The following is a 57,671-nucleotide window of genomic DNA, read 5'->3' as shown; positions in this document are numbered from 1 at the left end:
GCTAGGGTGAATGCTGTTTTAAAGAGAACTTCAAACTATAAAAGGAGCAATATAGTATCATTTAATAATGGGGATTTGAAAATAAATCCAGAGACCTATGAAGTAATTAAAAATAATGAAGTTGTGGAATTAACACCTTCAGAGTTTAAGATACTTTTAATTCTTTCAGAGAATCCTAAAAAGGTATTCACTAGAGGAGAATTATTGGATAGAGCCTTAAGCGATGCCATGGATGTTTATGATAGAATAATAGATTCTCATGTAAAGAATCTAAGAAGTAAGATAGAGGATAACAGTAGGAATCCTAGGTATATTTTAACAGTCCATGGCATTGGATATAAGTTTGGTGGTGAATAACTTGAAAAAATTAAAAAATAGGTTAACTATAACCTTTATAATGTTTTCCCTTGGGATAATATTTTTAATTAGCTTTGCTTCACATGTTTTTATGGAGAAAAATTTTAATGAATACTTAGAAAACAGTATAGTTGAAAGAAAGAATGCATTGGTTAAGGATATATCTAATACCTATAAAAATGGGGAGTGGGATAAAAATGCTATAGAAGATATAGTTGTCAAGGCTATAGACAACGGACTTATACTAAATATTACTGATGAGTATGGAAGTGTAATATGGAGTGCTAGAACTCAGAATAGTGTAATGTGTGATGCTATGATGGAAAAAATGGACTCAAATATGAATACTATAAATCCAGGTTTTCAAGGGGAGTATACTGTGGACACTTATGAGTTGAAAGCAGATGAGGTTATAAAAGGAATATTAGAGATTGGACACTATGGACCGTTTTATTACAATGATTCTGATGTAGGATTTTTTAATACTTTAAATAATATATTAATCTTAGTTGGAATCTTTTCCTTAGGGATTTCTATTTTTATAGGGATGTTAATCTCATCGTCAATTAGTAAACCTATATTAAGCGTGGTTAAAGCCACTAATTTAATTGCTACAGGACAATATAAGAGTAAAATCCAAGAGAAAAGTAATGTAGAAGAAATAAATGAAATGATCAATTCAGTAAATAAGCTGGCAACCAGTTTAGATGAGGAAGAAAAAATAAGGAGAATTTTAACTAAGGATATATCCCATGAACTCAGAACCCCTTTAACTACTATACAAGGGCAGGTGGAAGCTTTAATTGATGGTATTTGGGAACCAAGTGAAAAGAGACTTCAGAGTATCCATGAAGAGGTATTAAGGCTGGGTAGACTAGTTGGTTCCTTAGAACATTTATCTAGATATGAAAGTGAAGATTTAGTGTTAGATAAGATTAACACTAATATTGATGAATTAATAAGGATGATTATCATTAATTTCGAAAAGCAGTTACATGATAAGAGGATTAAGTTAGAATTAAAATTAGATACCTGTAAAGCAAATATAGATAAAGATAAGATAACTCAAGCAGTTGTAAATATTATTTCAAATAGTATTAAGTATACTGATGCAGGGGGATCATTAAATGTAACATGCCTTGAAACAGATTCTTTTGCTATTATTTCTGTGAAGGATAATGGAAGAGGAATATCTGAAGAGCATATACCATATATTTTTGAAAGATTTTATAGAGTAGATGAATCAAGAGCAAGAGCAACAGGTGGAGCAGGTATTGGACTTACAATTTCTAAGGCAATAGTTGAGGCTCATGGAGGAACAATTAGTGTTGAAAGTAAGATAGATGAAGGAACGGAGTTTATTATAGAAATACCTAAATAAATATTATAAAGAGGCTGTGTAAAAAGTGAAGTGCACCCCAAATGTTAGACCTATGTTACAATCATATTATACATTTGGAGGTGTACTTTTCTATGGGAAAATATTTTGATGAATTTAAGATGCAAGTAGTTAGGGTAAATTTTTAGAGCAATGTTTAAGATGACTTCCCTATGAAAATTAACACTTCAATCCGTACTTTCCGGATACGGGGCAACGGAACATTGGAAGGTGTGGTGGACAATAGGTGAAAAGATAAAATACAAAAGTTGCACCTATTAGGGCGTAAATTGATATAGTGTTAAAAATATTTGGAAGTGGATCTAGTAACATTATGTTATAGCTAACTAATAAGCCAAGTATAATACTAATTTCAAAGATAATTAAATCCCCTAGCAAGTCATGTTCACCAAAGAGTTTTATAGATCCATAATACATCAATACCATTGAAATAGTTGTTATAAAAGCACTAATAGTCTTAGCTACTAAAAAGTTGTTTGCATATTTACCAATAAAAAAATATTCTATGATAGCAAATATCAAAGGTGCCCAAAATGTTAACTTACAGTGTTCCCATATGCTTTCGTTAACAGCGAAGATTCCAGATAGTGGTGTGAATTTATCCGTCATTTCATAGCCAAAGTGAATTAATGCACCTATAAGAAAAATCATAATTGCTCCAATGCATTCCCACATAAGTAGTGTAGATTTCATAGAAGTATCTCTCCTTAATTATTAGTTCATATTACAATATTTGTAATATGTTAATATATATGAAATATAAACACATAATATATTAGGAAGTGTATAATAATAGTTAAGATATTATTAAAAAAGTTGCACCAATTACTTATATTATAGAAAAAATGTTATAATATAAGTATAAATAAAAATAGGAAAGATAGGTGGATTAAATTATGAAATATGAAAAAATATCATTACCTTATGAATACAATGGATTGGAGCCATATATTGATGCTTTAACAGTGGAAACACACTATGCAAAACATTTACAAACTTACGTTACCAATCTTAATAAATTACTTGAAGGCCATGAGAGTTTTACAGAAGGTAAAACATTAGAGGAAATATTAACAAACTTAGATAGTATTCCAAAAGAAATCCGTCAAGGAGTTATAAATCAAGGCGGAGGAGTTTCAAATCATAACTTTTATTTCAGTATTTTAACTCCAAATGGAAAAGCAAAATCAGAGGGAGATTTGTTTAAACAAATTGAAAAGGATTTTGGAAGCTTTGACAATATGAAAGAAGCTGTTTCAAAAGCTGCTATAGGACAATTTGGTTCAGGATGGAGCTGGCTTGTTATGAATGAAGCTGGAAACCTAGAAGTTATTACTACATCAAATCAAGACTCACCATTAAGCATTGGTAAAAAACCACTTCTAACAATAGATGTTTGGGAGCATGCTTACTATCTTAAATATAAAAATTTAAGAGGTGATTATGTAAATAACATATGGAACTTATTTAATTGGGATAAGATTGAAGAAGTATATAAAAATTATATAGGATAATATATTTTAATATAACTTTTCAAGTTATACTATTGAAGATTTTAACTTTTACATTGAAGCTAATTTAAAGAAGCATCTAAAGTTAGCATAATTATATAAAATTTAGTAATAGAAATTAAAGTGTAGCCAGAGAAGAAGTTCTTTGGCTACTTTTATTATTAAATTTAAAAAAGTTTTCAATACCTATTGTGTATGGCACAGTACTATGTTATCATAGATTTATGAGTACTATGTAAAACGTAGTACTAAATTTAAAGGGACTACTGTGTGTTACATAGTATGCCAAAATAATTTTTAAATTAGGAACTTTAAACTATAAATAATAATAAATTATGGTGTATTAAGACAATTTAGGGTTAGGTTTAACTAGGAAATTAAAAATTAAATAAAGGAGGTATCACCATGAGTACACAACTAAGGAAGGGCGTAATTGAAATATGTGTTCTTACACTTATTAACAATAATGATATGTATGGATATGAAATTGTTGATAACATTTCAAGAGTTATGTCAGTAAAGGAAAGCACAATTTATCCATTACTTAGAAGACTTACAGCAGAAGGAAATTTTGAGACTTATATGGTTAAGTCTGAAGGTGGTCCAGATAGAAAATATTATAGAATAACTCCGTATGGAAAGGGAAATCTGAGGATTCTAGTTAAGGAATGGGATGAATTTGTAAGGGATGTAAATCTAATATTAGAGTGTTATAGGAAGGAGAGAATAAGTAATGAATAAAAACGATTTTTTAGATATACTAAGGGATTATTTAAAGGGAACTTTTAATCAACATGAGATAAATGATATTTTAAGAGACTATGAAGAGTTCTTCCTAAATGGAGAACTTCAAGGGAAAAGTGATGAGGAAATTATAAAAAACTTAGGATCACCTAAGAGTATTGCAAAAGAATTAATAGAAGAGATGAAAGGACAAAGTAAGGCTTCAGCTAGTAGTGGAGAGATGAAGGAGAAAATCTCTAGAAACGCAAAGAATCTTTGGGAAACTGCAAAGGTGCAAGGACGGAAGGCTGGAAACAAAACAAAGGAATTTTTAGATTCTAAATCTGTATTAAATGGAAGGATTTCAGGTGCAGGAGTAAAATTAATCATGGTGATAATATCAGTTATGTTATTCTTTCCAAGCTTAGTTGTTGCTACATCTATGATTGCATGGGGAGTTGGACTTATAGCGATGTCTATAGGAAACTTTGCGGGATATTTGGGAGCTGCAATTCTTATGGGAATTAACCTAGGATTAGGTGTGTTTGGAATATTTGCATGTATAGCATGGACTGGATTTGCAATTCTATTTTGGACTATATATTGCCTAGTATGTAAGGGCATAAAGTACTTAGTAGTTAAATATATTTCATGGATTAAAACTAGAAATATGTATGTAAGAGTTAAAAATCAGCAAACAAATAATAATAATGAAGTTCCGGATATGAAAGAAGAAGCAGAGTCACAAGCCACTATGGAATATAATTATGATGATAGTGAAACTAAGGAAAATACTATTAATTCAAAGGAGTTAAATAAGGAACAAGAGTTTATTGCGGGAAACACTGTGCCTAAAGTTTTAGAGAGTGGTGAAGAAGCAGAGAGTATTAATGGTGAATTAACTCATGTTATAGATGTAGAATATGAAGAGAAAAATAAGAAGAATGAGGAGGATGGAACTCATGAATAGATGGAAGAAATCACTTATAGTAGCTGCTGTTTTTCTTGGAGTTGGGATCATTGGTTCTATAGTAAGTGGAATTTATATGGCTCCTAGGGTTATTAATGAAATTTATAGGGTTCAAAGAGAAGTAGCAAATGCAGATGTAAGTGAAAGAGAAGTTTTTACAACAGCTGAAGAAATCCAATCTATTAATATTGAATCATTGAAAGAACAAGGTTTTGATGTAGAGGTTGTACCATCTACAGATGGAAATACCACAGTTAAAGTTAATGAATACATGGAAAATAACATGAAGGTTGAAAGTACCTATAATGAAGAGAAAAAGGAATTAACTGTAGTTGGAGAAAGATCAATATATAATTTGTTTGAGGGTGAGACTCTTAAGGGATTATTTGAGAATGGCTATGATGCTGTTATATCTACTCTTGTAGAGGAAAGAAACGATAATAGTCAAATAATTATAGAAGTACCAAAGGCTGTGGATATTAACTTTCAAGCTCATTATTATGCAAACTTAATAGTAAATGATAATGCTGTATTAAAGGATAATTTAACCCTTAATAGTGGAAATGGATATGTTAGCTTACCAGCTTATAATACTCTTAAGAATATAACTATAAAAACTAATGATTATGTTGAAATGGATTTAAGAGAGTTAATTAATGCAGAGAATGTGAATATATCAGCTAGAAGTATACAGGTTACTTCTAAAGGGTTTGAAAAGGAATATATTGAAGCTGCCAAATTACCAGGTAGTGTTATACTTAGTGGAAGAAATATAGAGATTAAGTCTTATATGCCAATAGGAAAAGATGTTAAGTTAGATGGAGATTACATCAATTATCAAACTAACTTTAGGGATTACGGAATGAATGTTAATATAGAGGGGAACTCACAGAATGTTTATTTTCATGGCGAAGAATTTGAAAATCAATATGACTTAAGTAACTTTAGAGGGAATTATTCTGGTTATATTGGAAGAGGAGAAAATAAAGACTTTAATTTAAAAGTATCTAGGTTTTCTAACTGCGAATTTCAGCATGTATATCCAGAAGAATTAGAAAAAGAAGTATATTAGTGTAGCATAAGTGTGAGGTTAATAGCAAATTATGAAATTGAATAAAAGCTAAAGGTGTAATCTATACTAAAAGTAAAAACACCAATGATATTTATAACTAATAATTCAAAGTAATTGTTAAAAAAGTCAGTGATAACACAAAATCACTGACTTTTTTTGACAATGTTTTTGCTGATGATATGTTACAATTATGTAAATATATTATAAAATTCTATGGATTAGGGTGGGGTAATATGGGATATAGTAAAAAGGTATTAATTGTTACTATCATAGTTATTATAGGAGCTTGGATTTTTAATGTATATAAGTTTTCACAAGTGTCATTGGAGGAACCAGTATTTTTAAAACATTATATTGATAGTACTGAGAACACTGTAGACCTTTTTTATATTGATAATGCATTGAGTAATGCAAGATATGATCATTTCACTATACCTAAAATGAAGAGTGAAGAAAACTGGTTGTTAGAAGAGGATAACAGCTTTTTATGGCCTGATCATCAGTGGCCTTATAAGATAAATAAATTAACTGTAAATTTTAGTGATGTAACTGTGTCAACAGGAGAAGATATGGAGGCAATTTTAGAAAAAGGACAAGTTCATATGTCAGAGATATGTATTTCACCACATAAAGGCAGTGCATTTAATGTGGATGTAGGTGATATATATTTAAGGAAAAGTGATACAGATGAAAATCATTTTTATGAAGAAGTAGATGAAGGTAGTTTTCATCAACATATTGGAACTAAAACATATAAGGCTAATAAAGATATAGAGATAACAGGAGCTCAAGGGGGATTCTTAGATTATATAAATGAAAATTACTATATTTATATTAATAATAAAGATATAGCAAAGAAAGATACCTTTCCAATAAAGGTAGAGTCGGGTAAAAAAATAGAGATACAGTATATAGCTAAGTTAAGTAATAAGGATAGGAAACTTGGAAATGTCAACAAGGCAAGGATTACTCTAAATATTATTGATAAGGATAATAATAAGGATTATATCCACTGTAAAATAGGTGATGGTGAGCCAGAATTTTATGGTAAAGTGGATATGAGAAAACTTATAGAAGAGTTGAAAAATAATCATTAAAGATAATTAAAAGTGGAGTTATATTGAAGTTAAGAGGTGTTTATGTGAATAAAAATTTGAGGTTTATCTTTTGGGGATTAATACTAGTTTTTTTCGATTTTCATATTGGTGTAATAGAAATGCTTCCTAATTTTATAGGATATATTCTAATTTGGAAGGGAGTAGATAAACTTAAAAAACATGATGTTGAATTTGGGAAAAGTGTAATTTATGTACAGATAATGGTAGGTATATCTATAATGCAATTAGGTATGTCTTTGTTTGGATTAGATGGTAGCGTTATAACCATGTCAAATATATGGATTATTGTGTTAGAAGAGGTAGGATTATTAATAACCTTAATTATAATCTACTATATCTTCAAAGGACTTTATAACTTAGAAGAGGCTCGTGTAAACGCTCAATTATATAATAAAGTAAGATTTAGATGGAGGTTTTACTTTTACAGTACAATATCAGCAATAATACTTGAATCCTTTTTGTTAAATTATGAAGTTACATTTACTTTATTACCAATAGCATATTTTTTTTATTTCATAGCAGAGGTTTTAATTCTTTTAATGGTAAGAAAAGAGGGAAAGGAATTTGTTACATTAGTTTAGTAATAAATGCGTTCTGGGATTTTATGTAAAAATTATTTGATTTATTTAAAGAGTATCTATTTAATTTTAATATTATGTCTAAACTTGTTATTTGTAGTGGGATTTTATAAATAAAGATGTTACAATAAGAATTAAAAGAATTAGGGGGATTTGGAGATGGTATCATGGAAATTTTATTAATCATTGCAATCATATTATTGGTTGTAAATATATATTTTACTCTAACTTTAAAAAATACAAGAGTAAGAGGAGATAATGGTAACTTAGAGCAGATTGAGAATAAGTTCTTGCATGTCCAGCAGAAGGTAGAAGAAATTGATAGAGGAATAGAAAAACTTGAGAGAGGATTTAGAGATGAGATTTCAAGAAATAGAGAAGAATCTCGTAAAGGTGAAAAAGAATCTAGAATGGAACTAAATCTTCAAATTCAAAGGTTAAGTGATGCTATTTTAATTAGAATGAGTGAGATAGCAAATCTTCAAAAGAATCAATTAGACACTTATTCAAACACTATGGAGAAGTCACTTAAATCATTCGAGTATCAATTTTCTAAAAGTGTTAATGATTTTAATGAGTTACAAAAGGAAAAGTTTGGTGAGTTATCCCAAAAACAAGGTGAATTACTTAGGTCAACTGAGGATAAGTTGGAAAAAATGAGAGAAACTGTGGATGAAAAGCTTCAAAGTACTTTAGAAAAAAGGCTTGGAGAATCCTTTAAATTAGTAAGCGAAAGATTAGAAGTTGTACATAAAGGACTTGGAGAGATGCAAACCTTAGCTATGGGTGTTGGAGATTTAAAGAAGGTGCTTTCTAATGTTAAAACTAGGGGTACACTTGGAGAAATACAGCTTGGAAGAATTCTAGATCAAATTCTTACTAAGGATCAGTATGATATTAATGTAGCAACAAAAAAGGGATCTAGAGACAATGTAGAGTTTGCAATAAAACTTCCAGGAAGAGACAAGGATGGCGATGTAGTTTATTTACCTATGGATTCAAAATTTCCTTTGGATATGTACCATAATCTAGTGGATGCTTACGAAACTGGAGATCAGAAACTTATTGAGGATGGATATAAAAAATTAGAATCTGCTATAAAAAAATCAGCTAAAGATATTAGAGATAAGTATATAGATCCACCAAACACTACAGATTTTGGAATAATGTTTTTGCCTATTGAAGGTCTATATGCAGAAGTTGTGAAACGTACCAATCTAGTTGAAATACTTCAAAGAGAATACAAGATAAATGTAACAGGACCAACAACATTGGCTGCACTTTTGAATAGCTTACAAATGGGATTTAGAACCCTTGCTATAGAAAAGCGTTCTAGTGAAGTTTGGAATGTACTTGGTGCAGTTAAGACAGAATTTGGTAAATTTGAAGAGGTACTACAGGCTACACAAAAGAAGTTAAATCAAGCAAGTACAGACCTTGATAAGCTAGTAGGCACGAGAACGAAACAAATTAATAAAAAGTTGATGAGTGTGGAAAGTTTAACTAATGATATCACTGACACCTATATAGATATATTTCCTATAGAGGAATAATATAAGAAGTATTTATTATGAGCAAGGTGTTTTTAAAGGGGGCTTTAAGTATGAGCATAATAGAAGAAATTAAAGAAAGACTTTCAATTTTCAAGAATATTTATGATGTGTTAAGAATTATTAATCCCTTAAATAATAAAGTTGTTGTAGTAGAAGGTGACTCTGTAGTTGAAATTCAGGGAGACTGTTATGATATTTGGAAAAGGGATGAAGGGTGTAAAAAGTGTATTTCACATAAGGCATATATAGATAATGATACTGTGATAAAGCTTGAGTATAATGCAGGAAAAATATTCTTGGTAACAGCAACTCCTATAAATATATGTGGAGAAATATATGTGGTGGAGATGATTAAGGATATATCTCAAAGTGGTTTAATTACAAATAAAGATAAAGATTATGAAGAAACCATAGGAGAATTTTTAGAACAGGTAAGAGAGAATACTGTTATGGATGATCTAACGGGAGTTTATAATAGACGGTATATACGAGAGAGATTATCAGAAGATATTAAAAGTGCATTGAAAAATAATTATCCCATGTCAATAATAATGGCAGATATAGATTATTTTAAAGAAATTAATGATACATATGGTCATTCAATGGGTGACAAGGTTCTACAGGACTTTACTTTAATAGCTTCAAAATACATAAGAAACAACACCACAGATTGGATTGCACGCTATGGTGGAGAGGAGTTTCTTATAGTTTTAAATAGTATAGACGAGGAAGATGCACAAATCATTGCAGAGAGAATAAGGGTAAAATTAGAGGAAACTACATTTATTCACAATGGAGAGTCTATTAATATAACGTGTAGTTTTGGAGTCCAAGGACTTAAAGATATGATTCTTAGTATGGAAGAATTAATAGATATGGCAGATAGAAAGCTTTATGAGGCTAAGGAGAATGGAAGAAATAAAACAGTAGGAAGTAATGAGGAAATAGATTAAACATTCTATTAAAACGCATATGAATATAAAAAAAGGTATGAAATTTTTAAATACAAAAATTTCATACCTTTTTGTTATGCCATGTATACCTTTGAGAACATTATGATTATAAGTAGTGTGACTATTACTTATCAGTTACTCCACCTTGCTTAGTATTTTTAAATGCTTTATGAGTTTTACCCATATTTTTAGTCGGGTGAAGTGTTCCGCCGTTTACTTTACCTTTATTTTTTTTCTCTTCAATAAGCTTTTTCATCATTTCTATATTTTTATCAGACATAGTTAACCTCCTTTCTATCTTAGGTTATTGTTTATCATAATATTTAAAGTTCTTATCAATAATATCATTGTATATTGAATGAATATTATATCCATAAACCTAGATAAATTTCTCAATGCTATCTGTAAATATACCATCACATCCTATTTTGTCAAGATGATTAACCATAGAAGGTTTGTTTACTGTATAGGTAAAAACCTTAAGATTACTTTCATGAGCAAGGGACACTAAGTCTTCATTAACTAAATGTACATTGGGATTTATAGAATATGCACCTAAATCATTAGCATATTTAATTATATTATTTATTTTATTGTGAAATAGCACTCCAAGTTTTATTTTATTATCTATTGTTTTACATATTTCAAGGGAGGAGTGATTAAAACTAGATAGTAGCACATTATCAACAATATCATATTTTCTAACCATGTCAATAACATCCTTCTCAATGTTAACATAGTGAATAACATCAGTTTTTAATTCTATATTTATAAAAATATTACGGTGATTAAGTATTTCTAATACCTCGTTTAAAGTAGGCAATTTACATAGTTTACTGTTTTCAAATTCAAGATTTTTAGGTTTAAAGGATTTCAATTCTGCAAGAGTGAAATCTTTTATAAGTCCGTTACCTTGAAAGGTTCTTTTAATATCTTCATCATGAATTACAACAAGTTTTTCATCCTTTGTTTTGTGAACATCAAGTTCCACTGCCGTAGCACCTGACATAACAGCTTTATCAAAGGAAAGTAGGGTATTCTCGGGATAATTTTCACTAGCACCTCTATGAGCAAAATAAATCATAGCTCATTCACCTCCGTATATAACATATATATTACTATATTAATACTTTAGTGTTAATACTTTAGAAGAGAATGATATATAAAGTTTACAAATAGTAATTAAATATTTTAAATAAATGTTGTTTATAGCATCATATTGTAAAATAAATAGAAATATAGTTTAAATATTAAGTTGATTAAGAAGTAAATAGAAGTTACTATATAAATATACATTATTTAACATAAAATAATTATGTAAGTTTGGAAATGGTACTTGGTATAAATCGTGAAATATAAGTTATACGAACTGTTTAGTAAATATCTATAATCAAGTTATAGGAGGTGAACATGATAATGAAACACTTTATGAAAAGGCTTCTTCAGGGTGGATGTATTTTAATACTTGTATTTCTTATATGTATGGTTAATATTGACCCCTTTAGAAACTTTGTTATGGGGAGAGTTGGAACTAGTATTTGGAACATACAAAGAGCTTTAGGAATCAAAGAAAATACTATTGCAGGTGAAGAATATACAAATGTGGATAAAAATAAGAATGGTATCTCTGATGCTATAGATATGGTAATGGGAGCTAGAAATGAGGTGAAAAATAGAACCAAGTACGAAAGCAATTATTATGATGGAGGATATCCACCAAAGAATGAAGGTGTATGTACTGATGTTATATGGAGAGCTTTTGAGGAGATAGATGTTAATTTGAAAGGTTTAATAGATGAAGATATAAAAAAGAATTTGAATCTTTATTCAAGGGTAGATGGAAAAGCAGATTCTAATATAGATTTTAGAAGGGTACCTAATCAATTAGTATTTTTTCAAAGTCATGCATTATCTCTTACCACAGAAATTGATGAGAAGGATGAAGTGAGTTTAAACCAGTGGCAACCTGGAGATATTATAGTAATATTAGAACCTTATGAACATGTAGCAATAGTTTCAGATAAAAGAGATAGTAAGGGCGTTCCTTATATCATTCATAACACACCACCAAGAGCTTCAGAATGTCCATTTATTTTTAGTGGTGTTGAAATTGCAGGTCATTTTAGATGGGATTATTAGTAAGCAACAAAGAAATAATATAACTTTAAATATAGATTTAAATTATAAGTGTAAAATCAATGACATAAATTATAGTAAAGTTTGTTTTGAATAAATGATAAAGGTAAAAGACTATTAAGTGTTCATACTTAATAGTCTTTATATAATCTATTAATTTATATGGGGGCTTTGAAATCCTTCTCTCTTAATAGAATGTTTCTTTGCAGTTCTATTATGATTTTTTCCGGTTTCACTAGTTATAGGTGTTTGATAATTACATTTTTCCATTCTAGCTTGCTTATTATCAGGTTGACTATCCTTTGCCATAAAAAAACCTCCTTAGCATAAATTAATTTAATTACAACGTTAGTTTGACCTAAGTTCATAAATTTTATTAAGGTATTTTATAGTAACACTGAACTAAGCATATAAGTTCTAATAAAGTTACTAGATATTAATACACATAACATATATTTTTTTATTGGGAATTTTTATATATTAAATGAAATTTTGTATACTTATTCTTAGTATAGTAAAAAATAAGTAGAAATAAAAGAGAGCATAAATCACATGTAAATTAAAAGTGTTAGTAATTAGGAGGAAATTATATGAAAGGTATTCATGGGAAAATTCATAGATTGATAATAAGTAGGCAGGTTGTAGGAAAGAAAAGTAGTTTTTTAAAACATAAAGATAATATTACAAAAGTTACTCTTATTACAATAATGATTGCAATAACTTTTGTAATATTATGTGGTTGTGGTATTGTAGGAAATCATAGAAAAAATGGTGATAGTAACAATGTAGGTAACAAGGGTAACAAAAAAGAAGAGTTGCAGCAGGAGAAAGATAGGAGTAAACAAGTGATATTAGAGCCAGTGGTGGATTTAGTACAGGAAAAATTGGATGCAATGACATTAGAGGAGAAGATTGGACAGCTATTCATTGTAGGATTCAATGGATGTGAAGCTAATGAAGAAATTTCTCATATGATAAAGGATAGACATGTAGGTGGAGTAATATTTTTTAGTGAAAACATAGATACAGTAGTTCAAACTAAAGGGCTTATAGAAAACTTAAATAGTTTAAATAGCAAAAATCCACTTAAACTCTTTATATCACTAGATGAGGAAGGTGGAATTGTAAGTAGAATACCAAAAGAAATGGGAAGCTTTGAGTCCGCATGGGATGTTGGGGCTAGAGGCGATTTAGACTATTCATTTAATCATGGAAGATTAATTGGAGAAACTGTAAAAAGTCTTGGTTTTAATCTTGATTTTGCGCCAGTTTTAGATGTAAACTCTAATTCCGATAATCCTGTTATAGGGATTAGAGCATTTTCAGATGACCCACAGGTGGTAAAAGTAATGGGTACAGAGGTCTTTAAGGGTATAAGATCTGCGGGGGTTATAGCAGTAGGAAAACACTTTCCAGGTCATGGAGATACAGATGTGGATTCTCATGTTGCGGTTCCAGTAATAAATAAATCTATTGATGAGTTAAAAAATATAGAGTTGATTCCTTTTAAGTATGCTATAGATAATGGTATAGACATGATAATGGTTGGGCATCTATATCTTCCACAATTAGATGATAAATATGTTTCAAGTCTATCAAAGAAAATAATCACAGGGATTTTAAGACAAGAACTCGGATTTAATGGAGTTGTTATAACTGATGATATGATAATGGAAGGGGTAAAAAGAACATATACAACAAGGGAGTCTGCAGTGAAGGCTATTGAGGCAGGCAATGATATTATAATAGTATCTAGAGCATTTAAGGATCAAGAAGAAGCTATAGATGGACTATTAGAAGCAGTGAAAAGTGGAGTTATTTCGGAAAAGAGAATTGATGAAAGTGTATATAGAATTATAAATCTTAAAAAAAATATTTAGAAATAATAGAGTAAATATCATGATGGTAAAGGGAAAAAATATAAATACTTATCATAAACATTGAAATCATTTTAAAATTATGATATAAGTAATTCGAGGGCAGTATAGAAATAATTGCACCCATACTAAAATTATATCTATAGGATTAGGCTGAGAACCTAGTTAAACTAGAGATAGCCTAACTTATGTTAGAAATAATCATCAGTCATATAATATTGGCGATTATAGAAATGGATTTCACGGACAGCTCATATCTTTTAGAATGAGACTAAGATAACAAATTACTTCACATATTTCTTTTACAGTTTATATTTTACATGGCGATTTTATTAAAAGCTATTAAATATAAAAGTTTTATAAAAGAGATAAATAACAATAGTTAGGAGTGATTGTTATGAAATTTGGATTCATTGGAGCAGGCAAGGTTGGTTTTTCTTTAGGGAAATACTTTAAAGAGAATGGTATCTTACTTACAGGTTATTATAGTAAGAATCAAAACTCATCGAAGGAAGCAGCTAACTTTACTGGTGCAAAACAGTTTTTAAGTTTGGAAGAACTTATAAAAGAGAGTGATGGAATCTTCATTACCACCCCAGATGTAGAGATTGAAGGGGTGTGGAATGAAATAAAAGAGTTGTCTATAAATAATAAATTAATATGCCACTGTAGTGGTTTGTTATCTTCGGAAATCTTTTCAGATATAAGTAAGTTTGGTGCTTACCCCTATTCTATACATCCAATGTTTGCCCTTTCGGATAAATATAATTCCTATAAAAATTTAAAAAAAGCTTTTATAACAATTGAAGGACATGGAAAATATATCAATGAATTAGTCAATATGATTAAAATTATGGGAAATCAAGTTAAAATCATTGATAAAAAAAATAAGGATTTATACCATTTAGCATCAGTTATGAGTAGTAACTTGGTACTAGGGCTTATTAATAATGGTGTAAATTACCTAAAAGAGTGTGGTTTTAGTGAGGAACTAGCTATTGATGCACTATATCCTCTTATAACTAATAATATTGAAAATATAAAAACTTCAGGAACTGTAAAAAGTCTTACAGGACCTTTAGAAAGAGGCGATCTATTTACTATGAAAACTCATTTAGCATGTTTAAATGAAGATGAGAAGAAGTTGTACAAGGTGTTAAATAGTAATTTACTTAAGGTAGCAAAGCAAAAGAATGAAAATAGGGATTACAGTAAAATAGAAAGATTTTTAGGAGATGAAATATAGTATGAAAAATACGGTTGTAACATTCAAGGATGCAAAAGCAAAAGGCGAGAAGCTGACAATGCTTACTGCTTATGATTATTCCATGGCAAAGATTATTGACAATTCAGGAATTAATGGGATCTTAGTTGGAGATTCAGTTGGAATGGTTTGTCTTGGTTATGAAGATACAATTTCAGTAACTATGGAAGATATGATTCACCATACAAAAGCTGTTACGAGAGGTGTAAAAAATGCTTTAGTAGTTGCGGATATGCCATTTATGTCTTATCAGACCTCTGTGTATGATGCGATTTTAAATGCAGGACGTCTTATGAAAGAGGGGCGTGCACATGCAGTAAAGCTTGAGGGTGGAATAGATATGTGTGATAGAATAGAAGCTATAACTAAAGCATCTATACCAGTTATGGCACACATAGGTTTAACGCCTCAATCAGTTAATTCATTAGGTGGATTTAAGGTGCAAGGAAAAAGTGAAGGAGCAGCTAGAGAGCTTATTGAAGCAGCTAAGGCTGTAGAAAAAGCAGGGGCTTTTGCAGTAGTTTTAGAATGTGTACCTGCAAAACTCGCAGAGATAATTACAAAGGAAATTTCAATTCCAACTATAGGAATTGGAGCAGGGGTTAACTGTGATGGACAAATTCTAGTATATCAAGATATGCTTGGGATGTTCAGTGATTTCACTCCGAAGTTTGTAAAAAAATATGCTGATATAAATGAAATAATGACGGGGGCATTTAAGGAATATATAGATGAAGTCAGTGCAGGAGCCTTTCCTGGACCTGAACATGGATTTAAAATAAGTGAAGATGTTATATCAAAGCTTTATTAGAATGGGTTACTATATTTTAATTGAAGTCGGGTCTACATCATATTATCCTCTCTAAACCGTTTCGTAACCTTGATCTAAGTAACACTCAAAATTTTATATTTGGTCAGTGGAACTTACTCATTTCAACAAATGTGAGGATGAGTTACTTTATATAAGGCTTTGGTCAGGAGAAAATCTAAAATATAGATTAAAATAAATAAAAATAGAAAATAAGTAGAAATAAAAAATATATAAAGAAGGTAATATTATGGAAATATTAAGTAATGTATTAAGTGTTAGAGAAATAGTAAAGGTATGGAAATCAGAAGGATTAAGGGTTGGGTTTGTTCCTACTATGGGATATCTACATGAGGGACATGAAAGTTTAATTAAAAAAGCAGCGGAGGAAAATGATAGAGTTGTAGTAAGTATATTCGTAAATCCAACACAGTTTGGACCAACTGAGGATTTAGATAAATATCCTAGGAATTTAGAAAAAGATTCAATGCTTTGTGAAAGGGCTGGAGCAAGTTTAATATTTAATCCTGAAAGTGAAGACATGTACTTTAGTGATGCCTCAACGTTTGTAGAAGTAGGTGGTCTTACTACTGGGCTTTGTGGAAGTAGCAGACCTACTCATTTTAGAGGAGTATGTACTGTAGTTTCAAAATTATTCAATATAGTACCAGCTCAGAGAGCGTATTTTGGAGAGAAAGATGCTCAACAACTTGCAGTGATTAGAAGAATGGTAAGGGATCTTAATATTGATATAGAAATAGTGGGATGTCCTATTGTTAGAGAAGCAGATGGTCTTGCAAAGAGTTCAAGAAATACATACCTATCTAAAGAACAAAGAGAAGCTGCATTAGTTTTAAATAAATCTTTAACCTTAGCTAAAAATGCTATGGAAGCTGGAGAAAAAAAGGTAGAAGCTATAATAAAACTTATAAGAGAAAATATAGAAAAAGAGCAGTTAGCAAAAATAGATTATGTGGAAGTTGTAAGTAGTAGTACATTAGAAAGAGTATGTGAAATTAAAGAAGATGTACTTGTGGCACTTGCAGTTAACTTTGGTAAAACTAGATTAATAGACAACTTTACTTATAACATCTAACTTAGGAGGAAAAGATTATGAGAATAACAATGTTAAAAGGGAAAATACACAGAGCTACAGTGGTTCAAGCAGAACTTGATTATGTTGGAAGTATTACTGTGGATGAGGATTTACTTGAGGCTTCTGGGATTTTAGAATATGAGAAGGTTCAAATTGTGGATATAAATAATGGAAATAGATTTGAAACTTACACAATTGCAGGGGAAAGAGGCAGTGGTCTTATATGCCTTAATGGAGCAGCTGCAAGATGTGTTCAAGTAGGAGATAAAATTATACTTATGAGCTATTGTGAAGTAGATGGTGAAGAAGCAAAAGAGCATAAGCCTAAGGTGGTTTTTGTAGACGAGGGTAACAAAATAACTCAGGTTACTAATTATGAAAAGCATGGTCAACTTAAGTAACACTCCAAATTTATAAGTTAGTCAGTGAAACTTACTTAATAACTAATACATTTTAAAAAACTATGGATAACATAGTTTTTTATTTTTTTGTCATATGAAATTTTGTAATAGAATGAAATATAATAGGTTTTAAGGCATAATATATTATAGAGGGAATTAAGGGAGGGTTTTTATGTTAAATTATGATTGGGAGCCACATAAATCATCCATAGTAGATATGGATGCTAATGTTATTGCATTATTTATTTACGGGGCTGCTATTATTACGATTTTTATTCCAGGTATTAGTTATATATCATGGCTTGTACCTATTATTATTTACTTTTTAGAGAAAGACAGTAGCTTTGTGAAATTTCATGCAATGCAAGGATTTTTACTTAATATTGCTGGAATAATTATTAAATTTATTATACTTGTTATTATAGGGGGAAGTGCTGGATTGTTACTTTTTAACCCATTTGCTTATGGAGTGTGGGGAACGATGATAATTGCAGGGTTATTTACAGGTATAGTAAGTATAATCATTACTATATTTGAAATTATATGTATGGTAAAAGCCTATAATTATAAAGGATATAAAATTCCACTGGTAGGTAATTTAGCTGAGAAGATTGTTAAGTAATAGAGAAGTTAAATAATTTATATAAGACCAAAAGAAGTGACCTTGTTGCTTCTTTTTCTTTTAAGCTGTGTTTTAAACAACTACTAACTATAATGGATTTGTAAATAATATTAGTATTTAGTGAATATATGGGTAAATATCAACTAAAGTAAATAGGCAGGGATCAAATGAATTGACAGTAAATATAAAGTGATATAACATTAATTTTATATTTATAATCTCATTGTTAAATTGTAAATATAACAAATTGGAACGAGTTTATTTAGTGCGAAATTACATTATTTTAAAGAGTATGGAGGAATAGTGAGTGAGCAAATATATTGAGTTTGTAGATATAAAAAAGACCTATAAAATGGGTGAGGTTGAAATTAATGCTTTAGACGGAGTAGATTTTTCTATTGATAAAGGAGAGTTTGTTGTAATTGCAGGAGCCAGTGGAGCGGGTAAGAGTACAATACTAAATATACTTGGAGGAATGGATACTTCAACTTCAGGTGAAATTTATGTAGATGGAAATAGGGTGGATGAGTACAGTGAAAAACAGCTTACAACCTATAGAAGATTTGATATTGGGTTTGTATTTCAGTTTTATAACTTAGTTCAGAATTTGACATCTATAGAGAATATAGAGCTGGCCACTCAAATATGTAAAAATCCTTTGGATACAGAGAAAACCTTAGAGGATGTTGGGCTTAAGGCGAGAAGAAATAATTTTCCGGCTCAACTTTCAGGTGGAGAACAGCAAAGAGTAGCAATTGCTAGAGCTCTTGCAAAAAATCCAAAGCTTTTGCTTTGTGATGAGCCTACTGGAGCTTTAGATTATAACACTGGAAAGGCTATTTTAAAGTTGCTTCAAGATACTAGTAGAACCTTAGGGATGACCATTGTAGTTATCACACATAACCTAGCACTTACATCTATGGGAGATAAAGTTATAAAGGTTAAGAACGGTAAGGTGCATAGTATTACTACTAATGATAATCCAACTCCGGTGGAAAGGATTGAGTGGTAATTATGAGGAGTTCATTATCTAAAGATACATTTAGAGATATCAAAAAGACTTTAAGTAGATTTTTATCTATTGTTGCAATAGTAGCTATAGGGGTAGCTTTCTTTTCTGGAATAAAGGTGGCATCTCCAGATATGAAAATTACGGCAGATGCTTATTATGATGATCAAAATTTCATGGACATACAACTTATTTCAACCTTGGGACTTACAGATGATGATGTTAATGAAGTAAGAAAGATAGAAGGTGTTAAGGACGTATTTCCAACCTATTCTTTAGATGTACTTACCAGTTTAGAAACAGAAGAAATTGTATTAAAGATACATGGATTTTCTTTGGAAAATAGTAAAAATAATGATGAATATTACATAAATAAACCAACATTAGTAGAGGGTAGATATCCAGAAAAATCTGGAGAATGTGTTATTGAAGCAAGTTCAATGGTTAAACAGGAGATACCTATAGGAACTACATTAGAAGTTACTTCAGGTACGGATGAGGATATTAGTAGTAGATTGAAAACTAGAAAGTTTACGGTTGTTGGAACAGTGCATAGTCCTACATATGTTTCCTTAGAAAAGGGAAGTAGCTCTATAGGAAATGGTAAGGTTAATAGCTTCATGATAATTCCTAATGAAGACTTTAATATGGAAGCATATACAGAAATTTTTCTTACGGTACAAGGAACTAAAGAACTTGAAACTTATAGTGATAAGTATGATGAAATAGTTAATAAAGTTGAAGATAAGTTTGAGAACCTTGGCGTTATCAGAAGTAAGATTAGATATGAAGAAGTAATTAGTGAAGCCAGTGGTAAGATAGCTACCAGTAAAGAAGAACTTCAGGATGGAAAGGTAAAGTCAGAGAAAGAGTTAAAAGATGCCGAAGATAAACTTAAGGAATCTAGAGATGAATTAACCTTAGGCGAAAGTCAACTTATAGAAAAGGAAAATCAATTTAATAGTTTTGTAACAGAGTCTGAAAGTAAGATATTAAACGGTGAAACTGCTCTTACAGATGGTGAAGTTGAATATAATAAAAGGCATAGTGAGTTTATTAAAACAAAGAAAGAAGCTGAAGTGCAATTTAAAACAGCAGAAGAGCAACTTTCTGCTGGAGAAGCTGAACTAAAAAGCGCTCAGGGATATTTATCAGTTTTAGAGACGAAAATAAAAGATGAGAATCTTTCTGAAGTTGAGAAACAAGAAATTCAGGGAGAAATATTAAAATTACAAGGCACAATTGAAATAAGTAAAGAAACTTTAAATAAGGGAAGAGCAGAACTTGACGCTAATAAGGATATGATATCAGAAGGTGAGAAACAGCTGTCTGCTAGTAAAGCTACCATTGATGCTGGAAGAGCACAACTTGAGACTCAAAAGGCTCAGTTAAGTAGGGGGAAGGAAACCGCGAAAGCTGAATTTGCTGAAGCTCGTAGTACTTTAGCCCAAGGGAAAATAGCTTTAGCTGAAGGGGAAGAAGCATATAAAAAGGCTAAGGAAGAAGCAAAAGAAAAAATTCAAGATGGTGAGAAGAAACTTGCTGAGGCTGAAGAGCAGATTGGCAACATTAAAGAATCTAAGTGGTATGTATTAGATAGAAATGCAAACTATAGTTTTGTTGACTATGAAGGTTCTGCAGATAGAGTTAATGCTATTGCACAGGTGTTTCCAGTATTTTTCTTTGTAGTTGCAGCGCTAGTATGCTTAACTACTATGACGAGAATGGTTGATGAACAGAGAGGGAATATAGGAACTTTGAAAGCTCTTGGATATAGTAAGGGTGCAATTGCTTCAAAATATATTATATATGCTGCCCTTGCAAGTGTGGCAGGAAGTATCTTAGGAATTATCATTGGATTTACGGTATTCCCAACGGTTATATTTAATGCCTATGGGATCATGTACAATCTTCCACCAGTAATATTAACCTTTAATATTAAGTATGCGACCATATCAACTATAGCATCGGTGCTTACAACTACTTTAGCTGCAGTATTTGCTTGTTATAGAGAGTTAGTACAAACTCCTTCAATTTTAATGAGACCTAAGGCTCCGGCAGAAGGAAAGAGAATTCTTCTAGAGAAGATACCGATTATATGGGATAGATTTAATTTTATTCAGAAGGTATCTGCAAGAAATATTTTCAGATATAAAAAGCGTTTCTTAATGACTGTTATAGGAATTGCAGGATGTACTGCTTTGTTACTAGCTGGTTTTGGAATAAAGGATTCCATTAAGGCAATAGTAGATAAACAGTTTGGTGAAATATACAAGTATGATATGATGGTTGATTTAGAAGGTGATATGACGGAAAAGGATTATATTGATGTATTAAATCATATATCAGGAGAAAATAGAATAGAAAAATATATGATGGCTAAAAACTTAAGTGCAAAAGCTTCAAAGGGTGAAGTAGAGAAGGATATAAAAATATTTATTCCAAGTAATCTGAAGGAATTTAATGATTTTATACTTTTAAGAAATCGTAAGAGTAAACATCAACTAAATCTTTCAGATGACGGTATTGTAATTAGTGAGAAGCTTGCAAAACAGCTAGAAGTAAAGGTTGGAGATTCTATATATATCGATAATGCTGAAAGTGAGAAGTTTTCAGTTAAAATCACTGGAATTACAGAGCACTATGTATTTCACTATGCATATATGACACCATCACTTTATGAAAAGATCTATGGAGAAAAAGTAGAGTATAATCATATAATATCAAAGATAAGCGACACTTCAGATAAATTTGAAAACTCCTTAGCTAAAGATATAATAGATATACCTAATGTGGTTTCAGTTAATTTTAATTCAAGTATTAAGAATAATTTTGGAGACATGATTAAAAATTTGAATTATGTGGTAATAGTTATGATTATATCAGCAGGTTCGTTAGCATTTGTAGTACTTTACAATCTTACTAATGTTAATATTAGTGAGAGACTTCGTGAAATTGCAACGATTAAAGTTCTAGGATTCTATGATAATGAGGTTTCAGCTTATGTTTATAGAGAAAACTTTATATTAACTTTTATAGGAATGATTTGTGGACTTATACTTGGTGTATTTTTACATAGATTTATTATGGTAACTGCGGAGGTAGAATCTATGATGTTTGGACGAAATATAGCTAGGTTTAGTTATATATGGTCAGCGTTACTGACAATATTATTTACTGTTATAGTTAATATTGCTATGTATTATAAGCTTAGAAATATACCTATGGTTGAATCTTTAAAGTCTGTAGATTAGGAATATATAAATTTGAAATATAAGTAAATATAATTATAAAAAAGGATAAAATAAGTTTTACTGAAAAGAAATATTTACTTGTTTTATGGGTAAGACTAGTATAGTAGCTTAATTTGATTAAATTAAATCCCATTATAAATGCTTTGCAGTGGAAAATTTAAGTATTTGGGAAAAATAATAATCAAATTAAGCTATAAAAATGTGTAAAAATGTGGTAAAATTAACATTGTATAAAGAAACATATGGGAGGATATATAAATTATGAAAGTTATAAACGAAAATAATTTTGAATTGGAAGCTGGAAGTGGACTAGTATTAGTGGATTTCTTTGCTACATGGTGTGGACCATGCCAAAGATTAACTCCAGTGCTTGAAGATCTTCAAGAAGATTTTGAAGGTAAGGTAAAATTTTTAAAGTCTGATATAGACCAAAGTAGATCACTTGCAAGAAAATTCTCAGTTATGAGTGTACCTACCATGATAGTATTAAAAGATGGAGCACCGGTAGAGAGAATGGTTGGATTTATGCAACCAGAAGATATAAAAGCTAAGCTTAAAAATCATATTTAAAATATAAATAATATGACTTTTTTAGCTAAAGATTTAAAGTGAATTAGCTAATAATAAATAATTAAAATCTAAAGCCTCTGCTATATTACATGGCGGAGGCTTTATTGTGTAGCACATATATTGAACATTAAATTTGAAAAAAAGTTTATAGATTTGGGGATTAACTAAATTTCAACTGACTTTGAGCAATTATAAAAGAAATATTAAATTGAACAAGCAGTAAATTGGAGATATTGGGAGATAATTGGAGAGTTTTAAAGAAAATACATAGAATTTCAAGGAATAATATGATGCACTTTATTTGACACACAAATTAATGTGATGTACTATATTAATATAAAGAGTATAACAATTATTGACGGGGGTTTAATTATGATAAACGTTGGAATAAATGGATTCGGAAGAATCGGAAGAACTTTTTTAAGAATAGCATGTGAAAACCATAATAGGGATTTCAATATAGTTGCTATAAATGCTAGAGCAGATATAGAAACACTTGCACATCTTTTTGTATATGATTCTTGCTTTGGTACTTTTAAGGGTGATGTAAAAACAACGGAAAATTCCATAATTATTAATGGTAAAGAAATAAAAATAACAAGATGTGACGCTCCAAAGGATATTCCTTGGAAGAAACTGAATGTTGATTTAGTTATAGAATCTACAGGTAAATTTAAGACTAGAGAAGAACTTATGGCTCATGTTGAAGCAGGTGCAAAGAAAGTTATATTAACAGCACCAGGTAAAGATGAAGATATTACAGTTGTTATGGGAGTAAATGATTCAGAATTAGATCTTTCAAAGCATACACTTATTTCAAATGCTTCATGTACAACTAATTGCTTAGCACCAGTAGCTAAAGTGTTAGATGATAATTTTGGAATAGTAAAAGGCTTTATAACTACGGTTCATTCTTATACTAATGACCAACAAATACTAGATAAGACTCACAAGGATTTAAGAAGAGCAAGAGCAGCTGGAGAGTCGATAGTACCAACTACTACGGGAGCTGCAAAGGCTGTTGCTAAGGTATTACCACAGCTTAAAGGAAGATTAGACGGATTTGCTTTAAGAGTTCCAACTGCTGCGGTATCTATAACTGATTTAGTTTGTGAAGTGAATAAAGAAACTACTGTAGAAGAAATAAATAAAGTATTCAAGAAAGCTTCAGAAAATGAACTTAAAGGAATTCTTGGATTATGTGAATTGCCATTAGTATCAGTAGATTTCAAAGGGGATAGTAGATCTTCTATAGTTGATGGACTATCAACTATGGTAAATGGAAAGATGATAAAAATTGCATCTTGGTATGACAATGAGTGGGGATATTCTGCAAGAGTAGTTGATTTAGCTAACTATGTTTCACAATTATTAATTGCAGAGAAAGTTTCTAAAATTGCTTAATTCACTAGATTACACTAGTTATTCATATAAATTAATTTTACCAACCATTATAAAATACTAATATATTTAATTAAGACTCAAGAGGTTATTTTGTAAAAGAAATAGTCTCTTGAGTTCTTTTAGAGTATAATTATTGTTTAAGTTATATTATAATGGTTTAGACTATATTTAAGTAGGTGATTGGATGACAGAAAATAAATTTTTACCAATATGTAAAGAAGATATGATTGAGAGAAATTGGGATCAGTTAGATTTTATTATAGTAACAGGAGATGCATACATAGATCATCACAGCTTTGGAACTGCAATAATTTCAAGAGTTCTTGAGGATGCAGGATACAAAATAGGGATAATTGCACAACCAGATTGGAATGACACTAAGGATTTTATAAAGCTTGGAAGACCAAGACTTGGGTTTTTAGTTAATGGAGGAAATATGGACTCCATGGTTAATCATTATACAGTTGCTAAAAAACTTAGAGAAAAAGATTTTTATTCTCCAGGTGGTAAGATGGGATTAAGACCTGATATGGCAACCATTGTATATTGCAATAAGATAAGAGAGTCTTATAAAAGTATTCCAATTATAATTGGAGGGGTTGAGGCTAGCCTTAGAAGATTCGCTCATTATGATTACTGGGGTGATAAGGTTAGAAAATCTATGCTTATTGATAGTGGAGCAGATTTACTTATTTACGGTATGAGTGAGAAGCAAGTTGTGGAAGTTGCAAATAATTTAAATGATGGACTTCAAGTAAGGTATATTAGACATGTGCCAGGGACTTGCTATATAGCAGATGATTTAGAAAATGTAAGTGATTATATTGAAATACCATCATATAAAGATATTTGTAAGGATAAGATGGACTATGCTAGAGCTTTCAAGGTTCAATATGAAGAGCAAGACCCAGTGAGAGGAAAGATAATAGTACAAAAACATGCTAATAGATATGTAGTTCAAAATATACCAGAGATGCCACTTACAAGAGAGGAACTAGATCATGTGTATGGTCTTCCTTATCAGAAGAATTATCATCCTTGCTATGAGGGTCAAGGTGGGATTGCTGCTATAGAAGAGGTTAAGTTTAGTATAGTTAGTTCTAGAGGTTGTTTTGGTAACTGTGCATTTTGTGCTATAACATTCCACCAGGGAAGAATAGTTCAAAGTAGAAGTGAGGATTCTATACTACAAGAAACTGTGGAGATAACTAATTTGAGTGATTTTAAAGGGTATATTCACGATGTTGGAGGACCTACAGCAAACTTTAGACGTCCAGCTTGTGAAAAACAGCTTAAGCATGGAGCGTGTAAAAATAAGCAATGCTTATATCCAAAGCCTTGTAAAAACTTAGACGTAGATCATACTGAGTATTTAGATTTACTTAGAAAGATAAGAACAGTTCCAAAAGTAAAAAAAGCTTTTGTACGTTCAGGACTTAGATATGATTATATAATGGCAGATAAAAATGATACATTCCTTAAGGAACTAGTTCAACACCATGTTAGTGGACAATTAAAAGTTGCCCCAGAACATGTTTGTGGTAATGTTTTAAAATACATGGGAAAACCAGCAGGGAAAACCTATGACAAATTCACTGAAAAGTTCTATAAGATTAATGAAGCTGCGGGAAAGAAGCAATATATTATACCTTATCTAATGTCTAGCCACCCAGGTAGCACCTTAGATTCAGCTATAGAGCTTGCTGAATACTTAAGAGATATAAAATATCAACCAGAACAAGTTCAAGACTTCTATCCAACTCCAGGAACATTAGCTACAGCTATGTTCTATACAGGTGTAGATCCTCTTACCATGGAGAAAGTTTATGTACCTAAGAGTAAGAGTGAGAAGGCAATGCAAAGAGCGCTACTTCAATACAGAAACCCTAAGAAGTATGACATAGTTCATGATGCACTAGTTCAGGCTGGTAGAGAAGATTTAATAGGAAATGGACCTAAATGTCTTATAAAGGCAAAGGGACAAGTGAAAAGCTTCAAGGGAAATACAGACCATGGTAGAACATCAGAAGTAAATAGAACTAATGGTAATGGCGATAAAGGTAGAAGAGCTAAAAAAAGTAGTGCCAGTGAGAATAAAAATGGTAGAAGTCAAAGTGTTACTAAAGGTAGAGTAAAAGCAAATGCTGAAGATAATTTCAGAGGCAAGTCTACTGGTAATGAAAGTGGTAAAACTTTAGGTAAAAGTAGAGATTCTCAAGGTAATAACTCAAAAGTTCCAAGAGGAAAAGCTAACGATAAGTCTAAAGGCAAATTTGTAAGCAAACGCAGCAAATCTTCATCAAAAGACAAGTCAATGAAAAGAACTCGTAAGTAGTGAAAGGGGCTGTCTCAAAATTGAATATGTCATAAACTAGTGTTGAAATTGGACTTATATTATTGCAGCCAAGCCGTTTCGGAACCTTAAGTGACACTCGAAATTTTATATTTTGTTAGTGGAACTTACTCCACCGAACGCAGTTGAGGGGGAGTTTCATTATTATATAGAAGAAGCTCCTTCTCATATGCATTCGAATGAGTAAGTTTAAAGAGCTAAATCATAGATTTAGATTCTCACTTAACAACTCGCATTCGCTCAAACAGGTTGTATTTTTTACGGATTAACTATTCACATAGCTTAAGTAAATTCAAGAACCTTGCAAATGGCTTTGCTATCAATAATATTTAAGTCCACTTTCAACATTCAGATAAAACATAAGTCAATCATTTTAAGACAGCCACTTTTATTAATAACATATTAATGTCATCACCTAATATACTACATATATATAACAATTAATAAATAGTAAAAGTTAACTATTTTATTACCTACTATTAATAATTTCATTTATTAAAGGAATCCTTTGTTCAATTCTCGATTTGCTTTGCTCAATGTAGTTTTTTGTCCATTCATTCAAATTGGACAAATCGAGACTGCGATGCATTCCTGTATAAACAATTATTTCTCTGAGTTGTAGAAATATAGGTATTTGTCTTAAGCAATATTCATCTATAAAAATTTCTTTATAGTAGCCCCTCATGAAATTTTCCATGAAACGATATGCTTGAGATTGCCTTTCATTTATGCTGTCATCTAAAAAGACGTAGGTAATGTAAAATAATTGAATAGCTATATCTTCCACAAACCAACTATATTGACACTCATCAAAATCAAAAATATTAATCCCTTTATCACTTAATAAAAAGTTTCCAACATTAATATCTCCATGAATAATTCCATATGAATTTGAATCTTTTCTTAGTTGATTAATTTTGTTTATTATAATCTTATAACTTTCATATACATCAGCTTGGTCAGTAGAAATATATCTCTTGATATTTTGTAAATAATAATTCTCTGTCCAATCATGTCTTTGAATTTCTTTTATTGAAGGTCGATATATCTTAGATAAAAAATGTATTTTTCCTGTTATTTGACCACATTTCTCAAATAATTCATCATTACTAATACATTCAGGATATCCAATCCTTTGCCCAAGAGCTTTTTCGAAAGAGGTAGCAATAAAATACGAATCATCTACATTAATTCTCTCTGTTAATTTACCTTGTGTCGAATAAGTAGGTTTTGAAGCTGATACTCCATTATTAACTAAATATAAAATCCAATCCAGCTCACCTTTCACAAGTTCTTCTTTTCGATGGGAACTATGAGTTAATCTTAGAATGTATGATTTATCTTGTTTTTGATATTCATAAATAAAATTTTGGAACCCTCCAATTAAATTTAATGTAGAAATATCTATACCAAATCTCCCTGCAGCTTCTTCTAAAATCTGTACATTAAATAATTCTTTTACTTCCTTCTCCAATTTCTCAACTCCCTTATTGAAATATTTCTACCTGATACTAATGTCTCATGGATATTTTTTCAAAAGTTATATGCTTTATTCTAAAAACAATTGGTGGGACAAGTAATATGAAATCCAAGTATACGAATAATAATTGAAGTATGTGTGAATTAAAAATATAATAGTTATATTTAAGATTATTAATATAAACTCTTCTATATGTAAAGTATATATTAAATGTATATTAAATACAAATGTGTTATAATATTATAAAATAACTTCAAAATAGATTAAATTTATAGGGAATTATTAGATAGAAGGGGATGGGAATATGAATGAAACTATAGACTTGATTAATAATAGGGTATCTTTAAGAAAATATGCAGATAGAGACATTGAAAAGGAGCATTTAGATGCTATTATAAATAGTGCAATGAGAGCTCCTACAGCGGGGAATGTAATGATGTATTCTATGATTGTTGTAAAGGATGATGAAAAGAAGAAGAAGCTTGCTAAAACTTGTGATAATCAACCTTTTATAGCTACAGCACCTGTGATAATTGTATTTGTAGCAGATGCTCATAGGCTAAATAAATATTTTGAAGTTAGTGGTGTTAAGGGGTGCTGTGATAAGAAAAATCAGAAAGTCAAAACTCCAGACTTATCTCAATTATTTTTAGCTGCAGGAGATGCCTTCATAGCTGCACAAAATGCAGTTGTGGCTGCGGAGTCTCTTGGAGTTGGTTCTTGCTATATTGGAGATATAGTGGAAAACTATGAAACGCATAGAGAAATGTTTAATCTTCCAAACTGGGCAACGCCAGTAGCTATGCTATGCCTAGGATATTATCCAGAAGATTATCCAAGAGTTATAAAATCAAGATTTGATAGAAAGTATATAGTTTTTGATGAAGAGTATAAAGATATTTCAGATGATAGTTTTGAACATATGTATAAAGAGTTTGAAGGTAAGCTACCAAAGCCTAATAGATATGATGCTGAAAATTTTGGACAATATATTTATAGTAGAAAGTTTGGATCCGAATTTATGAATGAAATGAATAGAAGTCTAAAAGTAGCTGTAGATCATTGGAAAATGGATAAGAGTGAATTATAACCTATAATATATAAAGAGGTAATCTTTTAAACTGATTTTAAAAGCTGTTTAAAAGGACCTCTTTTTTATATTTAAATACAAAACTAAAGATTTTGGATATCAATTAACTTTGAAGAGCTAAACTATAGATTTAAGTTTAATTGAAATTCTGTATAATATATATTCCAATGAGTAAGCTCCAGAGCAAAAATCCGAAATTCTGACTGTTACTTATAATGTAAAGAAACTGGGAGATAATAAAGATATAAAAATAAATAAGTAGGCATAAATATGGTAACTTAAAGTATGTGTATTTTAATAGTTATTATGTGAATTATAGTGTTTATAATTTATAGTACAAAGAATAATTGTTTAATTTTATTAGATATGATATATTTGAAACACTAACGTTTTGGGGAGGAATTTAATTTGCAAAAGATAGCTTTGATTTCAGATAGTAGTTGTGATTTAGATGGTAAAATGGTTGAAAAATATGGAGTTAGGGTAATACCAATTAGAATAATATATAAGGATAGAGAATATTTAGATAAGGTTACTATAAGTTCAGAGGAAATGTATGCTTCGCTTGTTACGGAGATACCTACTACATCTCTACCAGATGTGGGTTATTGCCATAAAGTATTTGATGAAATAAAATCTGAAGGATATACAGATGTAATCATTGCAACTGTCTCTGGAAAGTTATCAGGAACACTGAATAGCCTTAGAGTTATTTCTAATGACTATGAAGGACTTAACTTCCATTTCTATGACACGAAAACTCTTGGATATCCTCAAGGTGCTATTGTAATGGAAATTGCAAAGATGATGGACAAGGGTATGGAATGCGAGGAAATATTTGAAAAGCTTGAAGCTATAAGACAAAGAGTTACAGGATATGTAGCGTTAAATACTTTAGAATATTTAGTTAAGGGCGGAAGAATTGGGAAAATTGCAGGAACCATAGGAGAGATGATACATCTTAAACCTATAATTTCGTCTAATGATGAAGGAATATTATATTCATATGCAAAGAGTAGAGGTAGAGTTCAATCTGTAAGTAGGCTTAAAAAAATATTACAACAACATTTGGAAAAAGCTAAATGTCAAGTGTGGGTTTTAAGTGGAGATGCTTTTGAAGAAGCTAAGAGATTTTATGAAGAATTTAGAGATAATCCAAGAATTACAGAAATATCTCTTGAAACTATAGGGCCAGCTATGGGAATTCATACAGGACCAAAATCTCTTGGGTTATGCATTTTAGAAGAATTTTAAATTTAGAACTAAATAAGAATAAATAAAAATAATTATATAAAAATGTAATTTAATAATAAATAGATGTGTATTAAACTATTGAAATATCAACTAAAATAAACCTTGCATTTAAATATACACCTATGTTATACTAAATGAGTGGTTAGCCACAAAATAAAAAATAAAATAAAGATTTAACATATATATGATAATTTTCTCCAATTAGAGGATTTGTTAATAGTAGGTGGATCTTTAAAATGGAGGAATTTTAAAATGGCAGATAAAACATTAACATGCAGAGATTGCGGAAACGAATTCGTATTTACAGAAGGCGAGCAAGCTTTCTACGTAGAAAAAGGATTTGAAAACGAGCCAACTAGATGTGCTGATTGCAGAAGAGCAAGAAAAGCAGAAAGAAATAGAAGATAATTAATATTTAATATTTCAATGGAAGCTATAAGAAGTGATTCTTATAGCTTCCATTTTTGGTTTGTATTTTTAATGTGAATTTGGCTAACAGTATAGATAGTAGATTTGATTAAATATTGAGTTTAATATAAAACCATTAGTTTTTATTTGAGGTTAACTAAGTTGAAGTAGTATAATTTATTTATCATAATAGAAAGATATATTTTAAAACAAATAATAGATAATAACATTTAAGGAGAAGTTTATGAGTAACGGATTTAACAAGTATAATTTAGATGAAAACATATTAAAGGCATTAAGTAATTTAGGGTTTGAGAATCCTTCTGAAGTTCAGATGGAAACAATACCAAATCTTTTGAAACATAACGATATAATAGTTAAGTCTCAAACCGGGAGTGGAAAAACAGCTAGCTTTGGAATTCCAATGTGTAATGAAGTAGAGATAGAAGATTCTAGTATAAAGGGGTTAGTGTTAGTTCCAACTAGAGAACTTGCACTTCAGGTTAAAGATGATATCTCAAATATAGGAAGATTAAAAAAAGTAAGATGTGCAGCTGTATTTGGGAAACAACCTTTTAATGATCAGGTAAGAGAACTTAAGCAGAGAGTTCATATTGTAATAGGAACTCCAGGTAGAATAAGCGATCATATGAATAGAGGGAATTTGGATTTTAAGGATTTAAGCTTTGTGGTTATTGATGAAGCAGATAAGATGCTAAATATGGGATTTATAGATCAAATAAAAGAAATCTTAGATGAGTTACCTAGAAAAAGAACTACTGCATTATTTTCTGCAACAATTCCAGATAGGATAGAAAGTTTATGTTCTAACTATATGAAATCACCTAAGATTTTGGAGGTGAAATCAAAGGTATTTAATCGTGAAAAGATTACGGAATCTTATTTGAATATTGAGGAAAAAGATAAGTTTAAAGCACTTTGGAAAAACCTATATGCTGCTAAGCCTGATGCTGCAATAGTATTCTGTAATACTAGAGATAAAGTTAAGACCATATATGAGGGTTTAAAATCAGAAGGTATGTTAGTAGAACAGCTTCATGGTGATATGGAACAGAAGGAAAGACTAGAGACTATGGAAAGATTTAAAAATAAAGGCTTTAAGGTTCTAGTTGCTACGGATATTGCATCACGTGGAATTCATGTGGATAATATTACCCATGTATTTAACTATGAAGTTCCCATGGAGAGAGAGAGTTATGTTCATAGAATAGGTAGAACTGGAAGAGCTGGACGCGAGGGCAGTGCTATAAGTTTTATTTCAAATTATGAAAGGAAATTTTTAGCTTCCATTGAAGAGTATCTAGGGTATACAATTAATCAAGGTGAGTTTCCTAGTGATGAGGAAGTTAATGCTGGGAAAGCTATATTCAAGGAAAGTCAAAAAGTCATTGGAGCGGGGGCAAGTCCTAAAAAGAAAGTAATTCACAGTGATGTTACAAAATTATATATTGGCGCAGGAAAGAAGAAGAAAATAAGAAATATAGATGTGGTTGGAGCTTTAAGTAATCTTCCGGAACTAAGCGCTGATGATATAGGTATAATAGATGTTCAAGATAACATCTCATATGTGGATATACTTAATAATAAGGGGAGAGATTTCCTTAAGAAATATAAGGAAATCACAATAAAAGGTAAGAAGGTTCAAGTACAAATAGCCAGGAAATAATTTCAAAAATATTTTTTAAAAATAAAAGATAGATTATTAAAAATAAAGTTAAAAAATAAATAAAAAAATAAAAATAAATCTTGTGTTATTCAAAATACAATGGTATACTAAAGAAGTAGTAAATACAAAATAAAAGTAATAAAGATTTAACATTTATAATAACTTTCTCCAATTTTAGAGAATTAGTTAATTGTACGTAAATCTTTAAAAAAATGGAGGAATGTAAAATGGCAGATAAAACATTAACATGCAGAGATTGCGGAAACGAATTCGTATTCACAGAGGGCGAGCAAGCTTTCTACGTAGAAAAAGGATTTGAAAACGAGCCAACTAGATGTGCTGATTGCAGAAGAGCAAGAAAAGCAGAAAGAAATAGAAGATAGTAATATCTAATATTTAAATAGAAGCTATAAGAAGTAATTCTTATAGCTTTATTTTTTTATTATTATATAAATCTTGATAATTAATATTTATAGTATCGTATATAGAACTTAAAGTCTAGTAAATAACTATTTATACTTGATAAATAAATTAGTGATAAAAGTGACATTTAATTAATTATTAAATTTTAGTATGATAATGATAACCTATACATGCATTCTAATTATATTCCAAAATTTGTGATAAAATAGGTTAAATATTGAAAAAAATGCTTGAAATTAAATTACTAAAATGATAAACTAAAATCATAAAAATAAAACAAAGATTTAACATCTATTATAACTTTCTCCAATTTTAGAGAAATGGTTAGTTGAATGTAAATCTTTAAAAATGGAGGAATTTGAAATGGCAGATAAGACATTAACATGCAGAGATTGCGGAAATGAATTCGTATTCACAGAAGGCGAGCAAGCTTTCTACACTGAAAAAGGATTCGAAAATGAGCCAACTAGATGTGCTGATTGCAGAAGAGCAAGAAAAGCAGAAAGAAATAGAAGATAGTAATATTTTATATTTCAAATAAAGCTATAAGATTAAATCTTATAGCTTTATTTTTTTAGACTATATTTTAAATTAGTATAGATAAGCAATTAATATAATCATTTAAGATATAGCATTATTTTAAATATTATTAGTGTTTAGATAATAATATTAACTAGGTATAGTTGATAACATTGCCACATAATCAAGGTACAGATAAGGTTAGATATGATATTGGACTTGATAAATTAAACTGGCAAGTTAAGTAGTGCCACAGCTAGAGTAAAGTATAGAGTTAGTGCTACAGCATCAACTATAGTGGTTATTAATGGACTGGCCATAATAGCCGGGTCAAGTTTAAGTTTTTTAGCTATTATAGGAAGGATACCACCTAAGACTTTAGCCATAACTACAGTACAGAATAAACTGATGCATACAGTAATTGAGATTAAGAAACTAGTTTTTTCAAAATAATATATTCTTATGAAGTTTACTGTAGCAAGAACAGATCCAGTAAGAGCACTAACACGTAATTCTTTAAACATAACTTTAAATACATCAGAAAGTTTTATATCACCAAGGGCAAGACCTCTGATTATAAGTGTAGAGGATTGAGAACCAGCATTACCACCAGTATCCATTAGCATTGGAATAAAGGCCGCAAGAATAACAACAGATTGAAGTACATCTTCAAATTTTTTTATTATATTTCCAGTAAATGTAGCAGAAATCATTAATACAAGAAGCCAAATAATTCTATGCTTTGCTAGATTCCATACGCTTGTTTTTAGATATTCCTCATCATTGGGCTCCATTCCAGCCATTTTCTGAAAATCTTCAGTATTCTCTTGATCTATAATATCTACTATATCATCAATAGTTATTATACCAACTAACTTTTTCTCATTGTCTGTAACGGGTATGGATAATAAGTCATATTTTTTAAATAGATAAGCAATGTTTTCTTGATCATCTAAAGTGTTAACATGAATAAATTCAGTTTTCATTAAATCTTCAATTATCATATCACTTTCGCTTAATATTAATTTTCTTATAGAAATAATTCCTTCAAACTCTCGATTGTCACCAAGTACATAGCAAGTATTAATAGTTTCTTTATCTATTCCCGTTTTTTTAATGTGATCAATAGCATCACTAACAGTCATTTGTTTTTTTAAATCTGCATATTCAATGGTCATTATACTTCCCGCAGAACTTTCAGGGTATTTTAAGAACTGATTAATTATTTTTCTAGTATTGTCATCAGTGTTTTTTAAAATCTTTTTTACTACGTTAGCAGGTAATTCTTCTAAAAAATCCACAGTATCATCAATAAATAAGTCATTGATAATATTTGAAATTTCAATATCTGTTATAGAGTTTATTATAAATAGTCTTTGCTCATGATCTAAATATGCGAAGACATCAGCAGAAATATTCTTAGGTAGAACCCTAAATATTTTAACCACATTTTCTTTATCCATTTCCTCAAGTAGAGCTGCAATATCTACTACGTTTTTATTTTCAATACTTTTTCTTGCATCTATAAATTTTCTTTCATTAATTAGCTTTAATGTGTTTTCCATTGTTACCCCTCCTATTAATTAAGTGTTTTAAGTCAATTATAATATTGACTTAAAACAAAAAAAATATAATTTTTAGGTTGTAGTGGGTTAAAAACAATGAAGATATAAATAGGCATTAAACATAATGTTTAATGCCATGATAAATAACTATATAACTTTTACACTAGGATACAAAAGAAGAGATATTTAATTAAAGGGATTATTAATAATCCCTTTAATTAAATTTCATATTATGATGCAAAGAAGCGTAAGAAGTTTTATAGAACATATATGTATTATTAAACATTAAATTTATCAAATCTTCATCGTCAATATTACTACTACCATCGTCCATGATTCTTACACCTCCTAAAATTTAAAACAAAAAAACCTCCGTAAACTAAAACGCAGGAATGTATTAAAATACTTTCTCGTTCAAGTTTTAGCTCTGTAAGGCAATGAAATTGCATTAGATTAAGCCTTCTTTGTTCGGCAAAACCTGCTAACCAGTTAAGAATGTTTCCACTCTTTTACGGCAGCAACCCGTATCCTTATAGTAACCTCACCTACCGAGGTATATTAAGTTTTTCTTCAATATATATATTATTCTTTAAAGCAGAAAAAGTCAACAAAATTTAATATCTTAATTTAAAGTAACATTGATTCTATGATAATAGACGTATTTTTATAGTGTTTAAAAGAATTGATTTAGTTTAAATAATGTTGATGACAATTTAAAAACCTGTTTAAAGCACAGTTAAAGAAAAGTAATATGAAGAACTCCAAGCTGATTCAGGATTGGAGTTTTTATTTCAGTAAAAGCTAATATAATAGTTGTAAATTATAATTAAGCTATTAATTAATAATTAGTTTTATAACTGGAAAAATCAATACACAGCTTTAGAACTTTGGACTAAGAGTTTCTTACTAAAGTATTTTATTGCTATGGCACCTAATGGAGCTGTAACTATTATAGATAGTACGGAGATAGCTAATATTAAATCACCGGATGCAACTCCAAGTGATAGCGGCAGTGCACCCATGGCAGCTTGCACAGTTGCTTTTGGAGTATAGGAAATAACACAAAATAATCTTTCTTTTAAATTTAAATCCGTTCCAATTAAAGAAATCATAACCCCAATACTTCGGCAGATTAATCCTATAAATATAATAATTATGCCAAGAGCACCAGATGAGAAGGCAACACTTATGTTAACCTGGGCTCCAACTAAAACAAAAAGCATAATTTCGGCAAAGACCCATAATTTATTAAGATTTAAGGAAATTGGTTTTGAGATTACAGGAATTTTATCAGTTAAAATAAATCCGATGGTCATTACTCCTAAAAGACTTGCTATGGCAATCTTATCTTTAAACAAAGTTTCTAAGGTGGTAAGCAAAATTGAAGAAGCTAGGATTAGTAGAAGTTTTTTTGTATCAGAAATACTAAAGGATTTAAATAATTTTATGAGAATAAAACCAATAAGTAATCCCATTAATATTCCTAAAATAATTGAAAGTGGTATACTAAATATTTGACCTGCTAGGTTAATATTATTACCAGCGTATAAACCTAAAAAGCTACTTAGTATAGTAATAGCAAAAACATCATCAACAGAAGCTCCAGCTAAGATTAATGTTGGAATACCTTTGTTAGTTCCTAAGTTTCTTTCCATGAGATTAATCATTTGCGGAACAACTACGGCAGGTGACACAGCTGCTATTATAAATCCTAGAATTCCACCTTGGATGAAGGTAAATCCTAAAAGTTGTGTAGAAATAATAGCGATCGATAATCCTTCTAGAATACCTGGAATAAAACTCATTTTTATGGCAGGTTTACCTACTTCCTTTAAATCAGATTTTTTTATTCCTAAACCTGCTCTTAGAAGAATAATTATTAAAGCTATTTTCCTAAGATCGGTAGATATGTTTAGTAAATCATTACTGATGATATTAAAGCCATATGGACCTAAAATAATTCCAAGTATAAGCATTCCTAGAAGACCGGGAAGATTAAATTTTTCAAAAACAAAGCTAAATAAAAGTGAAAGTAAAATAATAATTGCTAAACTAGTAGCCATGAGAAATCCTCCTTTAAAATATTGGTAATAATAAAAAAACTCCTACAGATACACCTATGGTGTTGTCTGTAGGAGTCATTAGCACTTAGCAGTTATGGTGAACTCCATCACCTTAATTTTAATTATAAATTTAGTATATCAATAATTAAATTTGAAATCAAGATAAAGATATTACGGGAGGTTAAAGTTTCGTATTTCGAAATTTTTCTAGAATTAATATAATTAATATGATATTATGATAAATATAGAATTAAATTACAAATTATAGGGGGATTCATTATGTTATTGGAAAAATTAGTTAATGCTTTTGGGGTTAGTGGATACGAGAAGGAAGTAAGAGGTATAATAAGAGAAGAGATTAAGGAACTTGCAGATGATATAACTGTAGATGCTCTTGGAAATTTAATAGTTTTTAAATCTGGAGTTGGGGAGAATAAGAAAAAAATAATGGCATCAGCTCACATGGATGAGATTGGATTTCAAGTTATTAAAATTGATGAAAAGGGATATATAAAGGTTAGAGCACTAGGTGGAATTCCTGTTATTGGAACTTCAATGAATAGAGTTAAATTTAGAAATGGTGTTATAGGACTTGTGGCTAGTACAATTAAAGAAAAAGAATTAACTACAGACACTAAAAAGCTATATATAGATATTGGAGCTAGCACTAAGGAAGAAGTCGAAAAATATATAAGAATTGGGGATGTAGCTGCTTATATAGGAGATTATGTAGAACTTAAAGAAAATAACGTAACAGCTAAGGCTATTGACGATAGAATAGGATGCTATATTTTAATAGAAACATTAAAGAAAGTTCAAAAGCCTTATAATGATCTATATTTTGTATTTTCAACTCAAGAAGAAGTTGGACTTAGAGGCGCTACAGTTGCAGCAAATAGAATTAACCCAGATTTAGGAATAGCACTTGATGTAACCATTGCAAGTGACTTCCCTAATTGTGCAGAAGGAAGCAACAAAATAGGTGGAGGAACAGCAATAAAGGTTTCTGATGGTTCTGTTATATGTAATGAATATCTGGTAGATGAGATGATAAATTGTGCTAAAGATAATAATATAAAATATCAATTAGATGTAATTGATGGTGGTGGTACAGATGCTGGTGCTATTAATAAATCTAATTATGGAGTTAGAGCTACAGGTATATCTGTTGCAACTAGATATGTACATGGACCAAATGGGTTAATAAGCATGGATGATACTAATGCATCTATAGAGCTTTTAGCAAAATATGTAGATAGAGAATTCAACTTTGACGAAGAATAATTTATATATAGAGGAGGACAATATATATGTTAAATTTCACACTTCATAATCCAACAAAATTAGTTTTTGGAGAAAATACAGTAAGTACTGTAGGAAGTCATGTAAAGAAGAATAAGGTTAAAAAGGTATTATTCCTTTATGGAAAAGGCTCTATAATGAAAAATGGAGTATATGATACTGTTATAACATCCTTAAAGGAAAATAATATAGAGTTTATTGAATTATCAGGTGTTAAGCCAAATCCAGTATTATCAAAGGTCCAAGAAGGAATAGAGATTGTAAGAGCTAATGATATTGATGGTATTTTAGCTGTTGGTGGAGGAAGTGTAATAGACTCTGCGAAGGCTATTTCAGCAGGTGCATGCTGTGAGGGAAATGTATGGGAGTTCTTTGAAGGAAAAGGAATGGTTGCGAAGGCATTGCCAATATTCACAGTGTTAACTTTATCAGCTACAGGTTCAGAGATGAATTCGGGTGGAGTTATAACAAATGAAGAAGAAGGTAAGAAATGGAGTTTTGGTTCTCCACTACTTTATCCTACAGTTTCAATCTTAGATCCAACAGTTCAAAGTACTCTTCCAGCTAATCAAACAGCTAATGGTGCTATTGATGCTATAAGTCACGTATTTGAAGCTTACTTTGGTGGAACTAAAAGCACTGATATGAGTGATGAACTTTCAGAAGGTATCATTAGAACTGTAATAACTCATACAAGAGAATTATTAAAGGATAGTAGTAATTATGCATCTAGAAGTGAAGTTGCTTTTGCTGCAACTTTAGCTTTAAATGGATTAAATGGAGTTGGAAGAAAGGGTGACTGGTCATCTCATCTTATAGAGCACTCACTTTCTGTATTTAATGATATAGCTCATGGTTCAGGTCTTGCAATAATAATGCCAGCTTGGATGAAATATGTTTATAAAGAGGATGTTGCAAAGTTTGCAAAGCTTGCAAGCCGTGTGTTTAATGTAAATGAAGGAACAGAAGAGCAGAGAGCTTTAAAAGGAATAGAAACACTAAGAGATTTCTATAAAGAGATTGGAGCTCCTGTTACATTGAAAGAAGTTGGAGTTAAGAAAGAAGACTTAGATTTCATTGCAGATAATGCAGCTATACTAGCTCCACTTGGAACATTTAAATCACTTCATAGAGAAGATATCTATAAAATTTTAGAAATTGCCTTTGAGTAGGGTAAGATACTAAAAGTAATTAAATATAATGACAACAGATAAAGGCTAGTTCATGGTGAAAATTTTGAACTAGCTTTTTCATTAATTTCATTGGTTAAAATAAAGATAGGGTTAATTAAGATTTGAATTTGGAGGGGAAAATATATGTTAATTAAGAATGGATTAGTTTTTTTAGTTGAGGAAAAGGGATTTGTTAAGAGAGATATCTTGGTAAATGGTTCAAAGATTGAGAAGATTGCAGAGAGAATAGAGGGAAATTGTGATTATGATTGTGAAGGAAAGCACATAATGCCAGGACTTATTGAAGCCCATTCTCATATAGGATTATCAGAGACTGGTGTTGGCTGGGAAGGTTCAGATCATAACGAAAAGATAGATCCAATAACTCCAGCAGTTAGAGCAATAGATGCTATAAATCCCTTTGATATAGCTTTCAAGGAAGCTTTAGCTGGAGGGGTTACCGTTGCTTGTGCAGGTCCAGGAAGCGCTAATGTAATTGGTGGACAATTTTCTATTATTAAGTTATCAGGTACCGTTGTTGAGGATATGATAATAAAAGAAACTGCTGCAATGAAATGTGCCTTTGGAGAAAATCCTAAAAGAGTTTACGGAAAATCAGGGAAGGCTCCTATGACAAGAATGGGAATAGCTTATTTACTAAGAAAATCATTAGTTGAAGCTAAGAACTATAAGCTTAAAAAGGAAAAAGCTATAAAAGAGGGAGATGAGTACTTCCAAGTTGACATAGATAAAGAGGCATTATTACCAGTAATCAATAGAGAAATACCGTTGAAGGCTCATGTTCATAGAGCTGATGACATATGTACTGTTATAAGAATTGCTAAAGAATTTAATCTAAAGTTAACTTTAGACCACTGTACTGAGGGACACCTAGTGTTGGATTATTTGAAACAACATAATTATCCAGCTATAGTTGGACCATCCTTCGGAGCTAAGTCAAAAATTGAAACAAATAAAAAATCCTTTAATGCGGTTAAGATTTTGAATGAGGGTGGAATAAAGGTAGCTATTACAACGGATCACAGTGTACTGCCACAATATGCTTTAAATATGTGTGCAGCCATGGCTATGAAGGCTGGTATGAGTGAGGTTGAAGCTTTAAAGGCAGTTACTATAAATCCAGCAGAAATTTTAGAAATTGATAGAATCAAAGGTAAGTTAGCTGAAGGAATGGATGCAGATATAGTTATTTGGAGTAACCATCCATTGGATTTACAAGCAAAGGTAGAAAAGGTATTTATTGAAGGCGAAGAAGTATTTTATTAATTTTAACTCATGTAAACTATAATCTAAATATAATATTAAATAAAGTGCTGTCTCAAAAATTTGAAACAGCACTTTGTTTTGTTATGAATTGTTATACTAAACAGATTCTCTTTTTCCAAGAATATAAGTTAATATAAATCCTACTATAAAGGTAACTATAGATATAATTCCTGTAACTCCAAAGGTGAATCCAGGGTATACAGGGAATACAGAACCTAGTATTAAACCACATATAGCAAGGTAAGCCGGCTGTGGGAATCTACTAAGAAATGCTTCTATAATCTTTGTCATGGTAACAATTCCAACAACAACTCCTAAACCAACTGGTATAAGTAGTGGAATGTTAAATGTAGAAACTGCATTTGTAAGAGTAGTATATAATCCAAGAATTAAAAGCACTAAAGAGCCACTAACACCAGGGAGAATCATAGTTGCAGCTGCAATAAATCCAGCTAAGAATAGTGTTATAAAGATTTTAACAGTAAGAGTTGTCATTACAATGGAACTTACCTCAACACTTCCAAAGATAGACATAATAATCATAAGTATAAGGGTGGTAAGAAACCAAATATAATTTTTAGGTTTTACCGTTCCTTTAGTTGCTCTTTTATATAACATAGGGAAGGAACCTAATATAAGTCCTATGAAAAAGAAATTTGTTGGTTCTGCATAGTTTGTTAGTAGATTTGTAATTAGTTTACTAAAGAGTACTATGCCAAGAGCGACTCCAATAGCAATTTCAACAAGAAAGAAGATATTCTTTTTCCAGTCTTTAAAAAAGTTATTTATAGCAGAGATAAGCTTGTCATAAATACCTAGAACTACTGCCATAGTTCCACCACTAACTCCAGGAATAATATTAGATATACCAATAACTAGTCCCTTTAAAATATTTAATATATTCTCCATTTTTGTCTCCTTTTTAACATTTAAGTTATTTATAAATTTAAACACTCTTATAATTATATTCATAATCCTTCAAACTTGCAATTAATAATTTTAAAATCTAAAGTGGTAAGTAGTAATAAGTAATATAAATGAAACTTTAGGTACATACTAATATCAGTTAATATGTATAGGAAGTGATGAAATGAATTTATCAAAAAGTATGGAAAATAACTTATCTATAATAAAAAAGAAATTAAATGTAGATAAAAGCTTCGATTTAATTCATAGAACTATAGTTATAGGTCAAAGGAAGACCTCCATATTATTTATTGATGGCTTTATAAAAGATGATGTAATGGAAAAAATCATGGAGGTTTTTTTCAAAATTACTAAAGAAGAAATCGATAAGATGGAAACTGCTAAGGGATTTATTCAGAGTACAGTGCCTTATGTGGAAGTGGATAGCGAAAAAGATATAGATAAAATTATATCTACAATGCTAGCTGGACCTACAGTGATGATTATAGATGGTTTCGATGAAGCAGTAATATTGGATCTTAGAACCTACCCAGCCAGGTCAACAGCAGAACCAGAAACGGAAAAGGTAATAAGAGGATCTAAGGATGGATTTGTTGAAACCATAGTATTTAATACTGCTTTAGTTAGAAGAAGAATAAGAGATCCTAAACTTACGTTTGAAATGTTATCTGTAGGGTCAAGATCTAAAACCGATGTAGCAATCGGATATATAGATGGTCTAGGGGATGAGTGTTTGTTAAAAGATATAAGGCAAACATTATCCTCGCTGAATGTAGAGGCTTTAACAATGAACCAGGAAAGTTTGTTAGAAGCTTTGGTAAAGCATAAGTTTTATAATCCTTTTCCAAAGGTAAAATACACAGAACGTCCAGATGTGGCTGCTGCTAATATTTTAGAGGGCAAAATAATCATAATTGTAGATAATACACCTAGTGTTATGGTGCTACCATCTTCATTACTTGACTTTGTACAGCAGGTAGAAGATTTTTACTACCCACCAATTACGGGTAATTATCTAAGAATAATTAGAGCATTAGTATTAATTACCACTTTAATATTAACCCCTACTTGGCTACTATTATTGAACAATATAGATCAGCTGCCGTCTTATCTCCAAGTTTTAAATGTAGCTGAAATGAACACAATACCAATAATTTTACAGCTTTTGCTTTTAGAGGTATCTATAGATGCACTTAAGATGGCATCATTAAACACTCCTAATACATTGGGAGGTTCTCTTGGAATAATTGGAGGTCTTATACTAGGTGATTTTGCTATAAGATCAGGATGGTTTGTACCAGATACAATATTATATATGGCATTCATTGCGGTAGGTAGTTTTACACACCCTAGTATAGAACTTAGTTATGCTATAAAATTCTGTAGAGTGCTGTTACTTATAAGTACTTGGGGTTTTGGTATATTTGGATATGTGGGTGGACTTATTCTAATTTTAGGAATTACTGCATCTAATAAAACTCTAACAGGTAGAAGTTATCTATATCCTATTATTCCTTTTAATGGAAAAGAGTTGAAGGGTTTATTTTATAGAAGATCATTGGGTGAAAATAGTAAACAGAGTAAGCATAGAAAATAGAGAAGTTAAAGGTTTGTTGTGAGATATATTTCTACAACAAACCTATTTTTTAGGCCATTTAATGATTTATGTTAATAATATATTTCTTTTTTGTAAATATAAAACTACATATGATATAATGCCATATAAGGTAATTTTAAGTATAATAATTGAATTAGTAGGTATAATTAATTGTAAGAAGATACCATTTCATAATTAATTATAATTAAGGGATTTAACCTACTTTGGGAGGGGGATTTTTATGTGGGAAAAGTTTAGAATTGATAAAAAGCTTGACATAGATAAAAAGTATATAAATATTGGGGTTGTAACTGTATGTGTTGGAATACTGCTATTTCTTGCTTATGAAATAGTGAGCAGAAGTGGTATATATTTAAATGTTGCAAAGAATTTAATTTTAGGATTTTTAAAAGTAATAAGTCCAATTATAGCTGGAGCCATATTGGCATATTTGCTATTTCCACCGGTACGATGTATTGAGAAACTTTTAATAAATGTTATTAACCCTAAAACTAAAGTTAAATATGGCTGGTTATATAGAGCTATAAGTATAATAATAGTTTTCTTTATTATAATACTTTCATTAGTATTAATATTTAACTTTATTATTCCGCCGCTATTAGAAAATGCCAAATCACTAATAAATAATATTCCACAGTATGAAAATACAGTTAGAGAATTAATAGGAAACTTAAATTCATATTTTGCAAGCCTTAATATTGATTATCAACAGATAAGTAGTTATATAGATAACATAACATCAGTCTTTGCTATTTATGGAGAGCGAATAGTATATTTGATAACTAATAGTATACATGGAGTAGGATCTTTTCTAATAGATTTAGTATTAACTATTATATTTACCTTCTACTTTTTAAAGGACAAAGAAATGCTTTTTGCAACAATAAATAGATTTGGTAGAGCCTTTATTTCAAGAAAATTAGGTAAAGTTATTAAACAATTCATATTAGATTTAGATGAAGTTGTGGGAGGCTTTGTAAGAGGTGTTTTACTAGATGCAGTTATAGTTGCCATAGTTTCATCAATATTAATGTTAATCATAAACCATCCATTTGCAATTTTAGTAGGAGTTATAGCTGGTATATGTAACGTAGTTCCATATATAGGTCCATTAGTTGGAGCTATAGTGGCCTTTGTATTAGGGATATTCTCTAGCATAACATTAGGTATATGGGGATTTGTTTTACTCATATTATATCAGCAAGTAGATGGAAATATTATTCAGCCTAAAATTGTAGGGGGAAGTGTTGGACTTCCGGCAGTATGGACACTAATTTCACTAACTATTGGAGGTGGATATGCGGGCCCTGTTGGAATGATATTAGCAGTTCCAATTGCAGCAATACTTAGTGTATATGTTCATAGATATTATAAGGCAAAATCAATTAGTTAACAGTATAAAGGTGTAGAAGAAAGTTATCTTCTACACCTTTATACTATTTAAGATTATTTCACTAAAACTTTTGCTTTTTTCTTCAATGTTATCCACAGCAAATATTGTCTTAGGATCATTTGCAATGGCTCTAATGGAAAAGTAAGGGGGAAGTCTAAAACCTTTATTTATATTTAAGGCTCCGATTAATTGCTTTGCCACAGAATCGCTGCCAGAATTACCAGAGACTATAACTGCAAATATAGATTTATTATAAAAGTTAGTTCTTCTATAGAGAGCGGTGATACGATTTATTACAGCTGTTAGATTTGCAGCTATGGCATCATTATAATTAGGGCATAGCCACACAATGGCATCGCTGTGTTCTATAGAAGGAATAATATCATTAGTCATAATACCACCATAAAAGCAACCTTTATTTTTGCCATAGTGAAGGCAAAGTTTATAGGGACATCCAATACAATCAAGAACTTCACCGCTTTCAATTTGTAGTTCATTGATTTTAAAGCAATTAAGATGATTGGAAACCATATGCCAAAGATCTAAGGTATTAGAGGTTTTATGTGGACTGGAATAAAGAACAAGAATTTTACCTTTTTCTAATGTTTGAGGGGTATCTTCAATAAGTCTTTTAGTTAATTCATTACACATATAATAACAAATATTTTCAAGGGTCATATCCATAGTCTTTTGCCAAGTCATGAAATTTTTTAAGGAGCTAGTAGCTTCTACAAGGGGATGACCAATGAAAGAACATCCCATATTGTTTGCCACATATATTATATCTTGAGTAATTCGTTTTGTACCGTGATCGTCAATGCTATATATAAGGAGTGCACCTGTAGAACCTTTCAAAGAATCTTTCCCATTTTTAAGTAGCTTTGCTAAAAGGTTAATCATAGGTACATCGTAGCCAACGTCCTCTACTTGTGCAACAAAGAGTAGTTTCTTATAGGTTAAATCAGGTAAATCATCTATATTGTTAATGATTTTGTGAGGAATATCTTTAGTTGCGGACTTTACCATGTTATTTAAGATTTTAGATATATTTTTATTAGGTAAAATTACATATAGTTTTTCCATTATCAACCCTCCTAAAACTAGTGGTTTATGAAACTATTATATTAAAATATCAATAAATCATTTCTTATTAAAAAGCTCATCTAAAAGAGTATATGTTTGGTTTAATTTATTAAGAAGCTTATCAGGAAGATTTAAGACTTCATTTTCCGTACAGCCATTATAAAATCTATTTTTGCATCCCATATAAGTGCCACCAATAAAGTTAGAAGAGTAATGAAAATTACCTTTAATAGTATCAATAATACTAAGTGCACCAGAAGATAGGGCTGGAGCAATATAAGGTTTAAAACCACAGGCGCGCACCTCTAAATTTGCAGTTTTGGCTTTCTCAGTAAGAAAATTAGAAGCAGCTTCATTATAATTATCAATACTATTAGCAATTATTAGTCCTTCTCCATGAGGCCCAAAGGCTCTTCCTTCAGTAAGGTAATTTTCAGTATCTTCTCTTAGGTTGCTATAATATACTGCTCTGCCATTCATAACGCCTAGGCCATAACCACGAATTTGTTCTGGGGATAGACCATTAAAGTCTAGAATTCCGTCTTCATTTTTATTGCTATCTATAAATAATGATTTGCATAATAAATCTACAGGATCTGAAACAACAGAAAATATACCTTTGAATTTAGCCACTCTAGCCATTTCACCATAGGATTTAAGGATTTTTCTATTACCACTAAATTGCACAAGCCTTACATCACAATGTTCCTGTCCAATAGGTGGAATACCTACAGAAACACAGAATATAAACATATCACAATGAAATAAATTCTCTTCATTAAGAGAAACTATTTTAATACTTTCTTCCTTGCCGTCACAGGAGAGTATCTGAGATAATTCAAATTTAAGTCGATCCATCTTTTTCATGTCTTTATCATAGATTCCTAAAGATGCTATGTTGTCACTTCCTAGTAATCTTAGACCAGTAAGAAGGGTAGCACCGACATCTCCAAGTCCAACTACATTTATTCTCCATTTTGTAGGAGCAGAGTAGGACAGAACATCTAGAAAGTTTGGATAATTGGTATTTAGGGAAATAACTCTTTTATCTTTAATAGCTATTTGAAGCCAGTTTGGAATTTTAGAATCACTTATTTCTAAGGATTTCAGGAGATTTAAATCTTCCTTTTCTAAGAATAAAAGAGATTCATGGGAAACTATAAAGGATCTTCTTGAGTTTTCACAATTCATTTTTGTTAGAGCATAAATTTTGCTCTTATAATTTATACAGAACTCTTTAGTTACAGGGGTAAACACATCTTCTTCAAGGGGAGTTTTGCTTAGTATTAATGAGTCTTTAAATGTATAGTAAAGCATAAAAATCCTTCTTTCTCTATAATATATTTTCTAGCCTTATTAAAAGCTCTAAGTCCTTTTCAACTAGTGTTGAAGGCGTTGAAGATAAATCATATTCGATTCCTTTTCCAATGTCAGGACTACGTGGAGTTGTGATAACTTCACCTAATGAGTAAAGAGTTAACTTTCTACCATATATATTATGATATTCACTTTCTAGTATTTTCAAGATTTCTATAGACGTTTCTAAACAAACTTTAGAAAGATTGTAAACACTTTGATGAGAAGCATCCTTTATAAATACAGGATAGGTATATGGAAGTATAGCATTTATAGATGGAATTAGGTTTCGTTTGGGAAATGAGCCTCTCCATATAGCATCTCCACCTAAAAATGGATACATGGCATTTTCATTAAACCAAATTTTAAGCTTAGGTATAAAATAAACACTGGATACTTCTATATTTTGCATATCCATAAGATCCTTTCCTCTACCTGAGAGGATTCCACAAAGAATTTTTTGAACATTTATATTTTCTTCCTTTAAAAGAGGAGCTAAGGCTCTTATCCTATATCCCTTATGAAGAATATTATCAACCAAGATAATAGGGCGATTAAAAGATTTTATCATTTTTAATTGATCTTTAAGAGCAAGGTAGTATGGTGATTCGCCTATGAAAAAGTTCTTCACATTACCTGAATAGTACTTCTCTGTGTGAAGAGATTTAGTTACTGTATTTGGAATCACATGTCTGTCTAAAATATCTCCATAAGGTATACACATGGCACTTCCATATTCTTTTGGAGTTTTAATATGTGTAGAAACTTGATTTTCATGGCAAATATTTTTTATCATTTTTTCATGAAGAACATCACTATTAAAGCAAAGAAGTAGTTCATTAGGATATAGACTAGATAAAGTTTTTTGAAGGAGCTTTCTTCTAATATTAATAACATTTCTTACTTTAGAATTATTTCTAAAAGGCTCCTTAATTATACTTTCAATATCTAAGTTTAGAATGCAAGGACTAGTCATATTGACAGCTAAAACTGGTAATGAACTATCAAGGGAACTTATGTCTGTAAATCCTTGAGATATCATAGTTTCAACAAGTAATGAGCTTGTTAAGGAATTATGAGCAGGATTAAACACCGCATACTCATAGTCTTTAGAGATGGCAAAGGACAAAGCCTCAGTTATAATAACTTGCTCAAGAAATTTATTTTTTTCTTTATCAGAAATGTAAATACCATCTATAAAGATCATTCTTCCAGTAGAATTAGCTCTGAGAGTTCTAGAAATTTCTTCGTTTTCTATCTCTACATAAAGATTATTTGCACGAACCCAATGCATAGCAGCTAAGGACATAACTTCTCCAGATTGAGAATTCTTAATAATAACTAATTTTGGTGCTTCTTTATTTATTAATTTAATTAGTTCAGTTTCAATTTCATGGTTAGAATCCATTTTTGATAGTAGATTATATACAATATCACTGTTAATATTCTCAATAAATTCAAAATCTAAATTACTTGCATTTAAGGATAATTTTTCAAGAGGTTCTCTTTGGTAAAAACCATTTTCATGGATATATTTTGAAACTAAAGGATCGACTAAGGTAGATATATCCCTATTTTTATCAATATAGTTTCTGATTTGACTAGAACTTATATTTGAATATCTTGCTGGTAGGTTTAGCACTTCAAGTTTTCCTTGGATAAGGGACTTAGCCCCCAGAAGCTTTTTAGAATTACCTCTTTCAAATATTATATGATTAAAGGTATGAATAGAATTTTCAACAACAGGACGCTTGTAACAGGAAGCATTTAAAAGCACGTCACTTCCAGACACAAAGTAAACCTCAGAACCAGAAAATGAATTCCTAAGATTTTTTAAATCCTTAGGATTTGCAATATTGGTTTGCAAAGTTTCAGGATAAATATATATATTAAATTCATTGCATATAGATAAGCTAATTAAAGTTTTACGTAAAAGATTAGGAAGGGTTTTTTTAGACCAAGAAAACTCATCCACAGCAAGATAAACCTCATATCCTAAATCACGTATAGCCTTTGAAATATTCTTATGGCCGAGAGAAAAGGGATCAAAGGTACCTGGGAAAAAGGCAACTTTATCAGGTATATCTATTGAAAAATTCCCCTTAAAGAAGGTATAGTCAGCGATAAATCTATAGATATGGTTAAGGGCTGCTGCATTAGTTAATAGAAGTAATCTATTATTATCATCGTTACCTATGAGAGTAAGAATTTTTTTCCCTGTTAGCTTAAATACATGAAGCTTTTCTTCAAAGGATAGATTAGAACTTCCAAATATGTCCTTTCCAAGTGTGATTATAGCAGCTTGCCTTACCTTATCTTTGTAATCACCTATGCCATTTAAAAGTATTGAAAGCATACTACATAAGCGTTTATCATAAACATGGATTTCCTCTTTAAATCTAGTTTTGTATGAACCATAATTGGATAGAGAAGTACCTATAGTTTTAACAATTAAAATTTTAACATCTTCATTCGAAACTTTGATTTTAGACTTTAAATCATCTATAATTTCATCTATCTCACTTGGTTCAAGCCATAAGATTACCTGTCCAAGGAAAGGTGAGATATATTCTGTAAATTTTTGACCTTCAATTTCAAGACCACGTAAAAGTTCTATGGCAACCTCATTTCGTTCAGATGGACTTAATATAGGCATAATTTTAAGAATAGATAATCCAGCATTATCTCTTACTGTCTCAATTTCACTTACCTTTAACAAGTTACAAAAATGTATACAAGTATGTAAAGCTGTGTTTGTAGTACTATTAAGAGTAATATTTAAAAGTATATCGATTTGATGCTTCTTTACAACCCAATTAGTAGCTGTTTTTAGATTACTAAGAAAAATCTCAGGAACCTTTGTGTAATCAGCTAGACAGTATTTTTCAAAGTTTTTTTTATGTTCATTCATATTAAGTAGTGTAAAAATTTTTAGGTATAAAAAGTTTTCTGAAGGACTTTTGCTTTTTATAGTAATAGGCTCAAGGAATTTAATTATAAAAAAATTAATAGAATGAGTAATAGGTAGTTTTGGAATTATATCAATTAAACTCTCCAGTGCAGCTAGTCTTATTATAATATTTCTTTTCTTAGTAAGAGTAAGAATAAACTCTATAAGAGAATCCAGATTCTCATCATAGGAGCTTAAGGATATATACTTAGCAGTGTCCAATAAATATAGCTGGGTTTCGAAATTGCTAGAAATTTCTGTGTAATAATATTTTAATATAATATTTCTATATGATTTCATGGTTAGTTGTTTTGTATTTGAGAACACTGACATTACCATTATCTTAGTATTATATCCAATCCAGTTTTTATGAGTAGTCACCAATTTACCACCAGGATAAAGCATAAGATTAAGATATTCTTCGAAAAGGTCATAGCTACTTATAGGAGGTTTTTCAATAGTAACATTTTTAGGTATTTCTTTACTATAATCTTGGTCAAAAATAGCTATTAGTCTACCTATGAGGTAAGCACAGTGCCTGCGAATATCATCTTCTCCATGGGTAAGGTTATCATATAAAAATCTTATGGTTTGAAGCTTTTGTCTTTGGGTAAAATAGGTACAATACTCTTCTAATACCCTTATATATTGACGTAGGTTTTTCCAATTAGTTTCACTACGTCCTTGTTCTAAAATAGTATTTAATGAATATTCATCACGAAGTAGGTACATAAGACTTATATTATGATTTATAGCTAGGTTCTTCATGCTAGTTGTTATCTCATTACCTCTCAATAAAGAATATATTGGAGAGGTAACAGGCTTAGAATAATCCTCCTTAGAAGAAGGATCAGTACAAATATTTATACTATTAAGATAGCCTTCAAAATCCTTTAACTTTTCATAAACTCTTTTATATCGATTTTCCTTTTTCTTATCAACATTTTCTAGTTTTTCAAGGATAACCTTAAAGGAATCTGCCAGTGTAAATATACACATTGCTGGACCATTTTCAGTAAAGATATTTTTAACTCTAAAATCGCAGTAAATAAGTATTAAGGATTCTAAGGATAGGTTTTCTAACTCTAAATCCCATGTAGAATGGTTTATGGCAATGTTTCTAATATAATTTATATTATGCTTTTTAAACCATTGGTCAGTATAGTAATAGTGAAGGTGTGGTACTCGCTTTAATTCTTCGCCCTTGCAACCATACTTACCAATGTCATGACCAGCTGCAGCTCCAGATACTCTTCCTAAATCTATAGGTAGACCCTTGGCTTTTAATTGACGGGCTAAAGACATAGCTAGATAATGTACTCCACATATATGGTCCAGGGTATTATATTTAAATATCTCTCCATTTAACTTCATCATTTCATAGACATAATCACGGTTAAAAGCTTTAAGAAACTTTACGTACTCATCTTTTCTTTCAAGAGAGTCAATTTCATCGTCATTTAGAAGAATAATAGGATATTTGCATTGCCAATTGTTAGGTATATCCATTGATTTTTCCACGTCGCATAATATCTTATAAATTTTAAGATAGACTTCACAACTTATATTGAAATTAGGATTAAGTTCAATAGTTACTGCATCCTTAAAATTCTTATCTAAGGTATAATTATATAGGTAAACAAGCCAATCTTCTGGTGATGATAGGCAGATTTCATTCATAAGAGAAGAGCAGAGAGCGAGAACTCTACTTGGAGAAAAATCCTTTTCTTCTAAAATTTCTTGAAGGTTGTATAGAAAGGATGGGGAATTTATATGTTTATTAAGAATATCTTGAGATATATTTTCATTTCTTAGGGAATGAGAATTTAATAGTTTACGGAAAATTTTCCTTTTTATTTCTTTAAGCTGTAAAAATTCCATATAATCCTCCTAAAGTATATTTTTAAATAAGTAAATATGAATTACATAATAATTTTATCATTTAAGCTTATATTATCCAAATATAATATAAATAATTATATTTATATTTATATTTATTAAATCACGTGGGTTTAGTAGTAATTTAAATGTAAATAGTGTTAAATAAATAGAGTATATGAAAATTTACTTTAAAAATAACTTTTAATTTACTTTTTTTTTATATATAATTTATTTAAATGATTCTTAGGAGGTCTTTATGATTGAATTAATTAGAAAGATAGATATATATTTATTACATTTTATAAATGAAAAATTAAGATGCAAGTTTTTAAATAAAATTATGCCTAGTATAACGTTTTTTGGATCTGCAACCTTTTGTATGATATTTGTAGTACTAACAGTAATATCAAAGAGTAAAGGTATTAAGAATCTTGGTATTTTAGCTTCCTTATCAATTATTACCTCAGGTGGAATTACTCACTTTTTAAAGCGAATAAAAAATAGAATAAGGCCATACATAAAAATTCCTACACTAAATATTAGTAAAATAGGAGTTGACGATTATTCATTTCCATCTGGTCATACTACTGCCGCATTTTCAATAGGAATTAGTATTGCCTTAAGCTTTACAGGATTGGCTGTAGTATCAATAATATTTGCAAGTCTAGTAGGGTTTTCAAGGGTATATCTTGGAGTTCATTATCCTACAGATGTTGGAGCTGGTGTAGTTGTTGGATCTGCAAGCGCTTTATGTATGCATTTAATAGTTTAAATAAAAAGTTTTAGAAATAAGATTTATTGGTAAGAATAAATGAAAATCACCACATTAAATGTAAATTTAATGTGGTGATTTTTTTAAAAAATTCTTAATATTACAATGAAATTAATTCATCTACAATTTTTCCATCACAAGGTGGAAAGTTAAAGCCTAAAGCTTTAGCTAGAGTTGGAGCTACATCAACTAGGTTCATACTTGGTATATAGACATTGGATTTAAAATAAGGTCCACATCCTATGAATAAAGTATCTATATCAGGTTTATCAGGATGGTAACCATGGGTTCCGCTGATGGAACCCTTTGAATTTTCAACCTGGGTAACAAAGTTTTTATTTAGCTTATCAGAGAAGGAAAAACCATCTAGAGCTTCAACCATAAAGGAAGCTTTAGGGTCACCACCTAAGGCAATAATTTCATCACTATCATATATTTTTTCGATTCCATTTGATTTATCCATGGTTAAAGCTCTAAGAATATTTTTAACCTTATTTTTAAATTTGGTATTGTTATTATTTTTAATATATACATAAGCGCTTCCATCACAAGACTTTACATAAACATCCCAATTTATAATAGCACCATTCTCATTTGTAGTAATCAATCCTTGATTTTTAAGTAGTGTATTTAAGGTTATTATTTTATCATAATCTTGAAAGCCATGATCACCTAAAATTACTATAGATGAATTTTCATATATATTTGCATCCTTAAGAGCTGAAATTATTTCTCCAATTCGTATATCATGGCGTAGGAGGGCATCGGTAGCTTGTTTAGAATAAGTTCCGTAACCATGTCTTTGACTATCTAAATCAAGTAAATGAAGAAACATCAAATTTGGCTTATACTTCTTTATGGTTTCTACAGCAGAAGCTATTGCAAAGTCATCTAGTTCAGGTTCATTTATTCCATTACGCATATACCCAAATTTTTTATTTAAGTTATATTGATAAATAGGACTTCCACCAAGAATGGAAACTATTTCCTGAGGCATATATTTTTTGTTTGAAAAAATTTCAGGCATATTATATTTTATGGATGAATGAGCACTTACGGGCCAAAATATTGAGGCCACTGTAAAGTTATTTTCCTTTGCCACATCATAAAGAGTAGGGCTTTTAACATATTTTCTAAACCAAAACCAATCTGGCATAATCTTATCAGGTTCTAATAACTTATTATTTACAATCCCATGATTTTTAGGGTAATTTCCTGTAACTATTGTGGTATGAGCAGGGTAGGTTAAGGATGGATATATAGACTTAACATTTCTAACCACAGCTCCATGTCTAATACATTTTGAAAAGTTTGGTAAGGATTTCATCAGATGAAAATCATCTGACTTTAGTGCATCAAGTGAGACAATAATCATATGTTTATCTGTTAAATTATTCATAGCTTATTCTCCTTAACTTTATGTTATATATGAATTATGATATACTAATTTTATTATTTAATCTATAAAACTATAAAATTATATGAATTAATGAAAAGATTTATAAGAAGGTGTAATTGTGCAGATAAGTTATAAAGAAAAGTTTACAGTGAAATTTCATGAAGGAGATTTTAAATGTAAGGCAAAGTTGTTTACTATTATAGACTATATACAACAGGCTGTAGAAAATCATGCAAATATATTAGGTGTAGATTTTCAGAGTATGATGGACAAGGGTTTATTTTGGGTAGTATCTAGAATAGAAATACATATGGATAGGTATCCATTAGTTGGGGAAGCGGTAACTATAGAAACTACTTTAGGTGGACGTGAAAAAGTGTTTATGAAAAGGCGATTTAATATTTTAGATAAGGATGGAAATTCTATAGGAAAAGCTTTGATCTATTACCTAATACTAGATATGGCTAATAGATTTCCACAAAAGCCAACAATATGTCCAATAAATATAGATATAAATGTAGGTGATGTAGTTGATAATAAGCTTGGTAAGATTAAGATGCCAGGAGATCCTATAGAAGTAATGGATAGAAAGCTTCGTTATAATGATATAGATATAAATAACCATGTAAATAATGCAAAGTATGTTTGCTTTGTAGAAGATTTTTTCCCTTTGGAGTGGCATAAGGAAAATAATATTTCATATATGCAGTTAAATTTTATAAAAGAAATTAAATGTAATGATAGTTTGAAAATAAATAAATTTTTAGAAGATGAAGAATCTAAAACTTATTGTATTAATGGAACTTCCGAAAAATCAAACCAGGAGTTTTTCCAATGTAGGGTAAGGTTTAAAAGTTAAACTTTATAGAAAGTCATAACATTAGGCGGTGTATCTAAAGTGCTTACATAACGCTTTAGATACACCGCCCTTTAAATTTAATATATTTTGAACTTATTAAAGAGTTTTAATAAGTTCAAATAGGTTACAGAAGGTTACTCCATGAGCCATTAAATCTCTATGGAAGTATATGAATGCTACTAGCTCACCAACTTTTGCAGGATAACAGAAAAAATGTTCTTTATCTAGGTAGCAGTCGCTAAGTAGATTTTTATGAGTTTCTGTAAAGAATCCACTTCTAGTATTTTTCTTGGGGTAATTTATAAAAGGAGCTTCTAGAACTATATTATTTATAAAAGGAATATCTTCTAAAATTTCATATTCATATGGGCAAGGCCAAATAGTATTATTAAGTATTAAACCTGCGTTAGCACCAGCAGAAAGTATTTTAAGAATGTAGAGTACAATAAAAAATTTAAAAGTGATGGAATAGAATAAATAAAATTTAAATTACCTATATGAATTAAAAATAAACCAATATAGCTTCTAGTGAATAAAATGAATAAAAATTTATCAAACAATATAATGGTTATGAAAATTTATCATTATGAATGATTGACAATTTAACGCAAATAATCCATAATATAATTGAAATATTGGAAAAATTGAAAATTTTAATAAATAAGGGGGAGCAGTAATTGGGGCAAGAGAAGGCATTAAAAAAGGCGGTAAGTAGAGAAGGATTTATATTTTTAATAGTATTTGTAGGTATTTTTGCAGGAATGGGAAGTGTTATGGGGACTATAAATATGTTTAACACTCTAATGAACACTGCATATAGCTTACTTATAAACACAGTGTTTTATATAATGGCTATTGCGGTACTTGCGGGAGCTGTATCTGCATTACTATCTGAATTTGGAGTGGTTTCATTAATAAACAAAGTATTATCTCCTCTAATGAAGCCAATTTATGATTTACCAGGAGCTAGTACTATAGGAATTTTAGCTACCTATCTTTCTGATAATCCAGCTATATTAACATTAGCTGATGATAAAGGATTTAGAAGATATTTTAAAAAATATCAATTGCCAGCCCTTACAAATCTAGGAACAGCTTTTGGGATGGGATTGATTATTACCACATATATGATGGGTCAGAAATCTCCAATAGGTGAAAGTTTTATACTTCCCGCAGTTATAGGTAATGTTGGAGCGATAGTAGGAAGTATTGTAAGCACAAGATTAATGCTTATTCAAACTGCAAAAATTTATGGAAAAGAAGAAATGTGCGTACTAGATGAAGATGCAGATTTTGATATGATGAATTATAGAGAAGTTCGAGAAGGTAGTGTTTCAGCGAGGATTATGACAGCCATGCTTGAAGGTGGTTCCTCAGGAGTTCAAATGGGACTAGCTATAATACCAGGGGTACTTATCATATGTACTCTAGTACTTATGCTTACTAATGGACCTTCTGCAGCTGGATTATATACTGGTGCTGCATCTGAAGGAATAGGGCTTCTTCCTTGGATTGGAGAAAAGCTTCAATTTGTATTAGTTCCACTATTTGGATTCCAAAGCCCCGAGGCCATAGCGTTCCCAATAACTTCTTTAGGAGCGGCAGGAGCAGCTATTGGATTAGTACCTGAAATGCTTGAAAATGGACTAATTGGTGGAAATGAAATTGCGGTATTTACAGCAATGGGAATGTGCTGGAGTGGATATTTAAGTACTCATGTTGCAATGATGGATGGATTAAAATGTAGAGAATTAACGGGAAAAGCTATAATGAGCCATACATTTGGTGGACTTATAGCAGGTATAGTTGCTCACTTCTTATATGTATTTATATCAAAGTTCATTTAAAAATATTAAGACAAAACCCAATGTGCTAAAATCACATTGGGTTTTGTTTATTCAAGTAGTTCGCTAATATTCCTGCTCTTAAGCCTTCATCACAAAGTTTGATTTCTGCAAAATCACAGTAGTTTATCATATTAGTGATAAGTTCACATCCACCCAAGATAATATCGGCACGCTTTTTTGAAAGTCCTTTAAGTTTTTCTCTATCTTTTAAACTTAGAGTTTTAATATGGTTGCATAAATCTTTTATCTTAAAAGGTGGCATAGAGGTTAAAGGAGATTGGTGTATAAACCAATCATCATTATAACTA

The 57,671-nt window shown here is 30.3% G+C and carries 49 protein-coding genes, 1 pseudogene and 2 riboswitches (2 of these 52 only partly in view); of the genes and pseudogenes, 36 read left to right on the top strand and 14 right to left on the bottom strand.

Annotation, left to right across the window (positions count from 1 at the left end; genetic code table 11):
* Window positions 1–357 carry the 3' portion of a response regulator transcription factor gene (locus RSD37_RS00930; protein WP_346944815.1) on the top strand. Its footprint begins 330 nt before the window's first position, so only the last 357 of its 687 coding nucleotides appear in the window; its start codon lies beyond the left edge, outside the window; the stop codon is at window positions 355–357.
* 1 nt (window position 358) lies between these two features.
* A complete protein-coding gene (locus tag RSD37_RS00925) occupies window positions 359–1,738 on the top strand; it encodes an ATP-binding protein (protein WP_346944814.1) in 1,380 nt (459 codons plus the stop codon).
* Between the two features lie 177 nt (window positions 1,739–1,915).
* On the opposite strand, the gene RSD37_RS00920 is transcribed toward RSD37_RS00925, so the two are convergent.
* Window positions 1,916–2,449, bottom strand: a complete 534-nt coding sequence (locus RSD37_RS00920) for a DUF6512 family protein (protein WP_346944813.1) — start codon at window positions 2,447–2,449, stop codon at window positions 1,916–1,918.
* Window positions 2,450–2,652: 203 nt separating this feature from the next.
* On the opposite strand from RSD37_RS00920, the gene RSD37_RS00915 reads away from it, so the two are divergent.
* The 8 genes from RSD37_RS00915 (at window position 2,653) to RSD37_RS00880 (ending at window position 10,234) form a co-directional block, all read left to right on the top strand.
* Window positions 2,653–3,270 carry a superoxide dismutase gene (locus RSD37_RS00915; RefSeq protein ID WP_346944812.1) on the top strand — a complete coding sequence of 206 codons (618 nt, stop codon included), beginning with the start codon at window positions 2,653–2,655 and terminating at the stop codon, window positions 3,268–3,270.
* 402 nt (window positions 3,271–3,672) lie between these two features.
* A complete protein-coding gene (locus RSD37_RS00910; RefSeq protein ID WP_346944811.1) occupies window positions 3,673–4,008 on the top strand; it encodes a PadR family transcriptional regulator in 336 nt (111 codons plus the stop codon).
* Complete coding sequence (locus RSD37_RS00905; protein ID WP_346944810.1) at window positions 4,001–4,960, top strand: DUF1700 domain-containing protein; 960 nt, start codon at window positions 4,001–4,003, stop codon at window positions 4,958–4,960. Before RSD37_RS00910 ends, RSD37_RS00905 begins: the two co-directional genes overlap by 8 nt.
* Window positions 4,953–6,032, top strand: coding sequence for a hypothetical protein (locus RSD37_RS00900; RefSeq protein WP_346944809.1), 1,080 nt, complete (start codon window positions 4,953–4,955; stop codon window positions 6,030–6,032). Before RSD37_RS00905 ends, RSD37_RS00900 begins: the two co-directional genes overlap by 8 nt.
* A gap of 233 nt (window positions 6,033–6,265) precedes the next feature.
* Window positions 6,266–7,129, top strand: coding sequence for a hypothetical protein (locus RSD37_RS00895; protein ID WP_346944808.1), 864 nt, complete (start codon window positions 6,266–6,268; stop codon window positions 7,127–7,129).
* A gap of 44 nt (window positions 7,130–7,173) precedes the next feature.
* A complete protein-coding gene (locus tag RSD37_RS00890) occupies window positions 7,174–7,731 on the top strand; it encodes a hypothetical protein (RefSeq protein ID WP_346944807.1) in 558 nt (185 codons plus the stop codon).
* 164 nt (window positions 7,732–7,895) lie between these two features.
* Window positions 7,896–9,281, top strand: coding sequence for a DNA recombination protein RmuC (rmuC, locus tag RSD37_RS00885; protein WP_346944806.1), 1,386 nt, complete (start codon window positions 7,896–7,898; stop codon window positions 9,279–9,281).
* A gap of 50 nt (window positions 9,282–9,331) precedes the next feature.
* Window positions 9,332–10,234 carry a GGDEF domain-containing protein gene (locus tag RSD37_RS00880; protein ID WP_346944805.1) on the top strand — a complete coding sequence of 301 codons (903 nt, stop codon included), beginning with the start codon at window positions 9,332–9,334 and terminating at the stop codon, window positions 10,232–10,234.
* 124 nt (window positions 10,235–10,358) lie between these two features.
* On the opposite strand, the gene RSD37_RS00875 is transcribed toward RSD37_RS00880, so the two are convergent.
* A complete protein-coding gene (locus RSD37_RS00875) occupies window positions 10,359–10,514 on the bottom strand; it encodes a hypothetical protein (protein ID WP_346944804.1) in 156 nt (51 codons plus the stop codon).
* Between the two features lie 99 nt (window positions 10,515–10,613).
* Window positions 10,614–11,318 (bottom strand): glycerophosphodiester phosphodiesterase family protein, encoded by a 705-nt coding sequence (locus RSD37_RS00870; RefSeq protein ID WP_346944803.1) that lies wholly within the window; start codon window positions 11,316–11,318, stop codon window positions 10,614–10,616.
* A 332-nt stretch (window positions 11,319–11,650) separates the two neighbouring features.
* Between RSD37_RS00870 and RSD37_RS00865 the strand changes: the two genes are divergently transcribed.
* Window positions 11,651–12,373: a DUF1287 domain-containing protein gene (locus tag RSD37_RS00865; protein ID WP_346944802.1), complete on the top strand. Its 723-nt coding sequence runs from the start codon at window positions 11,651–11,653 to the stop codon at window positions 12,371–12,373.
* A 150-nt stretch (window positions 12,374–12,523) separates the two neighbouring features.
* On the opposite strand, the gene RSD37_RS00860 is transcribed toward RSD37_RS00865, so the two are convergent.
* The gene (locus RSD37_RS00860) at window positions 12,524–12,679 is read right to left on the bottom strand and encodes a hypothetical protein (protein WP_346944801.1); all 156 of its coding nucleotides are present in this window, start codon (window positions 12,677–12,679) and stop codon (window positions 12,524–12,526) included.
* Window positions 12,680–12,960: 281 nt separating this feature from the next.
* Between RSD37_RS00860 and nagZ the strand changes: the two genes are divergently transcribed.
* The 11 genes from nagZ to RSD37_RS00805 all read left to right on the top strand — a co-directional run bounded on the left by nagZ (window position 12,961) and on the right by RSD37_RS00805 (window position 27,010).
* Entirely contained in the window at window positions 12,961–14,250 is a 1,290-nt protein-coding gene (gene nagZ / locus RSD37_RS00855; RefSeq protein ID WP_346944800.1) for a beta-N-acetylhexosaminidase, read from the top strand.
* 394 nt (window positions 14,251–14,644) lie between these two features.
* Entirely contained in the window at window positions 14,645–15,493 is an 849-nt protein-coding gene (locus tag RSD37_RS00850) for a Rossmann-like and DUF2520 domain-containing protein (RefSeq protein WP_346944799.1), read from the top strand.
* Between the two features lies 1 nt (window position 15,494).
* Window positions 15,495–16,322 (top strand): 3-methyl-2-oxobutanoate hydroxymethyltransferase, encoded by an 828-nt coding sequence (gene panB, locus RSD37_RS00845; protein ID WP_346944798.1) that lies wholly within the window; start codon window positions 15,495–15,497, stop codon window positions 16,320–16,322.
* A 247-nt stretch (window positions 16,323–16,569) separates the two neighbouring features.
* Window positions 16,570–17,415, top strand: a complete 846-nt coding sequence (gene panC / locus RSD37_RS00840; protein WP_346944797.1) for a pantoate--beta-alanine ligase — start codon at window positions 16,570–16,572, stop codon at window positions 17,413–17,415.
* 17 nt (window positions 17,416–17,432) lie between these two features.
* The gene (gene panD, locus RSD37_RS00835) at window positions 17,433–17,816 is read left to right on the top strand and encodes an aspartate 1-decarboxylase (RefSeq protein ID WP_346944796.1); all 384 of its coding nucleotides are present in this window, start codon (window positions 17,433–17,435) and stop codon (window positions 17,814–17,816) included.
* 172 nt (window positions 17,817–17,988) lie between these two features.
* Window positions 17,989–18,438, top strand: coding sequence for a hypothetical protein (locus RSD37_RS00830; protein WP_346944795.1), 450 nt, complete (start codon window positions 17,989–17,991; stop codon window positions 18,436–18,438).
* Between the two features lie 307 nt (window positions 18,439–18,745).
* Window positions 18,746–19,450, top strand: a complete 705-nt coding sequence (locus RSD37_RS00825) for an ABC transporter ATP-binding protein (RefSeq protein ID WP_346944794.1) — start codon at window positions 18,746–18,748, stop codon at window positions 19,448–19,450.
* 2 nt (window positions 19,451–19,452) lie between these two features.
* Window positions 19,453–22,701, top strand: coding sequence for an FtsX-like permease family protein (locus tag RSD37_RS00820; RefSeq protein WP_346944793.1), 3,249 nt, complete (start codon window positions 19,453–19,455; stop codon window positions 22,699–22,701).
* A 261-nt stretch (window positions 22,702–22,962) separates the two neighbouring features.
* A complete protein-coding gene (gene trxA, locus RSD37_RS00815) occupies window positions 22,963–23,271 on the top strand; it encodes a thioredoxin (RefSeq protein ID WP_346944792.1) in 309 nt (102 codons plus the stop codon).
* 369 nt (window positions 23,272–23,640) lie between these two features.
* Window positions 23,641–24,675, top strand: a complete 1,035-nt coding sequence (gap, locus tag RSD37_RS00810; protein ID WP_346944889.1) for a type I glyceraldehyde-3-phosphate dehydrogenase — start codon at window positions 23,641–23,643, stop codon at window positions 24,673–24,675.
* A 184-nt stretch (window positions 24,676–24,859) separates the two neighbouring features.
* Window positions 24,860–27,010: a YgiQ family radical SAM protein gene (locus RSD37_RS00805; protein ID WP_346944791.1), complete on the top strand. Its 2,151-nt coding sequence runs from the start codon at window positions 24,860–24,862 to the stop codon at window positions 27,008–27,010.
* 487 nt (window positions 27,011–27,497) lie between these two features.
* Here RSD37_RS00805 and RSD37_RS00800 read toward each other — a convergent pair whose 3' ends face one another.
* Window positions 27,498–28,502 (bottom strand): phosphotransferase, encoded by a 1,005-nt coding sequence (locus tag RSD37_RS00800; RefSeq protein WP_346944790.1) that lies wholly within the window; start codon window positions 28,500–28,502, stop codon window positions 27,498–27,500.
* Window positions 28,503–28,812: 310 nt separating this feature from the next.
* On the opposite strand from RSD37_RS00800, the gene RSD37_RS00795 reads away from it, so the two are divergent.
* The 6 genes from RSD37_RS00795 to RSD37_RS00770 all read left to right on the top strand — a co-directional run bounded on the left by RSD37_RS00795 (window position 28,813) and on the right by RSD37_RS00770 (window position 33,889).
* Entirely contained in the window at window positions 28,813–29,598 is a 786-nt protein-coding gene (locus tag RSD37_RS00795; protein ID WP_346944789.1) for a nitroreductase family protein, read from the top strand.
* Between the two features lie 408 nt (window positions 29,599–30,006).
* Window positions 30,007–30,852: a DegV family protein gene (locus RSD37_RS00790; RefSeq protein WP_346944788.1), complete on the top strand. Its 846-nt coding sequence runs from the start codon at window positions 30,007–30,009 to the stop codon at window positions 30,850–30,852.
* Between the two features lie 252 nt (window positions 30,853–31,104).
* Complete coding sequence (locus tag RSD37_RS00785; protein WP_346932233.1) at window positions 31,105–31,260, top strand: zinc-ribbon domain-containing protein; 156 nt, start codon at window positions 31,105–31,107, stop codon at window positions 31,258–31,260.
* 244 nt (window positions 31,261–31,504) lie between these two features.
* Window positions 31,505–32,947 (top strand): DEAD/DEAH box helicase, encoded by a 1,443-nt coding sequence (locus RSD37_RS00780; protein ID WP_346944787.1) that lies wholly within the window; start codon window positions 31,505–31,507, stop codon window positions 32,945–32,947.
* A gap of 227 nt (window positions 32,948–33,174) precedes the next feature.
* Window positions 33,175–33,330: a zinc-ribbon domain-containing protein gene (locus RSD37_RS00775; RefSeq protein WP_346932233.1), complete on the top strand. Its 156-nt coding sequence runs from the start codon at window positions 33,175–33,177 to the stop codon at window positions 33,328–33,330.
* Between the two features lie 403 nt (window positions 33,331–33,733).
* A complete protein-coding gene (locus RSD37_RS00770) occupies window positions 33,734–33,889 on the top strand; it encodes a zinc-ribbon domain-containing protein (protein ID WP_346944786.1) in 156 nt (51 codons plus the stop codon).
* A gap of 227 nt (window positions 33,890–34,116) precedes the next feature.
* On the opposite strand, the gene mgtE is transcribed toward RSD37_RS00770, so the two are convergent.
* Both mgtE and RSD37_RS00760 read right to left on the bottom strand, forming a co-directional pair.
* Entirely contained in the window at window positions 34,117–35,454 is a 1,338-nt protein-coding gene (gene mgtE / locus RSD37_RS00765) for a magnesium transporter (protein ID WP_346944785.1), read from the bottom strand.
* A gap of 399 nt (window positions 35,455–35,853) precedes the next feature.
* Window positions 35,854–36,014, bottom strand: a riboswitch (M-box (ykoK) riboswitch).
* A 306-nt stretch (window positions 36,015–36,320) separates the two neighbouring features.
* Window positions 36,321–37,517, bottom strand: a complete 1,197-nt coding sequence (locus tag RSD37_RS00760; RefSeq protein ID WP_346944784.1) for a cation:proton antiporter — start codon at window positions 37,515–37,517, stop codon at window positions 36,321–36,323.
* Between the two features lie 62 nt (window positions 37,518–37,579).
* Window positions 37,580–37,638, bottom strand: a riboswitch (Fluoride riboswitch).
* Between the two features lie 158 nt (window positions 37,639–37,796).
* Here RSD37_RS00760 and RSD37_RS00755 point away from each other — a divergent pair.
* The 3 genes from RSD37_RS00755 (at window position 37,797) to RSD37_RS00745 (ending at window position 41,278) form a co-directional block, all read left to right on the top strand.
* On the top strand, window positions 37,797–38,801 hold the full coding sequence (locus RSD37_RS00755) for a M42 family metallopeptidase (protein WP_346944783.1): 1,005 nt from the start codon (window positions 37,797–37,799) through the stop codon (window positions 38,799–38,801).
* A 26-nt stretch (window positions 38,802–38,827) separates the two neighbouring features.
* On the top strand, window positions 38,828–39,991 hold the full coding sequence (locus RSD37_RS00750; protein ID WP_346944782.1) for an iron-containing alcohol dehydrogenase: 1,164 nt from the start codon (window positions 38,828–38,830) through the stop codon (window positions 39,989–39,991).
* Window positions 39,992–40,135: 144 nt separating this feature from the next.
* Window positions 40,136–41,278, top strand: a complete 1,143-nt coding sequence (locus RSD37_RS00745) for an amidohydrolase (protein ID WP_346944781.1) — start codon at window positions 40,136–40,138, stop codon at window positions 41,276–41,278.
* A 96-nt stretch (window positions 41,279–41,374) separates the two neighbouring features.
* On the opposite strand, the gene RSD37_RS00740 is transcribed toward RSD37_RS00745, so the two are convergent.
* Entirely contained in the window at window positions 41,375–42,187 is an 813-nt protein-coding gene (locus tag RSD37_RS00740) for a DUF368 domain-containing protein (protein ID WP_346944780.1), read from the bottom strand.
* Window positions 42,188–42,368: 181 nt separating this feature from the next.
* On the opposite strand from RSD37_RS00740, the gene RSD37_RS00735 reads away from it, so the two are divergent.
* Complete coding sequence (locus tag RSD37_RS00735) at window positions 42,369–43,802, top strand: spore germination protein (protein ID WP_346944779.1); 1,434 nt, start codon at window positions 42,369–42,371, stop codon at window positions 43,800–43,802.
* Window positions 43,803–44,043: 241 nt separating this feature from the next.
* Window positions 44,044–45,216: an AI-2E family transporter gene (locus RSD37_RS00730; protein ID WP_346944778.1), complete on the top strand. Its 1,173-nt coding sequence runs from the start codon at window positions 44,044–44,046 to the stop codon at window positions 45,214–45,216.
* Window positions 45,217–45,246: 30 nt separating this feature from the next.
* On the opposite strand, the gene RSD37_RS00725 is transcribed toward RSD37_RS00730, so the two are convergent.
* From RSD37_RS00725 to RSD37_RS00715, 3 genes are read right to left on the bottom strand one after another with little or no spacing between them, the layout of a single operon-like run.
* On the bottom strand, window positions 45,247–46,299 hold the full coding sequence (locus tag RSD37_RS00725; RefSeq protein WP_346944777.1) for an NAD(P)H-dependent oxidoreductase: 1,053 nt from the start codon (window positions 46,297–46,299) through the stop codon (window positions 45,247–45,249).
* Window positions 46,300–46,356: 57 nt separating this feature from the next.
* Window positions 46,357–47,616 (bottom strand): lactate dehydrogenase, encoded by a 1,260-nt coding sequence (locus RSD37_RS00720; RefSeq protein ID WP_346944776.1) that lies wholly within the window; start codon window positions 47,614–47,616, stop codon window positions 46,357–46,359.
* 16 nt (window positions 47,617–47,632) lie between these two features.
* Window positions 47,633–52,486 carry a cytidyltransferase gene (locus RSD37_RS00715; RefSeq protein WP_346944775.1) on the bottom strand — a complete coding sequence of 1,618 codons (4,854 nt, stop codon included), beginning with the start codon at window positions 52,484–52,486 and terminating at the stop codon, window positions 47,633–47,635.
* 256 nt (window positions 52,487–52,742) lie between these two features.
* Between RSD37_RS00715 and RSD37_RS00710 the strand changes: the two genes are divergently transcribed.
* Window positions 52,743–53,258, top strand: a complete 516-nt coding sequence (locus RSD37_RS00710) for a phosphatase PAP2 family protein (protein WP_346944774.1) — start codon at window positions 52,743–52,745, stop codon at window positions 53,256–53,258.
* A gap of 100 nt (window positions 53,259–53,358) precedes the next feature.
* On the opposite strand, the gene RSD37_RS00705 is transcribed toward RSD37_RS00710, so the two are convergent.
* Entirely contained in the window at window positions 53,359–54,657 is a 1,299-nt protein-coding gene (locus RSD37_RS00705) for an ectonucleotide pyrophosphatase/phosphodiesterase (protein ID WP_346944773.1), read from the bottom strand.
* Window positions 54,658–54,775: 118 nt separating this feature from the next.
* Here RSD37_RS00705 and RSD37_RS00700 point away from each other — a divergent pair, with 118 nt between their 5' ends.
* A complete protein-coding gene (locus tag RSD37_RS00700) occupies window positions 54,776–55,516 on the top strand; it encodes an acyl-ACP thioesterase domain-containing protein (RefSeq protein WP_346944772.1) in 741 nt (246 codons plus the stop codon).
* 111 nt (window positions 55,517–55,627) lie between these two features.
* Here the strand turns inward: RSD37_RS00700 and RSD37_RS00695 are convergent.
* Window positions 55,628–55,951: pseudogene (locus tag RSD37_RS00695) on the bottom strand (phosphoenolpyruvate carboxykinase); the annotation flags it as partial.
* Between the two features lie 242 nt (window positions 55,952–56,193).
* Between RSD37_RS00695 and RSD37_RS00690 the strand changes: the two are divergent.
* A complete protein-coding gene (locus RSD37_RS00690) occupies window positions 56,194–57,363 on the top strand; it encodes a hypothetical protein (RefSeq protein WP_346944771.1) in 1,170 nt (389 codons plus the stop codon).
* Window positions 57,364–57,394: 31 nt separating this feature from the next.
* Here RSD37_RS00690 and RSD37_RS00685 read toward each other — a convergent pair whose 3' ends face one another.
* Window positions 57,395–57,671 carry the final stretch of a hypothetical protein gene (locus tag RSD37_RS00685; protein ID WP_346944770.1) on the bottom strand. 653 nt of this gene lie beyond the right edge of the window, so only the last 277 of its 930 coding nucleotides appear in the window; its start codon lies off the right edge, out of view; the stop codon is at window positions 57,395–57,397.

Origin of the sequence: Clostridium sp. (assembly GCF_036646415.1) — a bacterium.
Taxonomy (GTDB): Bacteria; Bacillota; Clostridia; order Clostridiales; family Clostridiaceae; genus Clostridium_J.
The sequence above is the reverse complement of the archived record's forward strand: the minus strand, read 5'-3'. Positions and strand labels throughout refer to the sequence as shown.

Excerpts from the sequence above, each read along its gene's own strand:
- RSD37_RS00920 (WP_346944813.1), bottom strand. The coding sequence starts at position 2,449 with ATGAAATCTACACTACTTATGTGGGAATGCATTGGAGCAATTATGATT.
- RSD37_RS00915 (WP_346944812.1), top strand. The coding sequence starts at position 2,653 with ATGAAATATGAAAAAATATCATTACCTTATGAATACAATGGATTGGAG.
- RSD37_RS00910 (WP_346944811.1), top strand. The coding sequence starts at position 3,673 with ATGAGTACACAACTAAGGAAGGGCGTAATTGAAATATGTGTTCTTACA.
- RSD37_RS00905 (WP_346944810.1), top strand. The coding sequence starts at position 4,001 with ATGAATAAAAACGATTTTTTAGATATACTAAGGGATTATTTAAAGGGA.
- RSD37_RS00900 (WP_346944809.1), top strand. The coding sequence starts at position 4,953 with ATGAATAGATGGAAGAAATCACTTATAGTAGCTGCTGTTTTTCTTGGA.
- RSD37_RS00895 (WP_346944808.1), top strand. The coding sequence starts at position 6,266 with ATGGGATATAGTAAAAAGGTATTAATTGTTACTATCATAGTTATTATA.
- rmuC (WP_346944806.1), top strand. The coding sequence starts at position 7,896 with ATGGAAATTTTATTAATCATTGCAATCATATTATTGGTTGTAAATATA.
- RSD37_RS00880 (WP_346944805.1), top strand. The coding sequence starts at position 9,332 with ATGAGCATAATAGAAGAAATTAAAGAAAGACTTTCAATTTTCAAGAAT.
- RSD37_RS00875 (WP_346944804.1), bottom strand. The coding sequence starts at position 10,514 with ATGTCTGATAAAAATATAGAAATGATGAAAAAGCTTATTGAAGAGAAA.
- RSD37_RS00870 (WP_346944803.1), bottom strand. The coding sequence starts at position 11,318 with ATGATTTATTTTGCTCATAGAGGTGCTAGTGAAAATTATCCCGAGAAT.
- RSD37_RS00865 (WP_346944802.1), top strand. The coding sequence starts at position 11,651 with ATGAAACACTTTATGAAAAGGCTTCTTCAGGGTGGATGTATTTTAATA.
- RSD37_RS00860 (WP_346944801.1), bottom strand. The coding sequence starts at position 12,679 with ATGGCAAAGGATAGTCAACCTGATAATAAGCAAGCTAGAATGGAAAAA.
- nagZ (WP_346944800.1), top strand. The coding sequence starts at position 12,961 with ATGAAAGGTATTCATGGGAAAATTCATAGATTGATAATAAGTAGGCAG.
- RSD37_RS00850 (WP_346944799.1), top strand. The coding sequence starts at position 14,645 with ATGAAATTTGGATTCATTGGAGCAGGCAAGGTTGGTTTTTCTTTAGGG.
- panB (WP_346944798.1), top strand. The coding sequence starts at position 15,495 with ATGAAAAATACGGTTGTAACATTCAAGGATGCAAAAGCAAAAGGCGAG.
- panC (WP_346944797.1), top strand. The coding sequence starts at position 16,570 with ATGGAAATATTAAGTAATGTATTAAGTGTTAGAGAAATAGTAAAGGTA.
- panD (WP_346944796.1), top strand. The coding sequence starts at position 17,433 with ATGAGAATAACAATGTTAAAAGGGAAAATACACAGAGCTACAGTGGTT.
- RSD37_RS00830 (WP_346944795.1), top strand. The coding sequence starts at position 17,989 with ATGTTAAATTATGATTGGGAGCCACATAAATCATCCATAGTAGATATG.
- RSD37_RS00820 (WP_346944793.1), top strand. The coding sequence starts at position 19,453 with ATGAGGAGTTCATTATCTAAAGATACATTTAGAGATATCAAAAAGACT.
- trxA (WP_346944792.1), top strand. The coding sequence starts at position 22,963 with ATGAAAGTTATAAACGAAAATAATTTTGAATTGGAAGCTGGAAGTGGA.
- RSD37_RS00805 (WP_346944791.1), top strand. The coding sequence starts at position 24,860 with ATGACAGAAAATAAATTTTTACCAATATGTAAAGAAGATATGATTGAG.
- RSD37_RS00795 (WP_346944789.1), top strand. The coding sequence starts at position 28,813 with ATGAATGAAACTATAGACTTGATTAATAATAGGGTATCTTTAAGAAAA.
- RSD37_RS00785 (WP_346932233.1), top strand. The coding sequence starts at position 31,105 with ATGGCAGATAAAACATTAACATGCAGAGATTGCGGAAACGAATTCGTA.
- RSD37_RS00780 (WP_346944787.1), top strand. The coding sequence starts at position 31,505 with ATGAGTAACGGATTTAACAAGTATAATTTAGATGAAAACATATTAAAG.
- RSD37_RS00775 (WP_346932233.1), top strand. The coding sequence starts at position 33,175 with ATGGCAGATAAAACATTAACATGCAGAGATTGCGGAAACGAATTCGTA.
- RSD37_RS00770 (WP_346944786.1), top strand. The coding sequence starts at position 33,734 with ATGGCAGATAAGACATTAACATGCAGAGATTGCGGAAATGAATTCGTA.
- mgtE (WP_346944785.1), bottom strand. The coding sequence starts at position 35,454 with ATGGAAAACACATTAAAGCTAATTAATGAAAGAAAATTTATAGATGCA.
- RSD37_RS00760 (WP_346944784.1), bottom strand. The coding sequence starts at position 37,517 with ATGGCTACTAGTTTAGCAATTATTATTTTACTTTCACTTTTATTTAGC.
- RSD37_RS00755 (WP_346944783.1), top strand. The coding sequence starts at position 37,797 with ATGTTATTGGAAAAATTAGTTAATGCTTTTGGGGTTAGTGGATACGAG.
- RSD37_RS00750 (WP_346944782.1), top strand. The coding sequence starts at position 38,828 with ATGTTAAATTTCACACTTCATAATCCAACAAAATTAGTTTTTGGAGAA.
- RSD37_RS00745 (WP_346944781.1), top strand. The coding sequence starts at position 40,136 with ATGTTAATTAAGAATGGATTAGTTTTTTTAGTTGAGGAAAAGGGATTT.
- RSD37_RS00740 (WP_346944780.1), bottom strand. The coding sequence starts at position 42,187 with ATGGAGAATATATTAAATATTTTAAAGGGACTAGTTATTGGTATATCT.
- RSD37_RS00735 (WP_346944779.1), top strand. The coding sequence starts at position 42,369 with ATGAATTTATCAAAAAGTATGGAAAATAACTTATCTATAATAAAAAAG.
- RSD37_RS00730 (WP_346944778.1), top strand. The coding sequence starts at position 44,044 with ATGTGGGAAAAGTTTAGAATTGATAAAAAGCTTGACATAGATAAAAAG.
- RSD37_RS00725 (WP_346944777.1), bottom strand. The coding sequence starts at position 46,299 with ATGGAAAAACTATATGTAATTTTACCTAATAAAAATATATCTAAAATC.
- RSD37_RS00720 (WP_346944776.1), bottom strand. The coding sequence starts at position 47,616 with ATGCTTTACTATACATTTAAAGACTCATTAATACTAAGCAAAACTCCC.
- RSD37_RS00715 (WP_346944775.1), bottom strand. The coding sequence starts at position 52,486 with ATGGAATTTTTACAGCTTAAAGAAATAAAAAGGAAAATTTTCCGTAAA.
- RSD37_RS00710 (WP_346944774.1), top strand. The coding sequence starts at position 52,743 with ATGATTGAATTAATTAGAAAGATAGATATATATTTATTACATTTTATA.
- RSD37_RS00705 (WP_346944773.1), bottom strand. The coding sequence starts at position 54,657 with ATGAATAATTTAACAGATAAACATATGATTATTGTCTCACTTGATGCA.